General features: G+C 68.9%; 17 protein-coding genes, 1 pseudogene and 1 riboswitch (2 of these 19 running past the window's edge). Of the genes and pseudogenes, 13 read left to right on the top strand and 5 right to left on the bottom strand.

Annotation, left to right across the window (positions count from 1 at the left end):
- The 8 genes from C1737_RS07955 to C1737_RS07925 form a co-directional block, all read left to right on the top strand.
- On the top strand, positions 1–2,898 hold the final stretch of the coding sequence (locus tag C1737_RS07955) for an amino acid adenylation domain-containing protein (RefSeq protein ID WP_102417673.1). 7,347 nt of this gene lie to the left of the window's left edge; the window shows 2,898 of its 10,245 coding nt (coding positions 7,348–10,245); the start codon falls outside the window, past its left edge; its stop codon occupies positions 2,896–2,898.
- The gene (locus C1737_RS07950; RefSeq protein WP_102417672.1) at positions 2,895–10,541 is read left to right on the top strand and encodes a non-ribosomal peptide synthetase; all 7,647 of its coding nucleotides are present in this window, start codon (positions 2,895–2,897) and stop codon (positions 10,539–10,541) included. The genes C1737_RS07955 and C1737_RS07950 overlap by 4 nt, the downstream gene beginning before the upstream one ends.
- Positions 10,542–10,956: 415 nt before the next feature.
- Positions 10,957–12,585: a condensation domain-containing protein gene (locus tag C1737_RS27105; RefSeq protein WP_233214686.1), complete on the top strand. Its 1,629-nt coding sequence runs from the start codon at positions 10,957–10,959 to the stop codon at positions 12,583–12,585.
- Positions 12,515–34,741: a non-ribosomal peptide synthase/polyketide synthase gene (locus tag C1737_RS07945; RefSeq protein WP_233214684.1), complete on the top strand. Its 22,227-nt coding sequence runs from the start codon at positions 12,515–12,517 to the stop codon at positions 34,739–34,741. The genes C1737_RS27105 and C1737_RS07945 overlap by 71 nt, the downstream gene beginning before the upstream one ends.
- 22 nt (positions 34,742–34,763) lie before the next feature.
- Entirely contained in the window at positions 34,764–35,327 is a 564-nt protein-coding gene (locus tag C1737_RS07940; protein WP_102417671.1) for a carboxymuconolactone decarboxylase family protein, read from the top strand.
- Between the two features lie 147 nt (positions 35,328–35,474).
- The gene (locus C1737_RS07935; RefSeq protein WP_102417670.1) at positions 35,475–37,214 is read left to right on the top strand and encodes an AMP-binding protein; all 1,740 of its coding nucleotides are present in this window, start codon (positions 35,475–35,477) and stop codon (positions 37,212–37,214) included.
- A 56-nt stretch (positions 37,215–37,270) separates the two neighbouring features.
- A complete protein-coding gene (locus C1737_RS07930; protein WP_102417832.1) occupies positions 37,271–38,650 on the top strand; it encodes a hypothetical protein in 1,380 nt (459 codons plus the stop codon).
- A gap of 167 nt (positions 38,651–38,817) precedes the next feature.
- Positions 38,818–39,882, top strand: a complete 1,065-nt coding sequence (locus C1737_RS07925) for a rhamnan synthesis F family protein (RefSeq protein WP_158243957.1) — start codon at positions 38,818–38,820, stop codon at positions 39,880–39,882.
- Between the two features lie 36 nt (positions 39,883–39,918).
- Here the strand turns inward: C1737_RS07925 and C1737_RS07920 are convergent, their stop codons facing one another.
- The 4 genes from C1737_RS07920 to pks2 form a co-directional block, all read right to left on the bottom strand.
- Positions 39,919–40,635, bottom strand: coding sequence for a GAP family protein (locus tag C1737_RS07920; RefSeq protein WP_102417668.1), 717 nt, complete (start codon positions 40,633–40,635; stop codon positions 39,919–39,921).
- Positions 40,635–41,864 (bottom strand): glycosyltransferase, encoded by a 1,230-nt coding sequence (locus C1737_RS07915; RefSeq protein ID WP_102417667.1) that lies wholly within the window; start codon positions 41,862–41,864, stop codon positions 40,635–40,637. Before C1737_RS07915 ends, C1737_RS07920 begins: the two co-directional genes overlap by 1 nt.
- A 15-nt stretch (positions 41,865–41,879) precedes the next feature.
- A complete protein-coding gene (locus tag C1737_RS07910) occupies positions 41,880–43,376 on the bottom strand; it encodes a condensation domain-containing protein (RefSeq protein ID WP_102417666.1) in 1,497 nt (498 codons plus the stop codon).
- A gap of 90 nt (positions 43,377–43,466) precedes the next feature.
- Positions 43,467–49,733, bottom strand: a complete 6,267-nt coding sequence (pks2, locus tag C1737_RS07905; RefSeq protein ID WP_102417665.1) for a type I polyketide synthase — start codon at positions 49,731–49,733, stop codon at positions 43,467–43,469.
- Between the two features lie 463 nt (positions 49,734–50,196).
- Here pks2 and C1737_RS07900 point away from each other — a divergent pair, with 463 nt between their 5' ends.
- The 4 genes from C1737_RS07900 to C1737_RS07880 all read left to right on the top strand — a co-directional run bounded on the left by C1737_RS07900 (position 50,197) and on the right by C1737_RS07880 (position 56,654).
- The gene (locus tag C1737_RS07900; protein ID WP_102417664.1) at positions 50,197–51,321 is read left to right on the top strand and encodes a nitronate monooxygenase family protein; all 1,125 of its coding nucleotides are present in this window, start codon (positions 50,197–50,199) and stop codon (positions 51,319–51,321) included.
- A 201-nt stretch (positions 51,322–51,522) separates the two neighbouring features.
- A riboswitch (M-box (ykoK) riboswitch) is annotated at positions 51,523–51,692 on the top strand.
- A gap of 297 nt (positions 51,693–51,989) precedes the next feature.
- On the top strand, positions 51,990–52,241 hold the full coding sequence (locus tag C1737_RS07895) for an Rv1535 family protein (protein WP_102417663.1): 252 nt from the start codon (positions 51,990–51,992) through the stop codon (positions 52,239–52,241).
- A gap of 331 nt (positions 52,242–52,572) precedes the next feature.
- On the top strand, positions 52,573–55,698 hold the full coding sequence (ileS, locus tag C1737_RS07885; RefSeq protein WP_102417831.1) for an isoleucine--tRNA ligase: 3,126 nt from the start codon (positions 52,573–52,575) through the stop codon (positions 55,696–55,698).
- 95 nt (positions 55,699–55,793) lie between these two features.
- Entirely contained in the window at positions 55,794–56,654 is an 861-nt protein-coding gene (locus tag C1737_RS07880) for a DUF559 domain-containing protein (protein WP_233214682.1), read from the top strand.
- 49 nt (positions 56,655–56,703) lie between these two features.
- Here the strand turns inward: C1737_RS07880 and C1737_RS07875 are convergent, their stop codons facing one another.
- Entirely contained in the window at positions 56,704–57,213 is a 510-nt protein-coding gene (locus tag C1737_RS07875) for a hypothetical protein (RefSeq protein WP_199182789.1), read from the bottom strand.
- 47 nt (positions 57,214–57,260) lie between these two features.
- Here C1737_RS07875 and C1737_RS07870 point away from each other — a divergent pair.
- Positions 57,261–57,671 (top strand): annotated as a pseudogene (locus C1737_RS07870) (DNA polymerase IV); its annotated part runs 492 nt beyond the window's last position; the annotation flags it as partial.

Raw genomic sequence — 57,671 nt, 5'->3', positions numbered from 1 at the left:
GCCATCGAGGAGATCCTGGCCGGCATCTACGCCCAGGTACTCGGGGTGGAGCGCGTCGGCGTCGACGACTCGTTCTTCGACCTCGGCGGCGACAGCATCCTGTCCATGCAGGTCGTCGCCCGCGCCCGGGCGGCCGGTGTGGTCTGCCGCCCGCGCGACATCTTCGTCGAGCAGACGGTCGCCCGCCTGGCCCGGGTCGCCGGGCTGGCCACCGACGACGACGTGGTCGACGAGGGCATCGGCCCGGTGGTCGCCACCCCGATCATGCGGTGGCTGCACAGCGTCGACGGCCCGGTCGAGCAGTTCAACCAGACCATGGTGGTGCAGGCCCCGGCCGGGGTGGGCGAAAGCGACGTGGTACTGATCCTGCAGGCTTTGCTGGATCGGCACGCCATGCTTCGGCTGCGGGTCGACGACGACGGCGAAGGCGGCTGGTCCCTGCGGGTGCCCGAGGTCGGCGCGGTCGACGCCGCGGGGTGTGTGCACACCGTCGAGGCCCTGTCCGACACGGCACTGGCGGCCGCGCGCGACCAGCTGAACCCGGCCAGCGGCGCGATGCTGCGCGCGGTGTGGGTGCCCTCCACAGGCCAGTTGGCGTTGGTCATCCACCACCTGGCCGTCGACGGCGTGTCGTGGCGAATCCTGTTGGAAGACTTGAACATTGCCTGGGCACAGCACCACAGCGGCCAGCCGTTGGCGCTGCCGGTGGGCGGGATGTCGTTCGCCCGGTGGTCGTCGCTGCTGGCCGAACACGCGCGCCGGCCGGAGGTTGTCGACACCGCCGAGGCGTGGCGGCAGATCGCATCGACGCCGGCGCCGCTGCCGGCGGTGGCGCCCGACATCGACACCTTCGTCAGCGCGGGACAGCTGTCGGTGTCGCTGGACGCCGACACCACCCGGTTGTTGCTGGGCGAGGTGCCCGCGGCGTTCCACGCCGGTGTGCAGGACATCTTGCTGATCGCGTTCGGGTTGGCCTGGGCGCAGTTCGTCGGCACCGGCGCGCCGATCGCCATCGACGTCGAGGGCCACGGCCGCCACGAGGAGCTGGGCCCGCACGTCGACCTGTCCCGCACCGTCGGGTGGTTCACCACCAAGTACCCCGTCGCGCTCAAGGTCGGCGGCCTGTCCTGGGGTCAGGTCGTCGCCGGTGAGGCCGAGCTGGGGGCGCTGGTCAAGGACGCCAAGGAGCAGCTGCGTGCCCTGCCGGACGCGCTGACCTACGGGTTGCTGCGCTATCTGAACCCGGACGTCGAGCTGGACGGCTCGGACCCGGTGATCGGGTTCAACTACCTGGGCCGCCTGGGCGGCGCCGCCGACCTCTCCAGCGACTTCTGGCGCCTCGACCAGGACAGCCTGGCATTTGCCGGGTCGGCGACGGCGGTGCCCATGCCGCTGCCGCACACCGTCGAGCTCAACGCCGGCACCCTGGACACCGCCGCCGGCCCGCTGCTGCAGGCCAACTGGACGTGGGCGCGCTCGGCGCTCGACGAGGTCCAGATCGGGCGGCTGAGCGAATTGTGGTTCGACGCCCTGAGCGGCATCTGCAGCCACGTCCGCAGCGGTGGCGGCGGGCTGACCCCGTCGGACCTGGCCCCCGCCCGGCTGACCCAGCGCGACATCGACGAGCTGTGCCAGCGCTTCGCGATCGCCGACGTGTTGCCGCTGACCCCGCTGCAGCAGGGCCTGCTGTTCCACACCGGCACCGCGCACGGGAGCGACGACCTGTACGCGGTGCAGCTCGACATCAGCGTGAGCGGTGCGCTCGACCCGCACCGGCTGAGCGACGCCGTGCACGCCGTCATCAAGCGGCATCCCAACGTGGTGGCGCACTTCATCGAAGACTTCGGCGAGCCCGTGCAGGTGCTCTCGGCCGACCCGCCGCTGGCGTGGCGGTACGTCGAACTCGACGCCGAAGACCTCGAGCCCGAAGAGCAGATCCAGCAGCTGTGCGCCGCCGAGCGCGCCGCGGTGTGCGACCTGGCGGAGCGCCCGCCGTTCCGGGCCGCGCTGATCCGCACCGCGGACAACCGGCACCGCTTCGTGCTGACCAACCATCACATCGTGCTCGACGGGTGGTCGAAACCCCTTCTGCTGCAGGAGATCTTCGCCGCCTACTACGGGGTGCCGCTGCCCGCCCCGGTGCCTTACCGCAAGTTCGTCGACTGGCTGGCCGCGCAGGACCGCGGCGCCGCCCAGGCGGCGTGGCGGCGGGTGCTGGCCGGCTTCGACACCCCCACGCTGGTCGGGCCGCCCGGCCGGATGAGCCTCGGGCCGCGGGCCGTCTCGTCGTTCCAGATGTCGGCGGAGACCACCCGGGCCCTCGGCGAGCTGGCCCGGTCGTGCCACACCACCGTCAGCACCGTGCTGCAGGGCGCGTGGGCGCAGCTGCTGATGTGGCTGACCGGCCAGCACGACGTCACCTTCGGGACGGCGGTCTCCGGCCGCCCGACCGATCTGGCCGGCTCGGACCAGATGGTGGGGCTGCTGATCAACACGGTGCCGGTGCGGGCCACGATCGGCGCCGAGACCACCATCGCCGACCTGCTCAACCAGCTACAAAGCGCCTACAACGACACGCTCGAGCACCAGCACTTAGCGCTGAATGAGATCCATCGTGTAACGGGACACGACCAATTATTCGACACCATGTTCGTGTATGAGAACTATCCAATCGACACCGCCGCGTTATCGACCGTCGACGAACTGGCCATCGACGGTTTCACGAACCGGGAATTCAACCATTACCCGCTCTCGGTGCAAGCCGTGCCGGGTCACGAACTGGGTCTTCGCGTCGAATTCGATACAGAAGTCTTCGACACGGGCAGAATCGAGAGGTTGATAGAGCGGTTCCGGCGCGTGCTGGAAGCCATGACCGCAGATGTGGAGGAGCAGTCATGACCGTCGGTGCAGGGCGGCGATTGTTGTCCATCGACTTGCTCGATGGCGGCGAGCACGACCGCCTCGACGAGTGGGGCAACCGGGCGGTGCTGACCGCGCCGGCGACGGGTGCTGTCTCGATCCCGGCGTTGTTCGCCAAGCAGGTCGCCCGCGTCCCGGAGGCTCCGGCGCTGACGTTCGACGGCCGCACGCTGACCTACCGCGAACTCGACGAGGCCGCCAACCGGCTGGCGCACCTGCTGGCCGAGCACGGCGCGGGCCCCGGCGAAAGCGTGGCGCTGCTCCAGTCACGTTCGGCTGAGGCGATCGTGTCGATCCTGGCCGTCCTCAAGACCGGCGCGGCCTACCTGCCGATCGACCCGGCCGTCCCGGCCTCCCGGATGGAGTTCATGCTCGGTGACGCGGCCCCGGTCGCCGCGGTGACGACGGCCGAGCTGCGGCCGCGCCTGGACGGGTTCGACCTGCTGGTCGTCGAGGTCGACGACCCCGCGGTGGCCGAACAGCCCACCTCGGGGCTGCCCGGGCCGGCCCCCGAGGACATCGCGTACATGATCTACACCTCGGGCACCACCGGAACGCCCAAGGGCGTGGCGGTCACCCACCAGAACGTCACCCAACTGCTGAAGAAGCTGCCCGCCGACCTGCCGAAGGCCGGTGTCTGGTCGCAGTGGCACTCGCTGGTGTTCGACGTGTCGGTCTGGGAGATCTGGGGTCCGCTGCTGCACGGCGGGCGCCTCGTCGTGGTGCCCGAGTCGGTGGCCGGCTCCCCGGACGACCTGCACGCGCTGCTGGTCGCCGAGAAGGTCACCGTGTTGTGCCAGACCCCGTCGGCGGTGGGCATGCTGTCGCCGGACGGCCTGGATTCGACCGCGCTGATCGTGGCGGGCGAGGCCTGCCCGGCCGAGGTGGTGGACCGGTGGGCGCCGGGGCGCGTGATGATCAACGCCTACGGCCCGACCGAGGGCACGGTGTACGCATCGATGAGCGCGCCGCTGACCGCCGAGTCGGGGGCGCCGACGATCGGCTCACCCGTGCCGGGGGCCGCGCTGTTCGTGCTGGACAAGTGGCTGCGGCCCGCGCCGGAGGGCGTCGTCGGCGAGCTGTACATCGCCGGTCGCGGCGTGGCCTCCGGGTACGTGCGCCGGGCGGGTCTGACGGCATCGCGCTTCATCGCGTGCCCGTTCGGGGCGCCGGGGACGCGGATGTACCGCACCGGCGACCTGGTGCGCTGGGGCGTCGACGGCCAGCTGCAGTACCTGGGCCGGGCCGACGAGCAGGTCAAGATTCGCGGCTACCGCATCGAGCTCGGCGAGATCCAGACCGCGCTCGCCGCGCTGGACGGCGTCGAGCAGTCGGCCGTGATCGCCCGCGAGGACCGCCCCGGCGACAAGCGGCTGGTCGGCTACATCACCGGCACCGCCGACCCGGCCGAGATCCGCGCCCGGCTCGGCGAGCGGCTGCCCAAATACATGGTGCCCGCCGCGGTCGTGGTGCTGGACGCGCTGCCGTTGACCGTCAACGGCAAGCTCGACAAGCGGGCCCTGCCCGCCCCCGAGTACCAGAAGACGACCGGTGAATACCGCGCCCCGACCACGGGCGTCGAAGAGACCCTGGCCGCCATCTACGCCCAGGTCCTCGGCCTCGAGCGGGTGGGCGTCGACGACTCGTTCTTCGACCTCGGCGGCGACAGCATCCTGTCGATGCAGGTCGTCGCCCGCGCCCGCGCCGCCGGCGTGGTGTGCCGCCCGCGCGACGTCTTCGTCGAGCAGACCGTGGCCCGGCTGGCCCGGGTGGCCGGCGTGGCCTCCGACGACGACGTGGTCGACGAGGGCCTCGGCGCGGTGGTCGCCACCCCGATCATGCGCTGGCTCCAGCAGGTCGACGGCCCCACCGACCAGTTCAACCAGACCATGGTCGTGCAGGCCCCCGCGGGCGTCACCCGCGAGGACGTCCAGGTGGTGCTCCAGTCGCTGCTGGACCGGCACGCCACCCTGCGGATGCGGGTGGACGACGACGGCGCCGGCGGCTGGTCGCTGCACGTGCCCGAGGTCGGCGCGGTCGAGGCGGACGCGTGCATGCACACCGTCGACACGTTGTCCGACGCGGCGCTGGTGGCCGCGCGTTCGCAGCTGAACCCCGCGGCGGGCATCATGCTGCGCGCCGTGTGGGCCGAAGCCACGGCCCAGCTGGCACTGATGATTCACCACCTGGCCGTCGACGGGGTGTCGTGGCGAATCCTGTTGGAAGACTTGAACATCGCCTGGGCTCAGCACCACAGCGGCCAGCCGGTGGCGTTGCCGACGGGCGGGACGTCGTTCGCCCGGTGGTCGGCGATGCTGGCCGAGCACGCCCAGCGCCCCGACGTCGTCGCCCAGGCCGACGCGTGGCGTGAGGTCGCCGCGACCCCGGCGCTGTTGCCGGCGGTGCGCCCCGACCTCGACACCTACGAGACGGCCAAGCAGCTGTCGGTGTCGCTGGACGTCGACACCACCCGGATGCTGCTGGGTGAGGTGCCCGCGGCGTTCCACGCCGGGGTGCAGGACATCCTGTTGATCGCGTTCGGGTTGGCCTGGGCGCGGTTCGTCGGCACCGGCGCGCCGATCGGCATCGACGTGGAGGGCCACGGCCGCCACGAGGAACTGGGTCCGCACGTCGACCTGTCCCGCACCGTGGGCTGGTTCACCACCAAGTACCCGGTCGCGCTGACCGTCGGCGAGCTGGACTGGGCGCAGGTGATGGCCGGCGACCCCGCGCTCGGCGAGCTGGTGAAGAAGGCCAAGGAACAGCTGCGCGCCCTGCCCGACCCGCTGACCTACGGGCTGCTGCGGTACATGAACGCCGAGGTGGACCTGGAAGGGTCCGACCCGGTGATCGGGTTCAACTACCTGGGCCGCCTGGGTGCGGCCGCCGACCTGCCCGGCGAGATGTGGCGGATCAGCCAGGACAGCCTGTCGTTCACCGGCGCCGCCAGCGCGGCGCTGCCCATGCCGTTGATGCACACCGTCGACCTCAACGCCGGGACCATGGACACCGAGGCCGGCCCCCACCTGCAGGCCAACTGGACCTGGGCGCCCTCGGCGCTGGACCACGAGCAGGTCAGCCGGTTGAGCCAGTTGTGGTTCGAGGCCCTCGCCGGGATCTGCGCGCACGTGCGCAGCGGCGGCGGCGGCCTGACCCCGTCGGACGTCGCCCCCGCCCGGCTGACCCAGCAGCAGCTCGACGACTTGTGCCAGCAGTACGCGGTCGCCGACGTGTTGCCGTTGACCCCGCTGCAGCAGGGGCTGCTCTTCCACGCCAGCTTCGCGCACGACCTCGGCGACGATGTGTATGCGGTGCAGCTCGGTATCACCGTGACCGGTGACCTCGATGCGCACCGGTTGCGTGAGGCCGTCCACACCGTCGTCGAGCGGCATCCGAACCTGGCGGCCCGGTTCTGCCCGCAGTTCGGCGAGCCGGTTCAGGTCATTCCTGCCGACCCGGTGATGGCATGGCGTTACGTCCAGCTCGGCTCGGAAGACCTGGACCCCGAGGAGAAGATCGAACAGCTCTGCGCTGCCGAGCGCGCGGCGGTCAGCGACCTCGCCCACCGGCCGGCGTTCCGGGCCGCGTTGATCCGCACCGCCGACAACCGGCACCGGTTCGTCCTGACCAACCATCACATCGTGATGGACGGATGGTCGCTGCCGATCATGCTGCGGGAGATCCTGACCAGCTACTACGGCGAGCGGTTGCCCGCGCCCGCGTCCTACCGCAGCTACCTGAACTGGCTGACGGCCCAGGACCGCACGGCCGCCCGGGCGGCGTGGGCCGAGGTGATGGCCGGCTTCGACACCCCCACGCTGGTGGGTCCGCCGGCCCGGCTGGGGCTGGGTCGGCGCGGCGTCGAGTCGTACCGGCTGCCCGCGGAGACGACGCGCGCGCTGGGCGAGTTGGCCCGGTCCTGCCACACCACGATCAACACCGTGCTGCAGGCTGCCTGGGCGCAGCTGCTGATGAGGTTGACCGGCCAGCACGACGTGGCCTTCGGCACCGCGGTGTCGGGCCGGCCCGCCGATCTGGTCGGCGCCGACTCGATGGTGGGCCTGCTGATCAACACGGTGCCCGTGCGCGCCAACGTCAGCGCGGGCACGACGGTGGCCGAGTTGCTGCAACAACTGCAGCGCGCCCATAACGACACGATCGAGCACGAGCACCTGGCGCTCAACGAGATTCACCGCGTCACGGGACACGACGTGCTGTTCGACACCCTGTTCCTGTACGAGAACTACCCGATCGACACCAGCGTGCCGCTGGGCTTCCACGAGCTGGCGATCACCGATGTCACCAACCGCGAATACAACCACTACCCGCTCTCGGTGATGGCGCTGCCGGGCCGTGAACTGGGCCTGCGCGTCGAGTTCGACACCAGCGTCTTCGACACCGCCGGGATCGAGTCGCTGATCGAGCGCTTCCAGCGGGTGTTGGGGGCGATGACCGCCGACTCCAGCCAGCGGCTCTCGGTCATGGATGTGCTGGACGGCGACGAGCGCGCCCGCCTCGACGAGTGGGGCAACCGGGCGGTGCTGACCGCGCCGGTGCGGGCGGCGAAGTCGATCCCGGCCCTGTTCGCCAGGCAGGTGGCCCGCGTGCCGGAGTCCGTCGCGCTGACGTTCGAGGGTCGCTCGATGACCTACCGCGAGCTGGACGAGGCCGCGAACCGGTTGGCCCACCTGCTCGCCGCGCACGGCGCGGGCCCGGGCGAAAGCGTGGCGCTGCTGTTCTCCCGCTCGGCCGAGGCGATCGTCGCCATCCTGGCGGTGCTCAAGACGGGGGCGGCCTACCTGCCGATCGACCCGGCGGTTCCGGCGGCGCGGATCGAGTTCGTGCTCACCGACGCCGCGCCGGTCGCCGCCGTGACGACCGCCGACCTGCGGTCGCGGCTGGACGGCTCCGACCTGCTGGTCATCGACGTCAACGACCCGGCGGTGGACACCCAGCCCGCCACGGCGCTACCGGCACCGACGGCCGCGGACATCGCGTACCTGATCTACACGTCGGGCACCACGGGTGTCCCGAAAGGTGTGGCAGTCACCCACCTCAACGCCACCCAACTGCTGGAGAAGCTGCACGCCGACCTGCCGGCCCCGGGCGTGTGGGCGCAGTGGCATTCGCTGGTGTTCGACGTCTCGGTGCACGAGATCTTCGGCGCGCTGTTGCACGGCGGCCGGCTGGTCGTGGTGCCCGAGTCCGTGGCCGGCTCCCCGAAGGACCTGCACGCCCTGTTGGTCGCGGAGAGCGTGACGGTGCTCAGCCAGACCCCGTCGGCCGTGGGGATGCTCTCGCCCGAGGGGCTGGAAGCGACGGCACTGGTGGTCGCCGGGGAGGCCTGCCCGCCCGAGGTGGTGGACCGGTGGGCGCCGGGCCGGGTGATGATCAACGCCTACGGCCCTACCGAGGGCACGGTGTACGCGGCGATGAGCGCGCCGCTGAACCCGGACACGGGAGCCCCGATCGGCTCCCCGGTCCCGGGGGCGGCGCTGTTCGTGCTGGACAGGTGGCTGCGTCCGGCGCCGCAGGGCGTCGTCGGCGAGCTCTACATCGCCGGTCGTGGTGTGGCGGCCGGTTATGCGCGCCGCTCTGGCCTGACGGCCTCGCGGTTCGTGGCGTGCCCGTTCGGGGCGCCAGGTGCGCGCATGTATCGCACCGGGGACCTGGTGCGCTGGGGCGTCGACGGCCAGCTGCAGTACCTGGGCCGGGTCGACGAGCAGGTCAAGATCCGTGGCTACCGCATCGAGCTCGGCGAAATCCAGGCGGCCCTGGCCGGTTTGGACGGGGTGGAGCAGGCGGCGGTGATCGCCCGCGAGGACCGCCCCGGCGACAAGCGGTTGGTCGGCTACATCACCGGCACCGCCGACCCGGCCGAGATCCGGGCCCAGTTGGGCGAAAGGCTGCCGGCGTACATGGTGCCGGTTGCGGTGGTGGTGTTGGACGCGCTGCCGTTGACCGTCAACGGCAAGCTCGACAAGCGGGCCCTGCCCGCCCCCGAGTACCAGAAGACCGGCGGCGAATACCGCGCCCCGGCCACCCCCGTGGAAGAGACCCTCGCCGAGATCTACGCCAACGTCCTTGGGCTGCAGCGGGTTTCGGTCGAGGACTCGTTCTTCGACCTCGGCGGTGACTCGCTGTCCGCCATGCGGGTGATCGCCGAGATCAACACAGCCCTCGACGCCAACCTCTCGGTGCGCACCTTGTTCGAGGCGCCGACGGTGCGCCGCCTCGGCCAACGGGCGGAGCACGACGCCAGCGGCGCGGACGAAGCCGAGGGTGGGGAGGCCAGCTTCGCCTCGGTGCATGGTCGCGACGCCACCCAGATCTACGCGAGCGATCTGACGCTGGAGAAGTTCATCGACGCGGCGACGCTGGGCGGCGCACCGTCGCTGCCCGGCCCGAGCTCGGAGGTGCGGACGGTCCTGTTGACCGGGGCGACCGGTTTCTTGGGCCGTTACCTGGCCCTGCAGTGGCTGGAGCAGCTGGAGCTGGTGGACGGCAAGCTGATCTGCCTGGTGCGGGCCGGCTCGGACGAGGAGGCGCGTCAGCGGCTGGAGAAGACCTTCGACAGCGGTGACCCGAAGTTGCTGCGGTATTTCCAGGAGTTGGCCGCCGATCACCTGGAGGTCATCGCGGGCGACAAGGGTGCCGCGAACCTGGGCCTGGATGAGCCGACGTGGCAACGGCTGGCCGACACCGTCGACCTGATTGTGGACTCGGCGGCCCTGGTCAACGGCGTGCTGCCCTACAGCGAGCTGTTCGCTCCCAACGTCGCCGGCACCGCCGAGCTGATCCGGGTGGCCCTGACGAGCAAGCTGAAGCCGTACGCCTACGTGTCCACCTCCGACGTCGGCCGCCAGATCGACCCGGCGGCATTCACCGAGGACGCCGACATCCGCGTCATCAGCCCCATCCGCAAGATCGACGGCAGCTACGCCAACGGCTACGGCAACAGCAAGTGGGCCGGCGAGGTGTTGCTGCGCGAGGCCCACGACATGTGCGGGCTGCCGGTCTCGGTGTTCCGCTCCGACATGATCCTGTCCGACACCAGCTACGCCGGCCAGTTCAACCTGTCGGACATGTTCACCCGGATGGTGCTGAGCCTGGTGGCCACCGGCATCGCGCCGCGCTCGTTCTATCAGCTGGATGCCGAGGGCAACCGGCAGCGGGCGCACTTCGATGCGCTGCCGGTGGAGTTCGTCGCCGAGGCGGTCACCACGCTGGGCGCCCAGGTGATGCAAGGGTTCGAGACCTATCACGTGATGAACCCGCACGACGACGGGATCGGCATCGACGAGTACGTCGACTGGCTGATCGAGGCCGGCTACCCGATCGAGCGCATCGACGACTTCGGCGAGTGGCTGCAGCGGTTCGAGGCCGCCCTGCGCGAACTGCCGGAGCACCAGCGCAAGCACTCGGTCCTGCAGATGCTGCAGGTGCCGGGCTACAACCAGCTGCAGGCGCCGGAGCCGGCCCACGGGTCGTTCGCCCCGACCGACCGCTTCCGCGCCGCGGTGCAGGAAGCCAAGATCGGCGCCGACAACGACATTCCGCACATCACGGCGCCGGTGATCGTCAAGTACGTCACCGACCTGCAGCTGCTCGGCCTGCTCTAACCACGCACACCTCGAATTGGGACGGCCCCGCGCGGCCGTCCCAATTCGTCGGGTCGGTTTGGGGGCCGGAAACATCCTTCTCGTATCTTTTGCGACCACTTCCCTGGATGTCTGACGGGTTCCTGGGAGTTTTTAGAAACCCCTAGCGCTTGATCGTGATCTTCCGTTAACCTTTCGGACTGTTGCACCTATGTTGACTAAGTTGACGGAGATACTGGGGTCGGCTCGCTCCATGGCGACAGCGGCAGATCAGCCTTCTTAGCGACGAGCGGCAACAGCGGCGAGGATCCGGCACGGACCACGCCGCGTGTGTCAACTACATCAAGCGGGACCGAACAGGCATTGCGGAGGAGTTCGGTCGAGCGGCGCCGGCAACCGGGGGTTTCAAGGGTGAGCCCTATGGTTGGGAAGTCGGATGGAGCTTGGTGACTGGGCACTTCCGCCTACTCGCGGCCAACTAGACATCTGGCTCGCGCAGGAGACCGGCCACTCCGGCACGGAGTGGCAGATCGGCCTCTTCGTCACCATCAACGGCAGGGTTCACCGTGATGCCCTGAAGTGGGCGATTCGACAAGCGCTGGAAGAAGCCGAACCCATCAGGGCGTCGTTCGTCGAGGCGGACGGCCAGGTCTTCCAACGGGCGGTCGACTACCCCGACGTCGAGCTCGCGTTCCATGACCTCACCGGCTCCCGCGATGCCGTCACGGAGGCCCGGCGGGTGGCGTTGTCCATCCAGCGGACGCCCATGTCGCTCACGGGCCCGCTGTTCCGGTTCGCCCTCTTCCAGACCCGCGCCGACCAATTTCACCTGTTCGCGTGCTGCCACCACATCGTCATCGACGGAACCGGTGTCGCCCTCGTCGGGCACCGCATCGCCTCCATCTACTCGGCCATCGTCTCCGCCGCGCCTATCCCTCCGGCCGTCTTCGGCTCGCTGCAGGATCTGATCGCCTGCGAGTCCGGATACGAGGCGTCCGGCGATTACCGGGACGACGAGGCCTACTGGACGCAGCACCTGCCCGCGAACGACGCCGCCCACCATCGGGCGCCGCGGTCCACGGGCGAGCGCGATCCGTGGCCGTCAGCGCCGGTCGCGTTGGACGCCGGCATCCTTCGCCGGGTCGACAAGTTCTCCCAGGTGTGGGGGGTGTCCCAGACGTCGGTGATCACGGCAGCGTGCGCGCTGGTGGTGCGGGAGTGGAGCGGAGACGGCTCGGAGGTGGTGCTCGACTTCCCCGTCAACAGGCGCGTCCGTCCGGAGTCGAAGACCCTGCCGGGCATGGTCGCCGGTGTGGTGCCGCTGGTGCTGGGCGTCTCGCCAGAGCTCACCGTCGTCGAGTTCTGCCGACACGTGGATGCACGGGTCCGGGAAGCGGTTGAGCACCAACGCTTTCCGGTGCAAGCGCTGGAACGCAAAACCCGCGGCTCGGCGGGGCCGCCCGAACGGGTGAGCGTCAATTTTCTCCCGTCCGCGTTCACCCTGCCCTTCGGCGGCGTCACAGCCTCGGCGTCGTACACCAACTCGGGGCAGGCAACTGGTTTCGGTTTGATCTTTTCCACCGACGGCGACCAGCTGTTCCTCAGTACGGCGGGCGCGTGGGAGCCGTTCGCCAGCCTCGGCGTCTCCTATCTGGCGGGCCGCCTGGAGCGGGTGTTGGTGGCGTTGACGTCGGATGCGACGCGGCGGTTGCGGTCCATCGACGTGCTCGACGAGACCGAGCGGGTGCGCCTGGACGAGTGGGGCAATCGGCCCGCCCTGGGCCCGGATGGGCCGCCGGCGGTGTCGATTCCTGAGCTGTTCGCGGCTCAGGCGGCTCGCACGCCCGAGGCTCCCGCCGTTTCGTGCGGGCAGCGGTCCTGGTCGTACCGCGAGGTGGATGAGGCATCGAACCGATTGGCGCACTGGCTCATTGGGTGCGGGGCTGACGGGTTCGCGGTTCGTGGCGTGCCCGTTCGGTGGGGCGGGGCAGCGGATGTATCGGACGGGCGATCTGGTCTGGTGGGGCCCCGACGGGCACCTGCGGTATGTCGGGCGCACCGATGAGCAGGTCAAGGTCCGCGGCTATCGCATCGAGCCGGGTGAAATCCAGACAGCGCTAACGGATTTGGCCGGGGTCGACCAGGCGGCGGTGATCGTGCGTGAGGACAACCCCGGCGACAAGCGCCTGGTCGCCTACCTGACCGGCACCGCGGAGCCCGACCTTGTGCGCACCGCCCTGGGCGAGCGGCTCCCCGCCTACATGATCCCGGTCGCCATCGTCCGCCTGCCCGCCCTGCCCCTGACCCTCAACGGCAAACTCGACACCCACGCGCTGCCCGCACCGGAATACGCCGGCCGTGGCTATCGTGCCCCCGCCACCCTCACCGAACAGGTCCTGGCCGGCATCTACGCCAAGGTTCTGGGCGTTGCCCGGGTCGGGGTCGATGACTCCTTCTTCGAGCTGGGCGGGGATTCGCTGTCGGCCATGCGCCTGGTCGCCGCGGTGAACGCCGCTCTGGACGCCAACCTTTCGGTGCGGGCGTTGTTCGAGGCGCCGACCATTAGCCTGCTGGTGCCCCGCCTGGACGAGGGAGAGGGCCGGCTTCCGCGGGTGGGTGCCGGGGCGCGGCCGGCGGTGGTGCCGCTGTCCTTTGCCCAGTCCCGGTTGTGGTTCCTCGACCAGCTGCACGGGTCGTCCCCGGTGCACAACATGGCCGTGGCCTTGCGCTTGCGCGGGCGGCTTGATGCCGACGTCCTCGGGACGGCGCTCGCCGACGTGGTGGGCCGGCATGAAAGTCTTCGCACGATCTTCGTCGCGCCCGACGGGACCCCGCAACAAGTGGTCGTCCCGGTCGGACATTTCGATTTCGGCTGGCACGTCGTCGATGCCGGCGGCTGGCCGGAAGCCCGGTTAGCGGAGGCCGTTGAGCGGGCGGCGCGCTACTCGTTCGACCTGACCGTCGAGATTCCTTTGCGAGCAACCCTTTTCCGGGTCGCGGAGGGTGAGCATGTGTTGGTGGCGGTGGCTCATCATATTGCCGCTGATGGGTGGTCGATCACGCCGTTGGTGCGTGATTTGGGGGTGGCGTATGCCAGCCGGTGTGGTGGTGAGGCGCCCGCTTGGGCGCCGCTGGCGGTGCAGTACGTGGATTACACGTTGTGGCAGCGGGCGCAGTTCGGGGATTTGGATGATCCGCGTAGTGCGATCGCGGGGCAGTTGGCGTATTGGCAGGACGCGTTGGCGGGGATGGCGGAGCGGCTGGAGTTGCCGACCGATCGGCCCTATCCGTTGGTGGCCGATTATCGGGGTGCGCGGGTGAGCGTGGAGTGGCCCGCGCAATTGCAACAGCGAGTAAGTGAGGTGGCGAGTGAGCATAATGCAACCAGTTTCATGGTGGTCCAGGCCGCGTTGGCGGTGGTTTTGGGCAAGCTGGGTGCGACTTCGGATGTGGCGGTGGGTTTTCCGATCGCCGGGCGTCGTGATCCTGCGCTTGATGAGTTGGTCGGATTTTTCGTCAACACGCTGGTCTTGCGCACCGACCTGGCTGGAAATCCGACCGTGGCTGAGCTCGTGGCACACGTGCAACAACGCAGCCTGGCCGCCTATGAACACCAAGACGTACCCTTCGAACTCCTCGTCGAGCGGCTACACCCCACCCGCAGCCTCAGCCACCACCCCCTGATCCAAGTCGTCCTCGCCTGGCAGAACCTGCCCTGGCAACACAGCGGGCCCGCCGCGGGACTGGCGCTGGGCGACGTCGAGGTCACCCCGGTGCCGGTGGACACCCATGTCGCGCGAATGGATTTGGTGTTTTCGTTGGCTGAGCGTTGGGGTGAGGATGGTCGGCCCGCCGGGATTGGTGGGGCGGTGGAGTTTCGTACCGATGTGTTCAACACCGCTCGGGTGGAGGCGGTGGTCGAGCAGGTGTATCGGGTGTTGGTGGCCATGGTGGCCGATCCGGGGCGGCGGTTGTCGTCGATCGATGTGCTGGAGGAGTCCGAGCGTGCGCGGCTCGACGAGTTGGGCAATCGGGGGGCGCTGAGCGCTCCGGTGTCGACGGGGTTCTCGATTCCGGGGTTGTTCGGCGCGCAGGTGGGGCGTGCGCCGGAGGCGGTGGCGATCACCGAGGGGGAGTGGTCGTGGACGTATCGGGAGGTTGATGAGTGGTCGACTCGGTTGGGGCGCTTGCTTGTTGAGTATGGTGCCGGGCCGGGGGAGTGTGTGGCGGTGTTGGCCGAGCGGTCGGCTCAGGCCGTGGTGGCGATCCTGGCGGTGCTCAAGAGCGGGGCGGCCTACCTGCCCATCGACCCGGCCCTGCCGGCGGCACGCATCGAATTCATGCTCACCGACGCCGCGCCGATCGCCGCGATCGTCACCCCCGAGTTGCGGGCCCGGCTCGAGGGGTTCGACCTCGCCGTCGTCGATATCGACGACCCCGCCGCCGAGGCGCAGCCCGGCGACGGGCTCCCGGCGCCGTCGCCGGAGGACATCGCCTACGTCATCTACACCTCCGGCACCACCGGGGTCCCCAAGGGTGTCGCCGTGCCGCACCGCAACGTCACCCAGCTGCTGGAGTCGGTGAACCGTGAACTGGCGCTGGGTCGGGTGTGGTCGCAATGCCACTCGCTGGCCTTCGACTTCTCGGTCTGGGAGATCTTCGGGTCGCTGCTGCGCGGCGTCCGGCTGGTCATCGTGCCCGACGCGGTGGTCCGCTCGCCAGAAGAGCTGCACGCCACGCTGATTCGCGAACAGGTCAGCGTGCTCAGCCAGACACCGTCGGCGTTCTACGCGCTCTCGCCCGCGCTGGGCGGACAGCTGAAGCTGCGGACCGTGGTGTTCGGTGGCGAGGCGCTGGAACCGCAGCGGCTCGGCGGATGGCTGCACCATCGGCCGGGGGTGCCGCGGCTGATCAACATGTATGGCATCACGGAGACCACGGTGCACGCCTCGTTCCGGAAGATCGGCGACGGCGACGTCGCCACCGGCGTCAGCCCCATCGGTGTGCCGCTGGCGCACCTGGGCTTCTTCGTGCTGGACGGCTGGCTCAACCCGGTGCCCGGCGGCGTGATGGGCGAGTTGTACGTGGCCGGTCAAGGCGTGGCGTACGGGTATGTGGGCCGGGCCGGACTGACCGCGTCGCGGTTCGTGGCGTGCCCGTTCGGAGAGCCCGGACAACGGATGTATCGCACCGGGGACTTGGTGCGCTGGGGCGCCGACGGGCAGCTGCAGTACCTGGGTAGGGCCGACGAGCAGGTCAAGATCCGCGGCTACCGCATCGAGCTCGGCGAAATCCGCACGGCGCTAACCGGTTTGGATGGCGTCGAGCAGGCGGCCGTGGTCGCTCGCGAGGACCGTCCCGGCGACAAGCGAATCATCGCCTACCTCACCGGCACCGCCGACCCGGCCGAGATCCGCACCCGGCTCGCCGACCTGCTCCCCAGCTACATGCTCCCCGCCGCGGTCGTCGCACTCGACGAACTGCCCCTGACCATCAACGGCAAACTCGACATCCGCGCCCTGCCCGCACCCGACTACCAGGAAAGCGGCGAATACCGGCCCCCGGCCACACCGGTGGAGGAAATCCTCGCCGGCATCTACGCCCGCGTCCTGGGGCTGCAGCGCGTCGGGGTCGAGGAGTCCTTCTTCGACCTCGGCGGGGATTCGTTGTCGGCCATGCGTTTGGTCGCGGCGGTCACCCCCCGCCTGGGCGCCCCCCTGCAAGTGCGAACGCTGTTCGAGGCGCCCACGATCCGGGAGTTGGCTCAGCGGCTCGGGGCGGGCGAGGGCCGGCCCGCCCGGATCGTGGCCGGTGCGCGGCCGGCGGTGGTGCCGTTGTCGTTCGCCCAATCCCGCCTGTGGTTCACCGATCAGTTGCAGGGACCGTCGCCGGTGTACAACCTGGCCGCGGCGATACAGCTGGACGGGGCCCTGGACGTCGAGGCGCTCGGGGCGGCGCTGGGTGACGTCGTGACCCGGCACGAAAGCCTGCGCACGGTGTTCGCCGCACCGCAGGGAACACCCCGGCAGGTGGTCGTCCCCGCCGAGCGCGCCGACTTCGGCTGGCGGGTGGTGGACGCCGCCGAGTGGTCGGCGGGCCGCCTCGACGAGGCCATCGAGACCGCTGCCCGCCACACCTTCGATCTGGCCGCCGAAATTCCCATGCGCGCCTGGCTTTTCCGAGTCGCACCGGATCGGCACGTCTTGGTGGCGGTCGTCCACCACATCGCCGCCGACGGATCGTCGCTGACCCCGCTGGTGCGCGATCTCGGGGTGGCCTATTCCAGCCGGTGCGCGGGCGAGGCGCCCGCGTGGGCGCCGCTGAGCGTGCAGTATGTCGATTACACGCTGTGGCAGCAGGCCAGCCTGGGTGCACTGGACGACCCTGGCAGCCCGATCGCCGGGCAGCTGCGCTACTGGCAAGAGGCCCTGGCCGAACTGCCCGAGCGCCTCGCGCTGCCCACCGACCGGCCCTACCCGCCGGTGGCCGACCATCGCGGCGCCCGCGTGGCCGTGAAGTGGCCGCCGGAGCTGCAGCAGCGCGTGCGCGAGGTCGCTCGCGAGCACAACGCGACCAGCTTCATGGTGCTGCAGGCTGCCCTGGCGGTGCTGCTGGCGAAAGTCGGCGCGACCTCCGATGTGGCGGTGGGCTTTCCGATCGCCGGGCGGCGAGACCAGGCGCTGGAAGAACTGGTGGGCTTTTTCGTCAACACCTTGGTGCTCCGCGTCGACCTGGCCGGAAACCCCACTCTCGCGGAGGTGTTGGCGCAGGTGCGGCAGCGCAGCCTCGCGGCGTACGAACACCAGGACGTGCCGTTCGAGGCGCTCGTGGAACGGCTCAACCCTACCCGCAGCCTCACCCACCATCCGCTGGTCCAGGTCATGTTGACCTGGCAGAACGACGGGCCCGCCGAACTGGTCCTGGGCGATCTCCGTGCGACTTCGCTGCCGCTCGACATGCACACGGCGCGCATGGATCTGGTGTTTTCGTTGGCCGAGCGCTGGACCGACGACGGACAACCCGCCGGCATCGGCGGGGCGGTGGAGTTCCGCACCGATGTGTTCGACGCCGGCTCCGTCGCGACCCTGATCGACCGGTTACAGCGCGTGTTGGTCTCGTTGACGACCGACGCAACCCGGTCCCTCTCGGACGTCGATGTCCTCGACGAGGCCGAACATGCCCGGCTGCGTGCCCTCGGCAACGACGAGGTGCTGACCGAGGTGTGGGGGCCGGCGTCGATTCCGGTGTTGTTCGCCGGGCAGGTGGCGCGCCGGCCTGAGGCGGCGGCGGTGACGTTTGAGGGTCGTTCGGTGACGTATCGGGAGTTGGATGAGGCGTCGAACCGGTTGGCGCACTTGTTGATTGGTCGGGGTGCAGGCCCGGGTGAGGCGGTGGCCCTGCTCTTCGGCCGTTCGGCCGAGGCGATTGTGGCGATCTTGGGTGTGCTGAAGTCGGGGGCGGCGTATTTGCCGATCGATCCGGCGTTGCCGGGGGCGCGCATCGAGTTCATGCTCACCGACACCGCACCGGTGGCGGCGGTGACGACCGCCGAGTTGGCGGAGCGGCTGGATGGTTGTGGGGTGGCGATCGTCGATGTGCGCGATCCGGCATTGGCTCACCAGCCGGTCACAGCGCCCCCGGGGCCGGATCCCGAGGATGTGGCGCACATCATCTACACGTCGGGGACGACGGGGGTGCCGAAGGGTGTGGCGGTCAGCCATGCCAATGTGACGCGGTTGTTCGAGGCGCCGGCGGTGGGTGTGGCGTTGGCGCCGGGGCAGGTGTGGACCCAGTTTCATTCGTATGCCTTCGATTACTCGGTGTGGGAGATCTGGGGTGCGCTGCTGCATGGTGGGCGGCTGGTGGTGGTGTCTGAGGCGGTGGCCCGCTCGCCCAAGGACTTCCATGCGTTGCTGGTTGCCGAGAAGGGGAGTGTGCTCAGTCAGACTCCGGCGGCGGTGCGGATGCTCTCGCCGCAGGGTTTGGAGGGCACCGCGTTGGTGATCGGCGGCGAGCCGGTGCCGGCCGAGGTGGTGGATCGCTGGGCGTCGGGGCGGGCGATGATGAATGTTTACGGGCCGACGGAGAGTGCGATCTTTGCCTCGATGAGCCGGCCGTTGGCGGTGAAGTCGGGGGCGCCGCCGATTGGGTCGGCGGTGCCGGGGGCGGCGTTGTTTGTGTTGGACGGGTGGTTGCGTCCGGTGCCGGTCGGGGTGGTCGGGGAGTTGTATGTGGCCGGTCGCGGGGTGGGGCTGGGGTATGTGCGCCGGGCCGGGCTGAGTGCGTCGCGGTTTGTGGCGTGCCCGTTCGGCGCGCCGGGGCAGCGGATGTACCGGACCGGGGATTTGGTGTGCTGGGGCCCGGATGGGCAGCTGCGCTATGTGGGGCGTGCTGATGAGCAGGTCAAGATCCGTGGTTATCGCATCGAGGTCGGCGAAATCCGTTCGGCGCTGGCCGCTCTGGACGGGGTTGAGGATGCGGTGGTGGTGGTGCGGGAGGACCGCCCCGGTGACAAGCGCCTGGTCGGCTACCTGACCGGTACCGCTGAGCCCGCCGCGCTGCGCGCCGCGCTGGCCGAGCGGCTGCCCGGCTACATGGTCCCGGCCGCCCTCGTCACCCTCGACACCCTGCCCGTCACCCTCAACGGCAAACTCGACACCCGCGCCCTGCCCGAACCCGAATACACGGAGACCGATCACTACCGCCCCCCGGCCAGCGCGGTCGAGGAAATCCTGGCCGGCATCTACGCCCAAGTCCTGGGCCTCGAGCGGGTCGGGGTCGACCAATCCTTCTTCGAGCTCGGCGGCGACTCGCTTTCTGCGATGCGGGCGATCGCGGCCATCAATAGTGGCTTTGACAGCGCTCTTTCGGTGCGAGCGCTGTTCGAGGCGCCCACGGTGGCGCAGCTGGCCCCCCGCATGGGGCTGGGTGGCGGCGCCCTCGCGCCGCTGGTGGCCGGCAAACGGCCGGCGACGTTGCCGTTGTCATTCGCCCAGAGCCGGTTGTGGTTCCTCGACCAGCTGAACGGGCCGTCGCCCGTCTACAACATGGCGGCCGCGCTGCGGCTGGCCGGGCCGCTGGATACCGACGCACTGCGCGCCGCGTTGAACGACGTGGTAGGCCGCCACGAAAGTCTGCGCACCATCTTCGTCGCGCCCCAGGGAACCCCCCGACAGATCGTGCTGTCGGCAGAACAGGCGCGCGTCAGATGCGACGTCGTCGAGGCCGACGGCTGGCCGGCGAGCCGGCTGGAGGGCGCCATCGATGCCGCGGCGCACCACTCGTTCGACCTGTCGACAGAGATCCCGTTGCGCGCGAAGGTGTTTCGGGTGGGCGAGGGTGAGCATGTGTTGGTGGCGGTGGCTCATCATATTGCCGCTGATGGGTGGTCGATCACGCCGTTGGTGCGTGATTTGGGGGTGGCGTATGCCAGCCGGTGTGGTGGTGAGGCGCCCGCTTGGGCGCCGCTGGCGGTGCAGTACGTGGATTACACGTTGTGGCAGCGGGCGCGGTTCGGGGATTTGGATGATCCGCGTAGTGCGATCGCGGGGCAGTTGGCGTATTGGCAGGACGCGTTGGCGGGGATGGCGGAGCGGCTGGAGTTGCCGACCGATCGGTCCTATCCCTTGGTGGCCGATTATCGGGGTGCGCGGGTGAGCGTGGAGTGGCCCGCGCAACTGCAGCAGCGGGTGCGGGAGCTGGCCGGTGGGCACGGAGCCACCAGTTTCATGGTGGTCCAGGCCGCGTTGGCGGTGGTTTTGGGCAAGCTGGGTGCGACTTCGGATGTGGCGGTGGGTTTTCCGATCGCCGGGCGTCGTGATCCTGCGCTTGATGAGTTGGTCGGATTTTTCGTCAACACGCTGGTCTTGCGCACCGACCTGTCGGGCAACCCGACGGTGGCTGAGCTCGTGGCACAGGTGCAACAACGCAGCCTGGCCGCCTATGAACACCAGGACGTACCCTTCGAACTCCTCGTCGAGCGCCTGCGCCCCACCCGCAGCCTCAGCCACCACCCCCTGATCCAGGTCGTCCTCGCCTGGCAGAATGTCGACGTCGCCGATCTCACCTTGGGCGATCTTCACGTCACGCCGCTGCCCACCGATACCCGCAGCGCGCGCATGGATTTGGTGTTTTCGTTGGCTGAGCGTTGGGGTGAGGATGGTCGGCCCGCCGGGATTGGTGGGGCGGTGGAGTTTCGTACCGATGTGTTCAACACCGCTCGGGTGGAGGCGGTGGTCGCGCAGGTGTATCGGGTGTTGGTGGCCATGGTGGCCGATCCGGGGCGGCGGTTGTCGTCGATCGATGTGCTGGAGGAGTCCGAGCGTGCGCGGCTCGACGAGTTGGGCAATCGGGGGGCGCTGAGCGCTCCGGTGTCGACGGGGTTCTCGATTCCGGGGTTGTTCGGCGCGCAGGTGGGGCGTGCGCCGGAGGCGGTGGCGATCACCGAGGGGGAGCGGTCGTGGACGTATCGGGAGGTTGATGAGTGGTCGACTCGGTTGGGGCGCTTGCTTGTTGAGTATGGTGCCGGGCCGGGGGAGTGTGTGGCGGTGTTGGCCGAGCGGTCGGCTCAGGCCGTGGTGGCGATCCTGGCGGTGCTCAAGGCCGGGGCGGCCTACCTGCCCATCGACCCGGCCCTGCCGGCGGCACGCATCGAATTCATGCTCACCGACGCCATACCGGTCGCCGCCGTCACCACCGCGGGCGTGCGGTCACGGCTGGACGATTCCGACGTCGCCGTCATCGACTTCGACGACCCCGAACTGGCAACCCAACGCAGCTGCGCACCGCCGCCGCCGGACCCCGGCGACATCGCCTACGTCATCTACACCTCCGGCACCACCGGGGTCCCCAAGGGCGTGGCCGTCACCCACCACAACGTCACCCAGCTGCTGCAGTCGGCCGAGGAAGAACTGGCGCTGGGTCGGGTGTGGTCGCAATGCCACTCGCTGGCCTTCGACTTCTCGGTCTGGGAGATCTTCGGGTCGCTGCTGCGCGGCGCCCGGCTGGTCATCGTGCCCGACGCGGTGGTCCGCTCGCCAGAAGAGCTGCACGCCACGCTGATTCGCGAACAGGTCAGCGTACTCAGCCACACCCCTTCGGCGGTCGCGGCTTTGTCCCCGCACGGTCTGGAATCAGTCACGACGCTGGTGATGGGCGGGGAGCCCTGCCCGCACGAGGTGGTCGACCGGTGGGCGCCCGGGCGGGTGATGGTCAACCAGTACGGTCCGACCGAGACCACGATGTATGCGGCCATGACCCCGCCGCTGACCGCGGAAACCGGAGCGCCGCCGATCGGCTCGCCGGTACCCGGTGCGGCGTTGTTCGTGCTGGACGCCTGGTTGCGGCCTGCCCCCGTCGGTGTGGTCGGTGAGTTGTACGTGGCGGGCCAGGGTGTCGCCTGCGGGTACCTGGGCCGGTCGGGGTTGACCTCGTCACGGTTCGTGGCCTGCCCGTTCGGGGAGCCCGGACAACGGATGTATCGCACCGGGGACCTGGCATGCTGGCGTGCCGACGGGCAGCTGCAGTACCTGGGGCGCATCGACGATCAGGTCAAGATCCGCGGCTACCGCATCGAGCTCGGCGAAATCCGCACGGCGCTCGCCGGTTTGGCGGGCGTCGGGCGGACGGCGGTGGTCGTCCGCGAGGACCGTCCCGGCGACAAGCGCCTCATCGCCTACATCACCGGCACCGCCGACCCGGCCGATATCCGCACCCGGCTTGCCGGGCGGCTGCCCACCTACATGGTCCCGGCCGCCGTCGTGGCGGTGGACGTAATCCCGTTGACGGTCAACGGCAAACTCGACATCCGCGCCCTGCCCGCACCCGACTACCAGAGCACTGAGCAGTACCGCGCCCCCGGCGACGCCGTCGAGGAGATCCTGGCCGGCATCTACGCCCAGGTGCTGGGCGTCGAGCGCGTCGGGATCGACGACTCCTTCTTCGATCTGGGCGGGGACAGCATCTTGTCCATGCAGGTCGTGGCCCGCGCGCGGGCGGCCGGTGTTCTGTTCCGCCCGCGCGACGTCTTCGTCGAACAGACGGTCGCCCGGCTGGCCCGGGTGGCCGGCGTAGCCACCGGCGACGACGCGACCGATGACGGCATCGGCCCGGTGGTCGCGACCCCGATCATGCGCTGGCTGCAGCAGATTGACGGTCCGGTCGATCAGTTCAACCAGACCATCGTGGTCCAGGCCCCCACCGGCGTCACCCACGACGACGTGGTGGTGCTGCTGCAGGCCCTGATCGACCGGCACCCCATGCTGCGGCTGTGTGTGGACGACGACGGCGCCGGCGGCTGGTCGCTGCACGCGCCCGAGCCCGGCGCGGTCGACGCGCGCAGCTGCCTGCACGTCGTCGACGCGTTGTCCGAAGAGGCGGTGCTGGCCGCGCGGTCGCGATTGGACCCGGCGGCGGGCGGGATGCTGCGCGCGGTCTGGGCGGAGCCCCCCGGGCGGGTGGCGTTGATCGTCCACCACCTGGCCGTCGACGGGGTGTCGTGGCGAATCCTGTTGGAAGACGTGAACATCGCCTGGGCCCAACAGCGCACCGGGCAACCGATCGCGTTGCCGCCCGGCGGGACGTCGTTCGCCCGCTGGTCGGCGATGCTTCAGGAGCATGCCCGGCGCCCCGAGGTCGTCGACCGGGCGGGCGCGTGGCGCGACGTGGCGGCCGCCCCGGCGCCGTTGCCGGCGGTGCGCCCGGGCGCCGACACGTACGAGACGGCCGGACAGTTGTCGGTGTCCCTCGACGCCGACACCACGCAAATGTTGCTGGGGGCAGTGCCGGCGGCGTTTCACGCCGGTGTCCAGGATATTTTGGTGGTCGCCCTCGGGTTGGCGATCAACGAATTCCTGGGCACCGGCGCGCCGCTCCGTATCGATGTCGAGGGCCACGGCCGCGACGAGGACGTCGGACCGCACGTCGACCTGTCGCGCACCGTGGGGTGGTTCACCGCCAAATACCCCGTCGCGCTCCAGCTCGGCGCACCGCACTGGCCGAAGGTCAAAGCGGGCGAGCCCGAGCTGGGCGCGCTCGTCAAGGACGCCAAGGAGCAACTGCGTGCGCAGCCGGACGGGCCGACCTACGGGCTGCTGCGCTACCTCAATCCCGAAGTGGGCCTAGAGGACCCGGACCCGGTGATCGGGTTCAACTACCTGGGACGGCTCGGGGGGACGGCCGAGCTGTCCGACGAGTTGTGGCGGCCCGATCCGGACAGCCAGTCGTTGACCGCCGCGGCGGCCGCGCTGCCGATGCCGCTGGGGCACACGCTGGAACTCAACGCCGGTGCCATGGAAACGGCGAACGGCTCTCGCCTGCAAGCCAATTGGACGTGGGCGCTCTCGGCGCTGACGCGCGAACAAGTCGGCCGACTCAGCCAACTGTGGTGTGACGCCCTGGCCGGCATCTGCGCGCACGTGCGCAACGGCGGGGGCGGCTTGACCCCGTCGGACATCGCCCCCGCCCGGCTGAGCCAGCAGCAGATCGACGAGCTGTGCCGGCAATACCCGGTCGCCGACGTGTTGCCGTTGACGCCGCTGCAGCGGGGACTGCTCTTTCATGCCGGCGCCGGGCTCGACCCCGCGGACGACGTGTACGCGGTGCAGCTCGACATCACGGTGTGCGGCCCGCTCGACTCCCAGCGCCTGCGGGAGGCGGTTGGCGGCGTGCTCAGCCGGCACCCCAACCTGATGGCCCGGTTCTGCGAAGCGTTCGAGGAGCCGGTGCAGATCATCCCCGCCGACCCGGCCGTGGCGTGGCGCTACGTCCAGCTTGACGCCGACGATGCCGACCCGGACGAGCAGGTCGCGCAGCTGTGCGCCGCCGAGCGGGCCGCGGTGTGCGACCTGGCCGCCCGCCCGGCGTTCCGGACCGCGCTGGTCCGCACCGCGAAAGACCGCCACCGGTTCGTGTTGACCGTCCACCACATCGTGATGGACGGATGGTCGCTGCCGATCGTGCTCCAGGAGATCTTCGCCGGCTATTACCGGGAGCGGTTGCCGCCGGCGGCGCCGTACCGCAGCTACCTCACCTGGCTGGCCGGCCGCGACCTGGCGGCCGCGCGAGCGGCGTGGCGCCACGTGCTCGACGGCGTCGACACCCCGACGTTGGTGCGCCCACCGGGACCGGCGGGGCGGCGCGGCGTCGCCACGTTCACCGTGCCGGCGGACACCACACGGGCGCTCAGCGGGCTGGCCCGCGCATCGCACACCACCGTCAGCACCGTCCTGCAGGCCGCCTGGGCGCAGCAGCTGGCATGGCTGACCGGTCACGACGATGTGGTCTTCGGCGCCGTGGTCTCCGGCCGCCCGACCGAGGTGCCCGGCGCCGAATCGATGGTGGGCCTGCTGATCAACACGGTCCCGGTCCGGGCGACGATCACCGCGGCGCAGACCGTCGCCGGCCTCCTCGAACAGCTCCGCCGCGCCCACAACCAGACACTCGACCACGAGCACCTGGCGCTGGCCGAAATCCACCGCGCCACCGGCCACGACCAGTTGTTCGACACCCTGTTCGTGTACGAGAACTACCCGATCGACACCGCCGCGCTGGCCGGCGCCCACGAAGTCACCGTCACCGAGTTCACCAGCCGCGAGTTCAACCACTATCCGCTCTCGGTGCAAGCCGTGCCGGGCGACGAACTGGGCCTGCGCGTCGAATTCGACACCGACGTCTTCGACGCGGCCGGCATCGAGACGCTGATCGAGCGGTTCCGCCGGGTGCTCGTCGCCATGACCGCCGACCCGGACCGCCCGCTGTCGGACATCGACAGCCCCGAGGAGCCGGAGCACACCGTCGCATGGGGCAACCGCGCGGTGCTGGCCGAGCCGGTGACCGGGCGCTCCATTCCGGAGATGTTCGCCGCGCACGTGGCCCGTGCCCCGGAGGCCGTGGCGCTGAGCTTCGAAGGCCGCTCCATGACGTACCGGGAGCTGGACGAGGCCGCCAACCGAGTGGCGCGCCTGCTCGCGGCCCACGGCGCCGCACCCGGAACCTTTGTGGCGCTGCTCTTTTCGCGATCCGCCGACGCCGTCGTCGCGATCCTGGCGGCACTCAAGGCGGGGGCCGCCTACCTGCCGATCGACCCCGGGCTGCCGGCGGCGCGGATCGGGTTCATGATCGCCGACGCCGCGCCGATCGTCGCCGTCACCACGGCCGACCTGCGCTCGCGGCTCGTCGGCTCCGGCGTGCCGATCATCGACGTGCATGACCCGCCGGCGGACACGGGCTCCGCCACGGTCTTGACCGCGCCGGCCCCCGAGGACATCGCGTACCTGATCTACACGTCCGGCACCACCGGCGTCCCCAAGGGTGTTGCGGTCACCCACCACAACGTCACCCAGCTGATGACGTCGCTGCATGCGCCCCTGCCGGCCGCGGGCGTCTGGTCGCACTGCCACTCGCTGTCCTTCGACGTCTCCGTCCAGGAGATCTTCGGCGCGCTGCTGGACGGCGGGCGCCTGGTCGTGGCGCCCGAGGCTGTGGTCCGCGCACCGGAAGAGCTGCGCGCCTTGCTGATTCGCGAACGGGTCAACATCCTCAGCCAGACCCCGTCGGAGGCCGGAACCCTGTCGACCGAGGGCCTGGATGCCGTCGCGATGGTGATCGGTGGCGAACCCTGCCCGCCCGAGCTGGTCGACCGGTGGGCACCGGGCCGGGTGATGGTCAACGCCTACGGCCCCACCGAAACCACCGTGGACGCGGCCATCAGCGCGCCGCTGACCCCGGGCGCCGGGGCGCCGATCGGGTCGCCGGTGTCCGGCGCTGCGCTGGTGGTGCTGGACAGGTGGCTGCGGCCGGTACCGGCCGGAGTGGTCGGGGAGTTGTACGTGGCCGGTCGCGGCGTCGCGTGCGGATACCTGGGCCGATCCGGCTTGACGGCATCGCGATTCGTGGCCTGCCCGTTCGGTGGGACCGGGACGCGCATGTACCGCACCGGGGACCTGGTGCGCTGGGGCGCCGACGGGCAGCTGCGGTATGTGCGGCGCGCCGACGATCAGGTCAAGATCCGCGGGCATCGCATCGAACTCGGCGAGATCCACGCCGCGCTCCTCACTTTCGAGGGCGTGCAGCAGGCGGCGGTCGTCGCCCGCGAGGGCCGGTTGGTCGGCTACGTGACCGGAACCGTCGAACCGGCCGGGATCCGCGCCGCGCTCGCCGAGCGGTTGCCGCCCTACATGGTGCCCGCCGCGGTCGTCGTAGTGGACGCAATCCCGTTGACGCTCAACGGCAAACTCGACAAGCGGGCGCTGCCGGCACCGGAATACCACGACGCCGAGTCCTACCGCGCCCCGGCGACACCGGTCGAGGAAATCCTGGCCGAGATCTACGCGCGCGTATTGGGATTGGCCCGCGTGGGGGTCGAGGAGTCGTTCTTCGACCTGGGCGGCGATTCCCTGGCGGCCATGCGCCTGGTCGCCGCCGTCAACGCGGCCCTGGACACCCACCTGTCGGTGCGTGCCGTATTCGAGGCCCCCACCGTCCGCCGATTGGCGCCGCTGGTGGGGCCCGGCGGCGATGGACCGGCGCGCGTGATGGCCGGGGTGCGGCCCGCGGTGCTGCCCCTGTCCTTCGCCCAGTCCCGGCTCTGGTTCATCGATCAGCTGCACGGGCCGTCGCCGGCATACAACATGGCCGCGGCGCTGCGGCTGCGCGGGCAGTTGGATTGCGCCGCGTTGCGCGCGGCGCTGGCCGATGTGCTGGCCCGTCACGAAAGCCTGCGCACGGTGTTCGTCGCGGCCGAAGGCACGCCCCAGCAGGTGGTGTTGCCGCCGGAGCACGCCGACGCCCGGTGGGAGGTGGTGGACGCCGCCGAATGGTCCCCGGCGCGGTTGGAGCAGGCCGTCCGGGCTGCCGCGGGACGCCCGTTTGACCTGGTTGCCGAGATCCCTTTGCGGGCAGAGCTTTTCAGGATCGCCGAGGACGAACACGTCCTGGTGGCCGTGGTGCACCACATCGCCGCCGACGGCTGGTCGCTCACCCCGCTGGTGCGCGACCTCGGCGTGGCCTATGCCAGCCGGTGCGCGGGCCGGGCCCCCGGCTGGGCGCCGTTGCCGGTGCAGTACGCCGACTACGCCCTGTGGCAGCGAAGCCGGTTCGGCGAACTCGACGACCCGGACAGCCCGATCGCCGGGCAGCTGCGCTACTGGCAGGACGCGCTGGCCGGGATGCCCGAGCGTCTCGAGTTGCCCACCGATCGGCCCTATCCGACCGTCGCCGATCAGCGCGGTGCCAGTGTGAGCGTCGAGTGGCCCGCCGACCTGCAGGACCGGGTGCGCGAGCTGGCGCGGGCGAACAACGCGACCAGTTTCATGGTGATCCAGGCCGCCCTGGCGGTGCTGCTCGCCAAACTCACCGCGAGTTCCGATGTCGCCGTGGGCTTCCCGATCGCCGGCCGTCGCGATCCCGCACTGGACGACGTCGTCGGCTTCTTCGTCAACACTTTGGTGTTGCGGGTCGAGCTGTCCGGGGACCCCAGCATCGCCGACCTTTTGGCCCAGGTGCGCCGGCGCAGCCTGGCCGCCTACGAACATCAGGACGTGCCCTTCGAGGTTCTCGTGGAGCGGATGAACCCCACCCGCAGCCTCGGGCACCATCCGCTGGTCCAGGTGATGCTGGCCTGGCAGAACACCGGGCCCGCCGAACTCGCGCTGGGCAATCTGCAGGTCACCGCGCTGCCGGTGGACACCGGCACGGCCCGCACCGACCTGTTGTTCTCGCTGGCCGAACGCTGGACCGCGGACGGCCGGTCCGCCGGGATCGGCGGTGCAGTGGAGTTCCGCACCGACGTGTTCGACCCCGCTCCCGTCACAACCCTTCTGGCGCGGCTGCGGCGGGTGCTGGAGGCCATGCCCGCCGACCCCGCCCGCCGGTTGTCGTCCGTCGACGTGCTCGACCAGGCGGAGCGCGCCCGCCTCGAGGTCATCGGCAACCACGCCGCGCTGAGCCGGCCCGGGCCGGCGGCGAGGTCGATTCCGGAAACGTTCGCCACGCAGGTGGACCGCGCGCCGGACGCGGTGGCCATCAGCTGCGGGGGCCGCGGCCTGACCTACCGCGAGGTCGACGACAAAGCGAATCGCCTGGCGCACCGGCTCGTCGAGGTCGGCGCGGGCCCGGGGGAGCGGGTGGCGCTGCTGATGCCCCGGACGGCCGAGGCGGTCGTGGCGATCCTGGCGGTGCTGAAAGCCGGGGCGGCCTACGTGCCGGTCGATCCGGGGCTGCCGGCCGCGCGGATCGGCTTCGTCCTGCACGACGCCGCACCCGTCGCCGTGATCACCACGGCCGGCCTGCGGTCGCGGCTCGACGGTTGCGACCTGCCCGTCATCGACGCCCACGACGACGACGACGTCGACGCCCGCCCCGCCGGGCCGCTGCCCGCCGCGGCGCCCGACGACATCGCCTATGTCATCTACACCTCCGGTACGACCGGGACCCCCAAGGGCGCGGCGGTCACCCACCGCAGCGTCATCGAGCTGCTGGATTCGCTGGACGCCGAGCTGGAGCTGGGCACGGTGTGGACGCTGTGCCACTCGCTGGCCTTCGACTTCTCGGTGTGGGAGATGTTCGGCGCGCTGCTGCGCGGGGGACGCCTGGTGGTGGTGCCCGACGCGGTGGTCCGTTCGCCGGAAGACCTGCACGCCTTGCTGGTTCGTGAACAGGTCAGCGTGCTGAGCCAGACACCGTCGGCCTTCTACGCGTTGCAGACCGCCGATGCGTTGGCGCCCGAGCTCGGCCGGCAGCTCAAGCTGCAGACGCTGGTGTTCGGCGGCGAAGCGCTCGAACCCCGGCGCCTGGCCACGTGGTTGGACGGCCATCCGGGACGCCCACGCATCGTCAACATGTACGGAACGACCGAGACCACGGTGCATGCCTCGTTCCGCGAGATCGTCCTCGGCGACGTCGACGGCGGCGGCAGCCCCATCGGAATTCCCCTGGCGCATCTCGCCTTCCTGGTGCTGGACAACTGGTTGCGGCCGGTGCCGGCCGGGGTGGTCGGCGAGCTGTACGTGGCCGGCCGCGCGTTGGCGTCCGGATACGTCGGCCGGCCGGCGCTGACGGCGTCGCGGTTCGTCCCGTGCCCGTCGGGCCCACCCGGGCGACGCATGTACCGCACCGGGGACCTGGTCCGCTGGGGCGCCGACGGGCAGCTGCAGTACCTGGGCCGCTCCGACGACCAGGTCAAGATCCGCGGCTATCGCATCGAGCTCGGCGAAATCCACGCGGCCCTAAGCGGTTTGGACGGGGTGCGGCAGGCCGCGGTGATCGCCCGCGAAGACCGTCCCGGAGACAGGCGGCTGGTGGGCTACGTGGCCGGGCACGCCGACCCCGCCGGCGTCCGCGCCGCGCTCGCCGAGCGGCTGCCCGCCTACATGGTGCCCGCCGCCATCGTCGTCGTGGACGCGATCCCGTTGACCGTCAACGGCAAGCTCGACACCCGGGCCCTGCCGCCGCCCGACTACCGCGATCCCGGTCGTTACCGCGCGCCGGCCACCCCCACCGAGGAGATCCTGGCCGCCATCTATGCCCAGGTCCTCGGCCTCGACCGGGTCGGTGTCGACGACTCGTTCTTCGACCTGGGCGGGGATTCGCTGGCGGCGACGCGCTTGATCGCGGCGGTCAACGCCGGCCTGGGCGCCCACCTCGGGGTGCGGTCGCTGTTCGAGGCGCCCACCATCCACCAGTTGGCGCCGCGCCTCGGCGACGACGGGGCGGGGCGCACGCCGTTGACGGCGATCGAACGGCCCGCGGTGATTCCGTTGTCCTTCGCCCAATCCCGGCTGTGGTTCCTCGACCAATTGCAGGGACCGTCGGCGGTGTACAACATGGCGGCGGCGCTGCGGCTGGACGGGCGCGTGGATGCCGACGCGTTCCATGCCGCACTGGGCGACGTGGTGGCCCGGCACGAAAGCCTGCGCACGGTCTTCATCGCGGCCGAGGGGACACCGCAGCAGGTCGTGATGACACCCGAGGAGGCCGACGTCCGGTGCGACGTGGTCGACGCCACCGCCTGGCCGCAGGACCGGTTGACCGAGGCCGTCGAGACGGTCGCCCACTACGCGTTCGACCTGGGAGCCGAAATTCCCCTGCGCGCTTGGCTTTTCCGCACTGACGCGGAAGAGCACGTGTTGGTGACGGTGCTCCACCACATCGCGGCCGACGGCCTGTCGCTCACGCCGCTGGTGCGCGATCTCGGCGTGGCCTACGCCGGCCGGTGCGCGGGCCAAGCCCCGCAATGGCGGCCGCCGGCCGTGCAATACGCCGACTTCGCGCTGTGGCAACGCGCGCATCTGGGCGACCCGGACGATCCGGAGAGCCCCATCGCCGGGCAGCTGCGGTTCTGGGAACACACGCTGGCCGGGATGCCCGAGCGGCTGGTGCTGCCCACCGATCGGCCCTACCCGCTGGTGGCCGACCACCGCGGGGCGACCGTGGGCGTGCGGTGGCCGGCCGAGCTACAGCAGCGGGTGCGCGAGGCGGCGCGGGCGCACAAGGCGACCAGTTTCATGGTCGTGCAGGCCGCGCTGGCGGTGCTGCTGTCGACGCTGAGCGGAAGCAGCGAGGTGGCCGTGGGCTTCCCGATCGCCGGGCGCCGCGACCCGTCGCTCGACGGCGTGGTGGGCTTCTTCGTCAACACCCTCGTGTTGCGCACGGATCTGGGCGGGGACCCGACGGTCGCGCAGCTTCTGGCGCAGGTGCGCGGGCGCAGCCTGGCCGCCTACGAACACCAGGACGTCCCCTTCGAGGTGCTCGTCGAGCGGCTTCGGCCCACCCGCAGCCTCAGCCACCATCCGCTGGTGCAGGTGATGCTGGCCTGGCAGAACAACGACCCGACCGAGCTGAGCCTGGGTGACCTGCACGTCACCCCGCTTCCGGTGGACACCCACACCGCCCGCATGGACCTGACGTTCTCACTGGCCGAACACTTCAGCGACACCGGTGAACCCGCCGGGATCGGCGGGCAGGTGGAGTTCCGCACCGACGTGTTCGACACCGGCACCATCGAAACGCTGGTCAAACGCCTGCACCAGGTGCTGCTGGCCGTCACCGCCGACCCCGCGCGGCCGTTGTCGTCGATCGACGTGCTCGATGACGACGAGCGCGCCCGCCTCGACGAGTGGGGCAATCGCGCGGTCTCCACCCGGACGGTGACCTGGCCGTCGATCCTGGAGGCGTTCGCCGCCCACGTCGGCCGCGCCCCGGACGCGGTGGCCGTCCGCTGCGGGGACCGCACGCTGACCTACCGCGAGCTCGACCGGGCCGCGAATCGGTTGGCGCACCTGCTCGTTGACCGCGGGGCGGGCCCGGGCGAATGCGTGGCGCTGCTCGCGGACCGCTCGGCCGAGGCCGTCGTGGCGATCCTGGCGGTGCTCAAGACCGGGGCGGCCTACCTGCCGATCGACCCGGGGCTGCCGGCGGCGCGGATCGAGTTCGTCCTCGCCGACGCCGCGCCGGTGGTCGCGCTGACGACCGCCGGTCTCCGGTCGCGGCTGGACGGCTTCGACCGCCCCGTCGTCGACGTCGAAGATCCCGCCCTGCACGCCCGGCCCGCGAGCGCGCCGTCGGCGACGCCGACGGCCGACGACGTCGCCTACATCATCTATACGTCAGGCACCACCGGTACTCCGAAAGGCGTTGCGGTCACTCACCGCAACGTCACGCAGCTGTTCACCCCACTCGACGCGCCGCTGCCGGCGGGGGGAGTGTGGGCGCAGAGCCATTCGCTGGTCTTCGACGTGTCAGTCTGGGAGATCTTCGGCGCGCTGTTGCACGGCGGGCGGGTCCTGGTGGTGCCCGACGCCACCGCCCGCTCCCCGGAGGACCTGCACGCGCTGCTGACCGCCGAAAACGTCAGCGTGCTCACCCAAACACCGTCGGAGGCCGGAATTCTGGCGCCCGAGGGTCTGGACTCGGCCGCCCTGGTGGTGGCCGGGGAGGCCTGCCCGGAAGAGGTGGTGGACCGGTGGGCGCCGGGGCGGACCATGCTCAATGTCTACGGCCCGACCGAGACCACGATGTGTGTGGCGATCAGCGCGCCGCTGGTCCCCGAGTCGGGAACACCGCCGATCGGTTCGCCGGTCCCGGGGGCGGCGCTGTTCGTGCTCGACGGGCGGCTGCGGCCGGCGCCCACCGGCGTGATCGGGGAGCTGTATGTGACGGGGGCGGGCCTGACGTACGGGTACGTGCGCCGGGCCGGTCTGACCGCGTCGCGGTTCGTGGCGTGCCCGTTCGGGGTGCCCGGGCAGCGCATGTATCGCACCGGGGACCTGGTGCGCTGGGGTGCCGACGGCCAGCTGCAGTACCTGGGCAGGGTCGACGAGCAGGTGAAAATCCGCGGGCACCGCGTCGAGCTCGGTGAGGTCCGCGCCGCGCTGGCCGCCTTGGCCGGCGTCGAGCAGGCCGCGGTGATCGCCCGCGAGGACCGTCCCGGCGACAGGCGGCTGGTCGGCTACATCACCGGGACCGCCGACCCGGCCGCGCTGCGCGCGGCGCTGGCCGACCGGCTGCCCGCCTACATGGTCCCGGCAGCGGTGCTGGCGGTGGACGCGCTGCCGTTGACGGTCAACGGCAAACTCGACACCCGGGCGTTGCCCGCGCCGGAATACACCGACCGGGACCGCTACCGCCCGCCGGCCACGCCGGTCGAGGAGACCCTGGCCGACATCTACGCCCAGGTCCTGGGCGTGCAGCGGGTTGGCGTCGAAGACTCGTTCTTCGACCTCGGCGGCGATTCACTGTCGGCCATGCGCCTGGTCGCGGCGATCCACACCACCTTGGGCATCCATCTGCCCGTGCGCGCCGTGTTCGACGCGCCGTCGGTGCGGAACCTGAGTCAGCAATTCGACTCGTACGCACAAGATTTCGCGGCCGCACCCAAGATCGGTCCCAGCTTCGCCTCGGTGCACGGTCGCGACGCCACCGAGGTGTACGCGAGCGATCTGATGTTGGAGAAGTTCATCGACGCCGGGACGCTGGGCGGCGCGCCGTCGTTGCCCGGCCCGAGCGCTCAGGTGCGGACGGTCCTGTTGACCGGTGCGACGGGCTTTTTGGGCCGTTACCTGGCCCTGCAGTGGCTCGAGCAGTTGGAGCTGGTGGATGGCAAGCTGGTCTGCCTGGTGCGGGCCGGTTCGGATGAGGAGGCGCGTCAGCGGCTGGAGAAGACCTTCGACAGCGGTGACCCGAAGTTGCTGCGGTATTTCCAGGAGTTGGCCGCCGATCACCTGGAGGTCATCGCGGGCGACAAGGGTGCGGCGAACCTGGGCCTGGATGAGCCGACGTGGCAACGGTTGGCCGACAGCGTCGACCTGATCGTGGACTCGGCGGCGCTGGTCAATGGTGTGCTGCCCTACAGCGAGCTGTTCGGGCCCAACGTCGCGGGTACCGCCGAGCTGATCCGGCTGGCGCTGACGACCAAACTCAAGCCCTATACGTATGTTTCGACCGCCAATGTGGGGGATGGGGTGGAGCCGGCCGCCTTCACCGAGGACGCCGACATCCGGGTCATCAGCCCCGCCCGAACGATCGACGGCAGCTACGCCAATGGCTACGGCACCAGCAAGTGGGCCGGCGAGGTGTTGCTGCGCGAGGCCCACGATCTGTGCGGGCTGCCGGTCTCGGTGTTCCGCTGCGACCTGCTTCTGGCCGATGTCACCTACGCGGGACAGCTCAACCTGTCGGACATGTTCACCCGGATGGTGTTGAGCATCGCGGCGACCGGTGTCGCGCCGCGGTCGTTCTATCGACTGGATGCCGAGGGCAACCGGCAGCGGGCGCACTTCGATGCGCTGCCGGTGGGGTTCGTCGCCGAGGCCATCACCGCCTTGGGCGCGCAGGTGATGGAGGGGTTCGAGACCTATCACGTGATGAACCCGCACGACGACGGGATCGGCATCGACGAGTACGTCGACTGGCTGGTCGAGGCCGGCTATCCGATCGAGCGGATCGACGACTTCGGCGAGTGGCTGCAGCGGTTCGAGGCCGCCCTGCGCGAACTGCCGGAGCGCCAGCGCCAACACTCGGTGCTCCCGCTGTTGCCGTCGCCCGGAACGCAGCAGGTCGAGCCTGGCGAGCCGGGCCGCGGGTCGCTCGCCCCGACCGACCGGTTCCGCGCCGCGGTGCGCGAAGCCAAGATCGGCCCCGACAGCGACGATCCGGACATCCCGCGTGTGTCGGCGCCCGTGATCGTCAAGTACGTCACCGACCTGCAGCTGCTCGGCCTGCTCTAACGTACGTGCGAAACTGCATGTCATGACACCAGCGCGCGTGCCCCCATTGCCGCTCGAGGAAGCAAAGGCCGCCGCCGACGAGGCGGCCGTGCCCAACTACATGGCAGAACTGAACATCTTCCAGGTGCTGCTCAACCACCCGCAGCTGGCGCGCGCCATCAACGATCTGCTTGCCACCATGCTCTGGCACGGTGCACTCGACCCGCGGTTGCGCGAATTGGTGATCATGCGGATCGGTTGGCTCACCGCGTGCGACTACGAATGGACCCAACACTGGCGGGTTGCCTCGAGGCTGGGGGTCGCACCCGAGGACCTGCTCGCCGTGCGCGACTGGCAGGCACACGACGGATTCGGCGCAGTCGAGCGTGCCGTGCTGGCCGCCACCGACGACGTGGTGCGCTACGGCGCGGTCAGCGACGCGAGCTGGGCGAGCTGCCAGCGTGAGTTAAACGGTGACACAACGGTTCTCATCGAACTCGTCACCGCGATCGGCGCCTGGCGTATGGTCGCATCGATCTTGCGGAGCCTTGCCGTCCCATTGGAGGAAGGCGTCGCGAGTTGGCCGCCGGACGGCCAAGGGCCGTAGCACCGGCCGATCCGGTAGGTGCGAACGGCGAAAGTGTGCCTCCGCCCGGGCCTGGTACCGCCTTTCGGGCAGCGACGACGACCCCATCACCACTAAAATCGCCGCCGAGGGCCTGTGGGCGTACGCGAAGGAAGGTAACGAGATACCGTGTTCGGCTCGTCTCTTCAGGACGTGCTGGGTGAACGTGCCAGCATGCAGCCTGATGACATCGCGTTCACCTTCGTCGACTACGAACACGATTGGGACGGCATTGTCAAGAGTCTCACCTGGTCTCAGACATACCGGCGCTCGTTAGACATCGCGCACGAACTCAGGTGCCGCGCGTCCAGCGGTGACCGGGTACTGATCTTGGCACCGCAGGGACTCGACTACGTCACCGCATTCCTGGGGACGCTGCAGGCTGGGCTTATCGCTGTTCCACTCTCGGCTCCTGTTGGCGGCGCTCACGACGACCGTGTTGATTCCGTGCTTCACGACACATCGCCGTCGGTGATTCTCACCACATCCTCGGTCGTCGGCGATGCCGCGAAGTATGCACAGCCGCACAACGGTGGGTCCGGTCCAGCACTCATCGAGGTTGACTCGCTGGATGCCAAGCCACCCGGGGCCGTCTCGTCCCGGAGCCGTAGTCGTTCTGAGATTGCCTATCTGCAATACACATCCGGGTCCACTCGTCGACCCGCCGGGGTGATGATTTCGCACCGCAATTTGCTGGCGAACTTCCATCAAATCGCCTCGGACTATTTCCTGGAGTATGGGCAGCTGGCCCCGCCTGGCACCACCACCGTGTCTTGGCTGCCCTTCTACCATGACTTAGGTTTGATTCTAGGAATTTGCGCACCGATCCTGGCCGGAGTCCGCAGTGTGTTCACGACGCCGGTCGCGTTTCTGCAACGGCCAGCTCGATGGATGCAGTTGCTGGCCAGCCACAGTCGGGTTTTTTCGGCGGCGCCGAACTTCGCCTTCGAGCTGGCGGCGCGCAGGACCACCGACGAGGACATGGCCGGGCTGGATCTCGGCGACGTGATGATCATCCAGAGCGGGGCCGAGCGGGTGCAGCCCGCGACGATACGGCGTTTCACTGAGCGGTTCGCCAATTTCAACTTGCGAGACACGGTGGTGCGACCTTCCTACGGGCTCGCAGAGGCGACCGTTTACGTGGCGACCCGCGCTCCGGCTCAACCGCCACGAGTCGACCACTTCCGCGCTGAAGAACTCTCCGCCGGCCATGCGAGGCGGTGCGAAAGTGGAAGTGGGACACCGCTGGTCAGTTACGGCGTGCCGCGTTCGCAGACGATCCGTATCGTGGACCCGGCGACCAGTGTCGAGTGTCCCCCGGGAACCGTCGGCGAGATCTGGGTGCACGGCGAGAACGTCTCAACGGGTTATTGGCAGCGACCTGAAGAAACGGAAAGCACCTTCGGGGCAAAGCTTTCCGCGCCGTCCGCCGGCACACCGCAAGAGCCGTGGCTGAGAACCGGCGACTCGGGGTTCTTCTTCGACAACGAGTTGTACATCATCGGTCGCATGAAGGATCTGTTGATCGTGTATGGACGCAACCACTCTCCAGATGACATCGAGGCGACCATACAGAAGGTCACGCCGGGAAGGTGTGCGGCGATTGCAGTTCCGGATGTGGGAACCGAAAAGCTGGTGGTCATCCTCGAGATCAAGAAACCTGGCGATGCCGAGGAGGATCCTGTGAGCAAATGGCTCACGGTGAAGGGTGAAGTCACCTCGGCGATCTCAAACGCCCATGGCTTGGCGGTATCGGACCTGGTTGTGGTAGCGCCCGGCTCGATTCCCATCACCACTAGCGGCAAGATCAGGCGAGGGACGTGCGTAGAGCTGTACCGGCAGAATCAATTCGCCCGCCTGGACGCGTAGGTCGTGACGACCGAAACCGGTAGAAGCACAACAGCGGCGTGCCGGCGGCGATCGTGATGTCTCCGGCGCGAGAGCGCCGTCGGCGTCGCGCCGAGCGTGATGCTGTGGGGGATAACCGTCTGGCGCTCATCGATCAGATGTCGTTTCTTTCGGTCCTCGCCACCGGCCAGGGCACAGTCGTCCAATGCGTCTGGATTTACGAGCGCGCGATCGACTTCGACGGGCTGGAGCGCTTTCGCCGCAACCTTGGCTTCGGGTTGATGGGGCGGCGGATCGAGCGTTCTCCGCTGCCCTTCGCCCGTCATCGGTGGGTTTCATATCCGGCCGCGCCGGACCTCGATGTCGCTGAGCACGCCCGTCCGCGCAGCGAACTCAGCGCGTGGGTTGACGAACGCGCAAGGATGCCCGTCAACCCGGAATGGGGGCCGGCTTGGCATCTCGGAGTTGCGCCCTTCATGGATGGATCGACAGCCATCAGCCTGGTGGCATCGCATCTGGTGGTTGACGGACTCGGCTTTTGCCTGGCGATAGCCGATGCGGTCAAGGGCAACACCCGTGATCTGGGGTATCCGCCGCCACGGTCGCGCAATCGACTGGGGGCGGTGATCCAGGACGCCTGCCAAACCGCACGGGAAGCACCCCAGATCGCGAGGGCGCTTGGCGCGGCAGTACGCCTGGGGCGCCGCAGGGAGTCTGACATCGCCCGCGTGCGGGCGTCGAAACCGGTCGCCACTGAGCGGGGCAACGCGGATGACGCTCTGATGGCGCCGGCGATCACGATCTACGTTGCCCTCGATGAGTGGGACACTCGAGCGAAAGCCCTTGGCGGAACAAGTAACGCGCTTTTCGCCGGGTTTGCCGCGAAGATGGCGGAGCGCGCCGGATGCCGAGCTGGCGACGGCAGCCCCGTCGCGATGTCGTTCCCGGTCAGCGAGCGCACGGAGGACGACACGCGCGCCAACGCGTTGTCATTTCTGATCGTCAGTGTCGACCCGGCGCATGCGACAACGGATTTGCGCGATATCCGACGCGCCATCAGCCAGGCGCTTCATACCCTGCGGGAGACGCCAGAGGAGTTGTTGCAGTTACTTCCGCTGGCCCCGTTGACGCCGAAATGGGCGATGAGAAGGTTGGCCGATGTGGCCTATGGCTACACCGACGTGGGTTGTTCGGCCATCGGAGACATCGACCCGGCAGTAGGCCGCCCGGATGGCACCGACGCAGGTCATGTCTTCATTCGAGGCGTGCGGCAACGCTTCGCGCGGCAGAGCTTCGATCGCCCCCGTGGCATCTTGATGGTTTCGGGGCGCATCGGCGGACGGGTTTTCATCACCGTCGTCGCCTACCAACTCGACGGCAAGCACTCGAAGGGTGAGCTGCGCGAACTGGCGGCGCACACGCTGTCGGAGTTCGGCCTGACCGGCGTCATCGATTGAAGACCGGGCGGATTGTTCCTCGGGTCAAAGCGCCCGAGGCTCCCGATGTTTCGAGTAGATCGCTAAAGTCGATCCGTACCTAACGCCGATACTTTCTCGCGCCGGCAAGGAACGTTGCGAGTTCAAGTCACTCGGCGAACCATCGCGCGGGAAGCTATGGGGGCATCGTGAAAGTTCTCAGTACGCTGCGCACCGCAACCGAGAGCGCCTCCGCTGCCGCGCGCTACCGCCGCGACGGCGAGGCGTTGCGCTTCGTTTGCGAAACCCACCAGGAGCTTTCGCCGCAGCCTCCGGCCGGCCGTCGCACGCTGGTTCTTTTCGCGCATTTCGACCCCGAGGGGATCGTCGATCCTTACGTCGCCTATTACCTGAAAGCGCTGCACGGTCTCGGAGCAACGATCATTTTCGTCTCCGGATCGCCCGCGCTTACGCCGGAGTCGGTCGCTTCGATCCGCCACCTCTGTGCCGGCATTTACACCCGCCGCACGCTTTCCCTCGACTTCGGCAGCTGGCACCTCGCGTGGTGCATTCTCCGACAACATGGCTGGTCGCTTGATCAGTTCGACCGGTTCGTCATCGCCAACGACAGTGTGTACGGTCCACTGTTTCCCATACAAGAAATGTGGAACGCGTTCCACGATGCCGACATGTATGGCCCTATCGAAAACGCCGAGTGGATCCCACACCTGCAGTCCTTCTTTGTGGTCTGGGACCTCAACTCGCGTACCCGCCCGTTTCTCAACGACTTCTGGACCGACTTCCGGTACCTCGTCGTCAAAGGGCATCTGATCTGGGAATACGAGGTCGGGTTGTCCAGGCGTGCTCGTCAAGCAGGGCTGCGCATCAAAACGCTGGTCTCTCCCGCCAGTGTCAAAGCGGCGCACGGTCGCTCACCGGCGCATCAGTGGGCCGGCATTCTCTCCGGCGGGCCCGTCAACAACACCCTTTACTTCTGGGACGGCCTGATCGAGCACCTCCGGTTCCCCTTCCTGAAGGCGAAATTGCCTCGGCAAAACAAGCCGTGGCACGACTCCATGGCGCACCTGGGCGACTTCATCCAGCAACACACTGCTTACCCGTACGAGTTGATCGAATCCAACCTGGACAGGCTCGGCTGCGGGCCGCATTCCTGGGTAAGGCCCAGCGGCTACGCGGTGCTCGCGAACAGGCTCTTCGTTAATGAGTCCGCACGGTTAGTGGAGGCTATCCGGCGCCGGGATTCGTATCGCTGAACCAATCGGCGGACGGCGCCGCATGAAGCAGGACCGCTAGCTCATCCCGTTGGCCACCAACAAGACTCCCACCGCGGTGACAATGATGGCCACGATCCGCCGGCGGCGAGGCCGCACCCAGTCGTGCAACCGCAGCATCGCCGCTTTCGTGTGCGCCGGCGTCGCCCAGTAGCTGATGAGCGGAATTTCGATGATCGCAAGGTTCACGGCCACGAACATGATGACAGCGCTGATCTGCATGCCGATGGGGCCGCCCGAAGCCATGGTGACTGCGAGTGCGACCGGATACTCGGCGGCGGGAAATCCGGAGCCGAGCCCGACCACAAACGGCACAGACAAACGCTCGCCTTCCAGCACATTTTCGGCGCGGCCCCGAAGCCGTGCGAACGTGTTCGGTCCATCGGCCCCCGGTAGCGTCGCCGGGGGAGCGCCGCCCGAGACCTGCGTTCGCCGGACTGAAAAACCCACGGCGGTCAACGCCGTGACCGATAGCATGGCCAGACCAATCCCAACTTGAGCATGTCGGGCAGCGGGGCTTTGGCCCAGGGCCGACACGCTTTGGATGAACGCCGGCGCAAAGCCGTGCACCCCTATCAACGCAGCCAGGCCCGTCGTGATCCCCGTTATCGTGGCTCCGAGCCAGAACGTGAACAGGTTGAGCATGGGCCGCGGCCGCGAAATCAGGACAAGCGCGATGCCGAGACGGATGGGGTTGGCCGCCGCGAAAATTGCCAGCGCGAGAACGATGTGCATCAGCCGAATTGGCCTCGCTGGGCGGCGTTTTCCAAGAGGTCCGCTGCGGCCGTCGCGCTGACCGAGGGCTTGGTCATCCTGGCGGCCACTTCGCGGGCTCGAAGGGCATATTCAGGCCTGAGGATGGAACGCAGGCTCGCTACCAGCGACTTTTCGGTGACGCTCGAGAGACGTTGGGCAGCACCGACGTTCATTCGCTTGACGACCGCCCCCCAGAGCGGCTGCTCGTTCCTGATCCAAAGGACCAACGTGGGGACGCCGGCCCGCATGCTCGCGGCCGTGGTGCCTGCGCCACCGTGATGGACGATCGCGCGGCAAGCGGGAAAGACGGTCGCATAATTCAGTGCCCCAACCATTTTGACGTGGTCGACACCGGTTGCGCAATCCCAACCGTCCGCGCCAGAGTAGATCAACGCTCGCTCGCCCAATTGCGCACATGCCGCGCTGATCATGGCAACCGTGTCGGCGTGCGACCGGACCGGCGTACTGCCGAAGCCGAAGTAAATCGGCGGTGTTCCGGCAGCAATCCACGACAAGACTTCCGCGTCGACAGCCGTCGGTAGCTCCAGCGTCAACGCCCCGACGAAGGGCCGCCGGTCACCCCACTCCGCCCACTCGGCCGCCAGCCCGGGAAAGAGGAAATCGTCGTACGCCTGGATCTCAAGCGATCCGCTTTCCACGATCCGTCGCGTCGAGGACCCGATTGCCTTCGGCAAGCCCAGCCTGCGGCGCTGGTCCTCTTCGGCGGTCTTCGTCACCTGCCAGTACCCCGACCAGAACGCCGCAACCGCGGAGCGGATCAACGGCGATGGCACGCCGGGAAGAAGCCGGCCGTTGACTCGCATCGGCATCCAGTGCAGGCACGCCAACGGAATGCCCTGGTATTCCGCAACATTGGCGGCCAGTCCCTGCTGTGCCACGGCGGTCAACAGCAGATCAGCCCCGTGCGTGAGCGACGCCAGCGTCGAACCCATGTCCGCCCATGTCTGGCCGAAGAACCCCTTCGATGTGGACAGCAACCGGATCGGATTCGTCTTCTTGCCGAAGAGCACGTCCCGCGTGTCCGGTCCATAGTCGACCGCCGTAATGCCGGCCGACTCGGCCAGGCCGCGCAGGTCGGGCGGGACCGCCATGCGCACTTCGTGACCTCGACGCAGCAGCTCCCGACCGACCGCGGCGTGCGGCTCGACATCGCCGCGCGAGCCGTAGACGGCCAGAGCGAACTTCATCTGAAATCCCTTGCCTCAGCCGAACGGATGTGCAAGCCGCTTCGCCGGTTGGGAGGGGCCCGAGCCGGACCGGCGTTTGCGGGGCTCGGGTCGACAAGCCGACTGCTGCTGGGCCGCAGCGCCGTTGCGCGGCGATGCCACCGCGTGGCCGCCGTCCGCGACACGGGTGTACACGGATTTCATCGCTGCCAGATAGCGATGCACCGATTTACGGGCGATCGGATTATCGGGGAACAACACGATTGCCTGGGTTTCGTTTTCGAGCCGATTCACCCGGATCGCCACTTGAGACGGGATTCTGCCGTCGTGGTAGAGCCTGGCGTTGACGCCCTCCAGGTGTGCATTGACGAGAGCGGACAGGGGAGGAACACCGGCATCGAGGAAAAACAGTAAGGGAGCCCCACGTTGCGGCATTCGCAGCCACGGCGCCACCTCCACGACGCGCTCGATCGGCACGTTCGCGAGGTCTTTGCCGGAATCGAAGGACTCCTGAGCGGCGCGGGCGGTGTCAGCGAAGGAGCCGGTCACCGGGACGGTCAACGGAACGAAGCCGACAAACCAACCCGTCGTCAGCAGCTCGGCCCGAGATCTGCGGGTATCGACCGGAATCACCCCGTGATACGTTCCGGTGCCGGTCAATTCGTGTTCCGCCAGGCCGGCGCAGGCGAACACACCACCACTGAAACGCGCGCCCGCCGCCACGCAAGCGGATTCGAACCGGGCGGTTTGTTGCTCGTCCAGCAACTGCACGCTCAACATGTCGCATGGGACCGGCCCCTTACCCAGCGGCAGGGGGAATTGCGGCAGGGTACCGTCGTTCTCTTCGAAGAAGTCGACCCAGCGCCGCACTTGGCGCGACTCCAAGGTCAGCGCGGACAACTCCCGATGTTGCCGAACGCAGTAGTCGTCGTAGCTGCCTGCCTCGGGGAGCGGGAGCGGAGCCCTGCCGGCCACCAACGCGGCGTACATCAGGTGGATCTCGGCGAATCCCACGCCCACGAACATCGCGTCTATGTGGAGGTGGTCGACACACAGGCAAAAGGTGAAGTCGTCCTCGCGCTGAATGACGATGAAGCGGAAGGAATCCCAACACAGCGGATTTGGGGTGTCCAGGACGAGGCCTCGCACTTCGGCCGAAGTCATCACACCGTGCTTGACCGGGGCGAACTTGATACCGGCGGCCTCACTTATGGTCCGCCGGACGATGCGTTGGTCATCCGCGAACTCGAACCAACTGTGGTAGGCGTCGTGCCGGCGCAGGTGCGCGTTGATGACGTGCGTCATGACGCGGATGTCGCATCGACCGGGTATGTCCCAGCCGGCAGTGAGCAGCCGTGACATATCGATTCCGCGGGCGGCATTTTCGCTGAAGCGACGCAGGTGTTGGGCCTGCTGGTAGCTGGGGGGTACCGTACTGATCGGCGCCTGCCGGGCTTTCTCGAGCGACGCAGGTGATGCCTGCCAACTCACGACGGAACCCGGAGCCGGCATCCACTGGTGGATGGGTCCCACTTCGACTTTCCCTACTAGAACCACGATTCCTCCCCTCTGCCGCCGGTCGCCGCGTTGAGCGGATACTGCGATGTCAATCAACCCGGCATGTCATGGTGGTGCGATCTCCGCCAAGGTGTCGCACAGGTGGGCGGCCAAACCCCGAATGGTGGTGATGTCGGTGGATTTGATCCGTACTCCTGCTTCGGCTTCGATGCGCGTGCGCAATTCGAGGTTGCCCAACGAGTCGAGCCCGTACTCCGACAGCGGACGGTCCGGGTCAACGGCGCGGCGCAGAATCAAGCTGACCTGCTCGGAGACCATGCGGCGCAGCCGCGTGGCCCACTGGTCGTGCGGCAACGTAGTCAGCTCGGCGAGCAGTTTCGTTGCGCCCGTTGGGGTTTGACCTGTCAAATCGAACGCTTCAGCGAACCGGCTGCGTTGTGCAAACGCAGCCAACCACGGTGCGTCGATGACCGGCGCGTACCCGGTGTATGCGCGGTCGTGGCGCAGCAGTGCCTGGAAGGCGTGGGCGCCCTCGTCGGGAGTGATGGCGGTGCCGGCGTCTTCTGCGAATGTTGTGGCGCGCCCGAGCTCACCCCAGGCGCCCCACGCGATTGAAGTCGCAGGAAGGCCCTGGGCCCGTCGCCAGTGGGTGAAGGCGTCCAGCCAGCTGTTCGCCGCGGCGTAGGCGCCTTGACCCGGCGAACCTACCAGTGCGGCCGCCGAGGAGAACGAGCAGAACCAGTCCAGTGGCTGGTCAGCCGTGCTCCGGTGCAAATTCCAGGCGCCGTCGACCTTAGGCGCCCAGCAGCGATCCAGGAGGTCGTCGGTGATGCCGCTCAGCATGGCGTCTTCTACGACCGCCGCGGCGTGCAGCACGCCCCGCACCGGAAGCCCGGTGGCAGTGGCCACCGCCACCAAACGCTCCGTTGTGCCCGGCTGGGTGATGTCGCCGCATTCCACGACGAGGTCCGATCCGATCCCCCGGACCAGCTCGATCGTCTCCCGAGCCCGCTGGTTCGGCATCGAGCGCGAGTTGAGCACGATGCGGCCGCAGCCCGCCGCGGCCAGTTTTTCCGCGAGGAACAGCCCGATGCCACCGAGGCCGCCGCTGATGATGTAGGAACCGTCGGGGCGGAATACCCGAACGTCTTCCGGGGGCAGGACCGCACTGCTCTTCCCGGCGCGGACAACGTCGAGGACAAGCTTGCCGGTGTGTTCGGCGGCGCTCATCACCCGGATGGCGGTGGCGGCATCGGTCAGGGGGTAGTGCGTGCTCTCGGGCATCGGCAGCAGACCGTCGGCGGTGAGCTTGTACACCGTGTCCAGCAGCTCCCGGACCCGCCCCGGATGGGTGAGCGACATCAGTCCCAGGTCGACGGCGTAGAACGTGAGGTTGCGACGGAACGGGAACAGTCCCAGCCTGGTGTCGCCGTAGATGTCCCGCTTGCCGATCTCGACGAACCGTCCGCCCGGCGCCAGCAGCTTCAGTCCGGCCAACTGCGCGGCGCCGGTCAACGAGTTGAGCACGACGTCGACGCCGCACCCAGCGGTGTCGCGGCGGATCTGTTCGGCGAACTCGACGCTGCGGGAGTCATAGACATGCTCAATGCCCATGTCCTGCAGAATGTTTCGACGCTTGGCGCTACCGGCGGTGGCGAAGATCTCCGCTCCTGCGGCGCGGGCGATCGCGATCGCGGCCTGTCCCACCCCGCCGGTCCCGGAGTGGATCAACACCTTTTCACCGGCCTTGATGCGGGCCAGATCGTTGAGGCCGTACCAGGCGGTGGCGTGCGCTGTGGGCACCGCGGCCGCCTGCGCGTCGGTGAGCCCGGGCGGCAGCGTCACCGTCACGCCGGCGTCACAGGTGACGAACGTGCTCCAGCAGCCGTTGGGGGAGAGGCCGCCGACGCGGTCGCCGACCTTGTGCGCGGTGACATCGGGTCCGACCGCGCTCACCACACCCGCAAAGTCGGTGCCCAGCTGCGGCAACCGCCCCTCGAAGCTGGGGTGCCGGCCGAAGGCGAGCAGCACGTCGGCGAAGTTGATGCTGGACGCGGTGACCGCTACCTCGATCTGTCCCGGCCCGGGCGGAATCCGTTCATACGCAACGAGTTCCATGGTCTGCAGGTCACCGGGGGTGCGGATGTGCAGGCGCATGCCGTCGTGCCGATGGCTGACTACAGTGGTCCGCCGTTCCTCTGGGCGTAGCGGACTGAGCCGTAGCCGCGCCGCGAACCAGTCGCCCTCTCGCCAGGCCGTTTCGTCCTCTTCCGATCCGCTCAGTAGCTGGCGCGCGATCTGCTCGACGCCGGTGCGCTCGTCAGTGTCGATGTGGGTGGCGCGCAAATGCGGATATTCGGTGCCGATCACCCGCAGCAGGCCGCGCAAGCCGCCCTGCTCGAGATCCGCGCAGTCGGCGGCCAGCACCGTCTGGGCGTTCCTGGTCACGACATACAGCCGCGGCGGCTCGCCGGGCAGGTCTGCCAGTTCGCGGACGATCCGCACCGCATGGCGGACGTACTTGCCGGCGCGGGCGGTGCACTCGCCGCCGGGGCCGCCGTCCTTCGGGCCGGTGAGCACGACCGCACCGGTAAACCGGCCGGCACCGGGCTGATCGCGCAGCACCGCGGCGTCGGCAAGGCGGTTGGCACGCTGCGACCAGGCGATGGTCGTGCATTCAGCTCCCAGCAGCTTCAGCGAGTCGGTCAGCTCGGCGGCCACGACATCCGCCGTGGCGGCGGCGCTGACCAGCAGCCATCTTCCGGCGTCGACCTGATCCCCCTCGGGCAGCTGTTGCCGTTGCCATTCGACGGTCAGCAGTCGCGCGCTCAGCACGCGGTCGCGGTTTGTCCCCCCAGCGGCCCCGGTGCCGATTTGCAGCCCCTGCATGCTCAGCAGGGCCGTCCCCTGATCGTCGAGCACATCGAGGTCGGCCTCGAATCCGGTCTCGTCGACGCTGGTGACCCGCGTATAGCAGTAGTGGGCGGTTCGGGCGGAAGCGTAGGCGCGGATCCGGCGCACGCCCAACGGCAGGAGCAGACCGCCGCTACCCACGTTCTGCGCCTTGGACGTCGCCCCGATCGACTGGAAGCAAGCGTCCAGGAGGGCGGGGTGAATCCGGTAGGCGCTCTGCTGTGAGCGGATCGACGCCGGCAACGCGACCTCGGCCAGCACCGTGCTGGCGGTCCCCACCGGAGTGCGCGCCGCGGTCAGTCCGGTGAAAGCGGGGCCGTACTGGACACCGTGTTCGTCGAACCGCTTCCGCATCTCGGCGCCCTCGATGCGGCATGGGTGGGCCGCGAGCAGGGTGGTCACGTCGTACGTGGGTGGTTCCTCCTCGATCGCCGCCGCGTGTAGGACCGCGGTGGCCCGCCGGACCCGTTCGTTTTCCTGGAAGGTCTCGACGGCGAAGTCGGCGGCATGGGGCGATGTCACCGTGGCGAGCGCCGATAGCGGTGTGTCGTGATCCGCCAACAACATCTCCTCGAAGCGGACGTCGCGGACCTCGGCAGCGTCGCCGAGGACGGTGCGTGCCGCGGTCAGTGCCATCTCGCAGTAGGCGGCCCCGGGAAGAGCCGCCACTTCGTGTATCCGGTGATCGGTCAACCAGGGCAGCACCGCGGTGCCGACCTCGGCCTGCCAGGCATGGCGCTCCGGCTCCTCCGGCAGGCGCACATGAGCGCCCAATAACGGATGTACGGCGACGATGGACCCGGCCCGCGACCGATCGTCGTGACCGTCGCGGCCGAGGAGCAGCTGACGGTGCGTCCACGAGGGCAGCGGTACGTCCAGCAGGTTGCCGGTGGGGTAGAGCACCGAGAAATCCACCGCGGCGCCCACGCTGTGCACGGCGGCCAGCAGACCGCGCATACCGTGCGGCAGTGACTGCTCGCGGCGCATCGCGGCCAATGCGGCCACCGGCGTGTCGAGGCTGGCGGCGGTCTGCTCAACGGCATAGGTCAGCAGCGGGTGTGGCGAGAGTTCGACGAACACGCGATGCCCGTCTTCCAGCGCGGCCTGCACCGCCGCGCCGAATCGCACCGCGTGACGCAGATTGTCCAGCCAGTAATCGGCGTCGCACACCGGCTCCTCGCGGGGGTCGAACAGGGTCGCCGAATAAAACGGCACCTCGGGTGTCTTCGGAGCGAGCTCCCCGAGGACGTCGTACAGCTCGTCGAGGATCGGATCGACTTGAGGCGAATGAGAGGCGACATCAACGGCGATCTCGCGAGCCAGAACGTCACGTGCCGTCCACGCCGCGACCAACTCCCGGACCGTAGGAATGGCGCCGCCGATGACCGTGGACGTCGGTGAGGCCATCACGGCGACCACGACGTCGTCGATGCCGCGCGCCATCAGTTCTGAGAGCACCTGCGGGGCGGGCAGTTCCACCGAGGCCATCGCGCCGGCACCTGCGATGCGCGACATCAGTCGTGACCGGCGGCAAATGACACGCAACCCGTCTTCCAGCGACAGCGCTCCCGCGACCACCGCGGCGGCCGTCTCGCCGAGGGAATGTCCGACGACCGCGCCGGGCCGCACGCCGTAAGAGTTCAGGGTGGCCGCCAGGGCGACCTGCATGGTGAAGATGGTCGGTTGTACTTTGTCGATGCCGGTGAGGGACTGCGGCGACGACATCGCCTCGGTCACCGAAAACCCGGACCCGCGCACTATCAGCGGCTCGACTTCTGCGACGGTGGCGGCAAACACCGGCTCGCTGGCCAGCAGGTCAGCACCCATGCGAGCCCACTGCGAACCCTGTCCGGAGAACACCCACACCGGCCCACGGTCACCGCGTCCGAGCGCCGCCTGAAATGGCGTCTCGCTGCCGGCGACCTCATGCAGCGCTACGGCCAGGTCCTGGGTACTGCCGGCCACCACGACCGTGCGCACCGGCCGGTGGGCCCGCCGCCGCGCCAGCGTGTAGGCCACATCCGACAGCTTGACCGAGTCGGCGCGCTCTTGTATCCAGCCGGCCAGCCGCTTGGCGGTATCCCGCAGGCCGTCCGCGGAGCCGGCTGACAACGCGAACAACTCCGGACCCGCCGCCGCGGATCCGGAGTTTCCTGCGGCAGTGGTCTCGGGAGCTTGCTCCACAATGGCGTGGGCGTTGGTTCCCGACACGCCGTACGACGACACCGCCGCCCGCCGGGGTTCGGCGCTGTTGCTTGGCCACGGTGTAATCGCCTGTGGTACAAAAAGATTGGTCTCAATCTGGGCCAGGTCATCGGGCAGGCGGGCGAAGTGCAGATTCTGCGGGATCTCACCATTTTGCAGGGCGATGATCGTCTTGATCAGACCCAATGTTCCTGCGGCGGACTGGGTATGGCCGAAGTTGGTCTTCACCGACGTCAGGGCGCACGGGCCTTCGACACCGTAAACCTCAGCCAGACTGGCGTATTCGATCGGGTCGCCCACCGGAGTGCCGGTGCCATGCGCCTCCACCATGCCTACGGTGCCGGGGTCAACGCCCGCCGCGGCCAGCGCCGCCCGGTACACCGCGGTCTGCGCCGTGTGCGACGGTGTCGCAAGGCTCGTGGTGTGGCCATCTTGGTTGACGGCCGTACCGCGCACCACAGCCAGAATCCGGTCACCGTCGCGCAGCGCATCCGGCAACCGTTTGAGCAACACCACGGCACAGCCCTCGGAGGACACGAATCCGTCCGCCCCGACGTCGAAGGCGCGACAACGTCCGGTCGCGGAGAGCATGCCCTGCGCCGAACCTGCGGCGAGCTTCCGCGGTTCCAACAACACAGTGGCGCCTCCCGCCAGCGCCAGGTCGCTTTCGCCGTCGTGCAGGCTGCGGCATGCCAAATGCACGGCGACCAGCCCGGACGAGCATGCGGTGTCCACCGTGAGCGCCGGCCCGTGTACCCCCAGGGCGTAGGCGATGCGCCCGGACGCCACGGCGAAACTGTTGCCCATGAATCCGTACGGCTCATCCAGTGCGCCGGCATCGGCCGTTCGCAACGTGTGGTCGTCATGCATCAATCCGACGAACACGCCGGTCCGCGAGCCGGTCAACGTCGCCGGGTCCACACCTGCGTGTTCGATCGCCTCCCACGAGGTCTCCAACAGCAAGCGGTGTTGGGGATCGATCGCGGTTGCCTCACGCTCGCTGATTCCGAAGAAGTCCGCATCGAAGCCCGCGACGTCGTCGAGGAATGCGCCCCACCGGCACACTGAGCGACCGGGCACGCCCGGCTCGGGATCGTAATGCTCGTCGGCGTCCCAGCGGTCCAGCGGGATCTCGGTGACCAGGTCGTCACCGCGCAACAGCGCCTCCCGCAACTGGGCCGGCGAGTCGATCCCCCCGGGAAGCCGACACGCCATGCCAATCACGGCAACCGGGGTCACCTCTGTTTGGCCCAAGGTCGCTCACCTCCTGCGCGCGGCGTAAACAACAAAGTCGTCCGCGCCGTTCCCGATCGCAATTCACAAATTGGCTGCTGGCCGAAGTTTCAGTGGTAGCGTCTGAGTCGTCGCCCTCGATGCCGAATCCAACCAGCCCCCGCGAATCAGTCTGGGTAACAACAGGATTCCCCCTTCTCACACGAAGAGTGAAATGCCTCCGCGCACCGTGACAGATCCGCGCGACCATAAGCCATGCGTTGGGTTGATTAGATCTCGGATCCTACCGATGGGCAAATTGTGCGAGCCCGCAATCGCGCTTTCTTCAGGTGGTCTTCAGAAATGTGACTTGCGGAACAAATTCGGCATTCGCTCGGTGGGGCAAAACGCATCTGGCGGGCCGCATGTGCCGGCTCATCTGCCCGGCAATCCCGGATGGCGGCACACGATTGACATGTCGATCGGTGATTTCTAGCGTCAGGCAATGCGTACCAGAGTTGCCGAAATGCTCGGCGTCGAGTTTCCCATCTGCGCGTTCAGCCACTGCCGCGACGTGGTGGCCGCCGTGACCAATGCCGGGGGCTTCGGCATCCTCGGCGCGGTGGCGCACAGCCCCCAGCGGTTGCAGAACGAGCTGACCTGGATCGAAGAGCAGACGGGCGGCAAACCGTTCGGGGTCGACCTGCTGCTGCCGCCCAAGTACGTCGGTTCGGACGAGGGCGGCATCGACTCCAAGCAGGCGCGGGCGCGGCTGCCCGAGGAGCACCGCGCGTTCGTCGACGACATCCTGGCCCGCTACGGCATCACCGCACCGGCCCAGGAGTTGCGGGCCTCCGCCGGCGGCCTCAACATCTCGCCCAAGGGCTACGAGCCGCTACTGGACGTGGCGTTCGATCACGACATCCGGCTGATCGCCAGCGCGCTCGGGCCGCCGCCGGCCGACCTCGTCGAACGCGCCCACGACCGCGGCGTGCTGGTGGCCGCGTTGGCCGGTACCACCCGCCACGCGCAACGGCACGCCGCCGCCGGCGTCGACCTGATCGTGGCCCAGGGCACCGAGGCCGGGGGACACACCGGCGAGGTCGCCACCATGGTCCTGGTCCCCGAGGTCGTCGACGCCGTGGCGCCCGTCCCCGTGCTGGCCGCGGGCGGGATCGCCCGCGGCCGCCAGATCGCGGCAGCACTGGCCCTGGGCGCCGAAGGCGTGTGGTGCGGGTCGGTGTGGCTGACCACCGAAGAAGCCGAGACGCCGCCGGTGGTCAAGGACAAGTTCCTGGCCGCCACCTCCTCGGACACGGTGCGGTCGCGCTCGATGACGGGCAAGCCGGCGCGGATGCTGCGCACGGCCTGGACCGACGAGTGGGACCGGCCCGACAAGCCCGACCCGCTCGGCATGCCGCTGCAGACCGCGCTGGTCACCGAGCCGCAGGTGCGGATCAACTCCGCGGCCGCGCACCCCGGCGCCAAGGCGCGCGAGCTGGCCACCTACTTCGTCGGCCAGGTGGTGGGCTCGCTCGACCGGGTTCGCCCTGCGCGAACGGTGGTGCTCGACATGGTCGAGGAGTTCATCGACACCGTCGGGCGGCTCGACGGCCTCGTTGAGGGCTGATCAGCCGTGTTTGAGCCGCCTGCGCGGCGGCCCGGCAAACGCGAGGTGAACAACCGGCGCCCAACGGGGGTGGCTATCCGCCCAGCTCATGGCGTCAACCTGACTGAATCCTGTGTGCCCGCCCCGGAAACCCGTAAAGATTGGGAAACGCTGCGCGGAGGAGTTTGACCCTGTCGGACCCGTCGTGCATTATCGGTCGGGTAAGCACCTCGTTAGGTGAGGCGTCTACACGAATACAGGCCACTGACCCCGAACGTCGAAAGACGCCCCGGGTCAGGACAGCTCCTCCCGGCTTAAGGGTTGAGCCCAGGTGGCTTCCGGGACACCGGACACGTCGTGTGGTGCCGAAGCTCTGACGAGAGGGGTGCGGATCCTCCGGCCATGCCGGGTTTTCTGCTCCTCGTGCTGCGCGCAAAAATCGCGTGCGGATCACCGCGCGCGTCGTGACCGCGAGGAGGTGAGGGACACATGAGTTCCAGCGACAGTCCGGGTCGAAGTCCGAACTCCGTCTCGTCCCTGTCCGATCTCCGGCACGACGTTCTCGGCTGAGTCGTCGCAACGCCAAGTGGCTTGTCGGCCAAGCGTTCTCAAGGATCGGAACCGCGACGGGACGGGACACGTCAGTCCAATTAGTCCCCGTTTTGCCGAACCCCGCCTAGGAGGCGACCATGACCGTAGCCCTGCACGACGAAGTGGTGACCGTAGCGCCCGCCCGCACGCTGAGGGTGGTGCGCGACGTCGACGCGACGCAGGCCGCCGTTGCGGCCCCGGCGCCCAAGAAGGCCGCCCGCCAGGTCAACAAGCAGCCCGTGCTCGCCGGCGACCCGCTGGTGGAGGGCGCCACCCGGCTGCTCAGCGTCCCGCTGCGCCACGTCTACGCGGCGCTGTGGCGCGTCGGAGTGCTCGAAATTCAGGCCTGATCCGATGGGCAGCGACCAACCAAGGCTCCAAGGGGCTACCCGGCCGCAGGTGTTTCCTGAGGCCAGGTAGCCCCTTGGGGTGCTTCGCCTGAGTAGAATCGAGCCACTGGCGTCGATCCGGCATCACCGGGGAGCCTTCGGAAGAACCGCCGGCTTCGCGAGCCGGCTCAGTAGAACCGAACGGGTGGGCCCGTCACAGCCTCCAACGAGCGGCCACGCGCGGTGTGGCAAGCGGGGTGGTACCGCGGCGCTCGCGCAGGCAGCGCGTCGTCGTCCCCAGTAGGCGCTACCAGTGCTCAACGGCACTGAGGCACAGGAGACGACGCACCACGTGACCGATAACGCTGACGCCACGGCCTACCCCAAACCGGCCGGTGGCTCGCCGGATTTCCCGGCCCTCGAACTCGAGGTCCTCGACTACTGGGCCGGCGATGACACCTTCCGGGCCAGCATCGCCCGCCGCGACGACGCCCCGGAGTACGTCTTCTACGACGGGCCGCCGTTCGCCAATGGGCTGCCGCACTACGGGCATCTGCTCACCGGCTACGTGAAGGACATCGTGCCGCGGTATCGCACCATGCGCGGCTACAAGGTGGAGCGTCGCTTCGGCTGGGACACCCACGGGTTGCCCGCCGAACTCGAGGTCGAGCGCCAGCTGGGCATCAACGACAAATCGCAGATCGACGACATGGGGATCGCCGCGTTCAACGACGCGTGCCGTGAATCGGTGCTGCGCTACACCGACGAGTGGCGGGCCTATGTCACCCGCCAGGCCCGCTGGGTCGATTTCGACAACGACTACAAGACGCTCGACCTGTCCTACATGGAGTCGGTGATTTGGGCGTTCAAACAGCTGTGGGACAAGGGCCTGGCCTACGAGGGCTACCGCGTCCTGCCGTACTGCTGGCGTGACGAAACCCCGTTGTCCAACCACGAATTGCGCATGGACGACGACGTCTACCAGAGCCGCCAGGACCCCGCGCTGACCGTCGGATTCAAGGTCGTGGGCGGCGCGCTGGACGGCGCGCACCTGCTGGTGTGGACGACGACGCCGTGGACCCTGCCGTCGAACCTGGCGGTCGCGGTCAACCCCGAGGTCACCTACGTCGAGGTCCGGGCCGGCGAGCACCGCTTCGTGCTGGCCCAGCCGCGGCTGGCCGCCTACGCCCGCGAGTTGGGCGAAGAACCCGAGATACTGGGCACCTACAGCGGTGCCGACCTGCTCGGCACCCGCTACCTGCCGCCGTTCCCGTATTTCATGGACAGCCCCAAGGCTTTTCAGGTGCTGCCCGGGGAGTTCGTCACCACCGAGGACGGCACCGGCATCGTGCACATGGCGCCGGCCTACGGCGAGGACGACATGGCGACCACCGACAAGGTGGGCATCGTGCCGGTCACCCCGGTCGACTCCAAGGGCCGTTTCGACGCCAGCGTCCCGGATTACCGCGGGCAGCACGTCTTCGACGCCAACCCGCACATCATCCGCGACCTGAAGAACGGCAGCGGCCCGGCGGCGGCCAACGGCGCGGTGTTGGTGCGCCACGAGACCTACGAGCACCCCTACCCGCACTGCTGGCGGTGCCGCAATCCGCTGATCTACCGGGCGGTGTCGTCCTGGTTCGTCACCGTCACCGCGTTCCGCGACCGCATGGTGGAACTCAACCAGCAGATCACCTGGTATCCCGAGCACGTCAAGGACGGCCAGTTCGGCAAGTGGCTGCAGGGCGCCCGCGACTGGTCGATCTCGCGAAACCGCTACTGGGGCAGCCCCATTCCGGTGTGGAAGTCCGACGACCCGGCCTACCCGCGCATCGACGTCTACGGCAGCCTTGACGAGCTGGAACGCGACTTCGGGGTGCGGCCGACCAACCTGCACCGGCCCTACATCGACGAGCTGACCCGCCCGAACCCGGACGACCCGACCGGCCGCAGCACCATGCGGCGCATCCCGGACGTGCTCGACGTGTGGTTCGACTCGGGCTCGATGCCGTACGCCCAGGTGCACTACCCGTTCGAGAACCGCGAGTGGTTCGACACCCATTACCCGGGCGACTTCATCGTGGAGTACATCGGCCAGACCCGCGGCTGGTTCTACACGCTGCACGTGCTGGCCACCGCGCTGTTCGACCGGCCGGCCTTCAAAACCTGTGTCGCGCACGGGATCGTGCTGGGCTCCGATGGGCAGAAGATGAGCAAGTCGCTGCGCAACTACCCCGACGTCTCGGAGGTGTTCGACCGGGACGGCTCCGACGCCATGCGGTGGTTCCTGATGGCCTCGCCCATTCTGCGCGGCGGCAACCTGATCGTCACCGAGCAGGGCATCCGCGAAGGCGTGCGCCAGGTCCTGCTGCCGCTGTGGAACGCCTACAGCTTCCTGGCGCTCTACGCGCCGAAAGTCGGTTCCTGGCGCACTGATTCGTGTCAGGTGCTGGACCGCTACATCCTGGCCAAGCTGGCCGGCCTGCGCGACGACCTCACCCGTGAGATGGACACCTGCGACATCTCGAGGGCGTGCGAGCACTTGCGGCAGTTCACCGAGGCGCTGACGAATTGGTATGTGCGCCGGTCGCGTTCGCGGTTCTGGGAAGAGGACCCCGACGCCATCGACACCCTGCACACCGTGCTCGAGGTCACCTCGCGGCTGGCCGCGCCGCTGCTGCCGTCGGTCACCGAGATCATCTGGCGCGGCCTGACCGGGGGGCGGTCGGTTCATCTCACGGACTGGCCCGACGCCGAAGCGCTGCCGGCCGACCCCGATCTGGTCGCCGCGATGGACCAGGTCCGCGAGGTGTGCTCGGCGGCGTCGTCGCTGCGCAAGGCCAAGAAGTTGCGGGTGCGGCTGCCGCTGCCGAAATTGACCGTGGCGGTGGAGAACCCGCAGCGGCTGGAGCCGTTCGCGGACCTGATCGCCGACGAGCTCAACGTCAAGAGCGTCGAGCTGACCGACGCCATCGACACCTACGGGCGGTTCGAGCTCACCGTCAACGCCCGCGTCGCCGGCCCGCGGCTGGGCAAGGACGTGCAGGCCGCCATCAAGGCGGTCAAGGCGGGGCAGGGCGTCGTCAACCCCGACGGCACCCTGACCGCGGGACCCGCGCTGCTGCAACCCGAGGAGTACAGCTCGCGGCTGGTCGCCGCCGACCCGGAGTTCACCGCGGCGCTGCCCGACGGGGCCGGGCTGGTGGTGCTCGACGGCACGGTCACCCCGGAGCTGGAGGCCGAGGGCTGGGCCAAGGACCGCATCCGTGAGCTGCAGGAGCTCCGCAAATCCACGGGTCTCGACGTGTCCGACCGGATCTCTGTCGTGATGTCGGTGCCGCCCGAGCGGGCCGACTGGGCGCGCACCCATCGCGACCTGATCGCCGGTGAGATCCTGGCCACCAGTTTCGAATTCGGCGCGCCGTCCGACGGCGTCGACATCGGCGACGGCGTGCGGGTCAGCATCGCCAAGGTCTGAGTCGCGAAACTGTATTCCGCGACGCATTTCCCGAGACGAGCCGTCGTTAGTTGCAGTCTCGCGGGCATGTCGGCGTGGCGTGGCACCCTGCCGTCGTGAGCACAGAGCCATTCGTCGGTACCGACGCCATTCGGGCGGGAGCGTGGACGCAACGTGAACTCCGGCGTTCGTGCACCCGGATCTACCGCAATGTGTACCAGCGGCGCGGTGGCGAATTGACCGCGCGGGACCGCGCGATCGCCGCGTGGTTGTGGTCCGGTAAGCAAGCCGTCGTGGCGGGCACCTCGGCCGCGGCCCTGCACGGCGCCCAGTGGATCGATCCGCACTCCCCGGCCGAACTGGTCTGCGATCGCACGCGTCCGCCGTCGTTGATCGTCACCCGCAACGAGACACTTGCGACAGGAGAGGTGACGATGGTCGACGGCATACCCGTCACATCGGCGGCCCGCACTGCCTTCGACCTGGGACGGCGACCGGGGTCGACACTCGCGGTGATCCGCATGGACGCCCTGGCACGAGCGACGGGCCTCGCCGCCGAAGACGTGTGGCCGCTGATGGACAAGCACCGCGGCGCACGCGGCATGAAGCAGTTGCGTAGGGTGGTGCCCCTCGTCGACGCCGGCGCCGAATCTCCCCAGGAGACCAGGACCCGGCTGGCGCTGATTCATGGGGGTCTGCCCAGGCCGCAGACTCAGATCGTCGTGCGCAACGTGTGGGGCGCCGTGCTGGCCAGGATCGACATGGGCTGGGAGGCGTGGCTCGTCGGGGTGGAATACGACGGGCCGCAGCACTGGACGGACCCGCGAATCCGGGCCAACGACATCGAGCGCACCGCAGAACTGGAGCGACGCGGATGGCGCTTGATCCGGGTCGGTGCCGACCTGCTACGACACCGACCGGATGTCGTCGTGGAGCGGGCGCGAAGTGCCCTGGCGGCGAGGGGCTGCCCGTGCTGACCGCGAGACTGTAACCAGCGACGTGTTTCTCGAGAAGACTCGTCGCTGGTTACAGTCTCGCGGAGGAATGCGGGCGCAGCGCGCGGTGGGCGTGGGGCCAGAACGGCATGCCTGCCACGACCGTCGCGCCGGTGGCGATTAGTCCGACCGCGACGTCGACGCTCTCGCGGCCGTCCCGTGCCCAGTAGACGTCCTTGAGGTCCAACAGCAGCGCGAGCTCGTCGACGATCATGGCGTTCGCGGCGCCGTAGGCGATGGCCGCAGCCGGGTGCCGTCGTTGCCTGTCGGTTCCGCGCAGCCCCACGCCGCCCACCGTCGCCAGCATCCCGATGCCGATGTTGTAGTGGTGAAAGTGCTTCCCGCCCAACGACATACCGCCCCCCGAGGGGCCATGGCCCGCCCGGATCCAATGCGTGAGCGCCCGCAGCCCGGCGAACGTGAGGGTGAACGACGTCCAGGCCAGCACCGTGGCCTGTTCACCGGGCTGCAGCCGCTGGTTCCACTGATGGCGCACCCGCTCCCATCGAGACTTCGGTGCGTCTGTGCCGTCAGCCTCCATACCCAACGACGCTAGACCCATAGCATCGATGCGTGGAGTCCCGTTGGGTGCTGCACCTGGACATGGATGCGTTCTTCGCCTCGGTGGAACAACTCACCCGGCCGACCCTGCGCGGGCGGCCGGTGCTGGTGGGCGGCCTGGGCGGGCGTGGTGTGGTGGCCGGCGCCAGCTACGAGGCCCGCGTGTACGGCGCCCGCTCGGCCATGCCGATGCATCAGGCCCGCCGCCTGATCGGGGTGACCGCGGTGGTGTTGCCGCCGCGCGGCGTGGTGTACGGGGTGGCCAGCCGACGGGTCTTCGACGCCGTGCGCAGCGTGGTGCCCGTCGTCGAGCAGCTGTCCTTCGACGAGGGCTTCGGTGAGCCGCCTCACCTCGCGGGCGCGTCGTCCGAGGAGGTTGAGGCGTTCTGCGAGGACCTGCGGCGACGGGTTCGCGACGAGACCGGCCTGATCGCCTCG

This window comes from Mycobacterium sp. 4858, from assembly GCF_900240975.1.
In the GTDB taxonomy this organism is placed as follows: Bacteria; Actinomycetota; Actinomycetes; order Mycobacteriales; family Mycobacteriaceae; genus Mycobacterium.
The sequence above is the reverse complement of the archived record's forward strand: the minus strand, read 5'-3'. Positions and strand labels throughout refer to the sequence as shown.

What these genes read in the sequence shown, in the direction of transcription:
- C1737_RS07950 (WP_102417672.1), top strand. Translation starts at nt 2,895, where the DNA reads ATGACCGTCGGTGCAGGGCGGCGATTGTTGTCCATCGACTTGCTCGAT.
- C1737_RS27105 (WP_233214686.1), top strand. Translation starts at nt 10,957, where the DNA reads ATGGAGCTTGGTGACTGGGCACTTCCGCCTACTCGCGGCCAACTAGAC.
- C1737_RS07945 (WP_233214684.1), top strand. Translation starts at nt 12,515, where the DNA reads ATGTATCGGACGGGCGATCTGGTCTGGTGGGGCCCCGACGGGCACCTG.
- C1737_RS07940 (WP_102417671.1), top strand. Translation starts at nt 34,764, where the DNA reads ATGACACCAGCGCGCGTGCCCCCATTGCCGCTCGAGGAAGCAAAGGCC.
- C1737_RS07930 (WP_102417832.1), top strand. Translation starts at nt 37,271, where the DNA reads ATGTCTCCGGCGCGAGAGCGCCGTCGGCGTCGCGCCGAGCGTGATGCT.
- C1737_RS07920 (WP_102417668.1), bottom strand. Translation starts at nt 40,635, where the DNA reads ATGCACATCGTTCTCGCGCTGGCAATTTTCGCGGCGGCCAACCCCATC.
- C1737_RS07915 (WP_102417667.1), bottom strand. Translation starts at nt 41,864, where the DNA reads ATGAAGTTCGCTCTGGCCGTCTACGGCTCGCGCGGCGATGTCGAGCCG.
- C1737_RS07900 (WP_102417664.1), top strand. Translation starts at nt 50,197, where the DNA reads ATGCGTACCAGAGTTGCCGAAATGCTCGGCGTCGAGTTTCCCATCTGC.
- C1737_RS07895 (WP_102417663.1), top strand. Translation starts at nt 51,990, where the DNA reads ATGACCGTAGCCCTGCACGACGAAGTGGTGACCGTAGCGCCCGCCCGC.
- C1737_RS07875 (WP_199182789.1), bottom strand. Translation starts at nt 57,213, where the DNA reads ATGGAGGCTGACGGCACAGACGCACCGAAGTCTCGATGGGAGCGGGTG.